General features: G+C 45.5%; 44 protein-coding genes and 1 pseudogene (1 of these 45 running past the window's edge). 21 read left to right on the forward strand and 24 right to left on the reverse strand.

All coding sequences use genetic code 11. The features are described 5' to 3' along the window. Positions 1–234: 234 nt before the first annotated feature. From fre to trxA, 4 genes are all read right to left on the reverse strand, one after another. Positions 235–948, reverse strand: a complete 714-nt coding sequence (fre, locus tag FKQ60_RS09725) for an NAD(P)H-flavin reductase (protein ID WP_154169373.1) — start codon at positions 946–948, stop codon at positions 235–237. Positions 949–1127: 179 nt separating this feature from the next. Further along, the gene (ubiD, locus tag FKQ60_RS09730; protein ID WP_170906398.1) at positions 1128–2981 is read right to left on the reverse strand and encodes a 4-hydroxy-3-polyprenylbenzoate decarboxylase; all 1854 of its coding nucleotides are present in this window, start codon (positions 2979–2981) and stop codon (positions 1128–1130) included. A gap of 181 nt (positions 2982–3162) precedes the next feature. Continuing rightward, positions 3163–4422 (reverse strand): transcription termination factor Rho, encoded by a 1260-nt coding sequence (gene rho, locus FKQ60_RS09735; RefSeq protein ID WP_040905638.1) that lies wholly within the window; start codon positions 4420–4422, stop codon positions 3163–3165. 189 nt (positions 4423–4611) lie between these two features. After that, a complete protein-coding gene (gene trxA, locus FKQ60_RS09740; RefSeq protein WP_004397310.1) occupies positions 4612–4938 on the reverse strand; it encodes a thioredoxin TrxA in 327 nt (108 codons plus the stop codon). 112 nt (positions 4939–5050) lie between these two features. On the opposite strand from trxA, the gene rhlB reads away from it, so the two are divergent. Together rhlB and gppA are read left to right on the forward strand one after the other, a co-directional pair. Continuing rightward, entirely contained in the window at positions 5051–6352 is a 1302-nt protein-coding gene (gene rhlB / locus FKQ60_RS09745) for an ATP-dependent RNA helicase RhlB (protein WP_004397313.1), read from the forward strand. A gap of 7 nt (positions 6353–6359) precedes the next feature. Next, positions 6360–7856 (forward strand): guanosine-5'-triphosphate,3'-diphosphate diphosphatase, encoded by a 1497-nt coding sequence (gene gppA, locus FKQ60_RS09750; protein WP_154169375.1) that lies wholly within the window; start codon positions 6360–6362, stop codon positions 7854–7856. Between the two features lie 53 nt (positions 7857–7909). Here gppA and FKQ60_RS09755 read toward each other — a convergent pair whose 3' ends face one another. Both FKQ60_RS09755 and FKQ60_RS09760 read right to left on the reverse strand, forming a co-directional pair. Then, complete coding sequence (locus FKQ60_RS09755; protein WP_170906399.1) at positions 7910–11344, reverse strand: hybrid sensor histidine kinase/response regulator; 3435 nt, start codon at positions 11342–11344, stop codon at positions 7910–7912. 89 nt (positions 11345–11433) lie between these two features. Continuing rightward, complete coding sequence (locus FKQ60_RS09760; RefSeq protein ID WP_170906400.1) at positions 11434–12624, reverse strand: 3-phenylpropionate MFS transporter; 1191 nt, start codon at positions 12622–12624, stop codon at positions 11434–11436. A gap of 677 nt (positions 12625–13301) precedes the next feature. Here FKQ60_RS09760 and FKQ60_RS09765 point away from each other — a divergent pair. The 13 genes from FKQ60_RS09765 (at position 13302) to FKQ60_RS09825 (ending at position 27832) form a co-directional block, all read left to right on the forward strand. Continuing rightward, positions 13302–15125: a DUF294 nucleotidyltransferase-like domain-containing protein gene (locus tag FKQ60_RS09765; protein WP_170906401.1), complete on the forward strand. Its 1824-nt coding sequence runs from the start codon at positions 13302–13304 to the stop codon at positions 15123–15125. Positions 15126–15130: 5 nt separating this feature from the next. Beyond that, positions 15131–15778 carry a 3'-5' exonuclease gene (locus FKQ60_RS09770; protein WP_158137710.1) on the forward strand — a complete coding sequence of 216 codons (648 nt, stop codon included), beginning with the start codon at positions 15131–15133 and terminating at the stop codon, positions 15776–15778. Positions 15779–15964: 186 nt separating this feature from the next. Next, positions 15965–17911 carry an acetate--CoA ligase gene (gene acs / locus FKQ60_RS09775; RefSeq protein WP_154169381.1) on the forward strand — a complete coding sequence of 649 codons (1947 nt, stop codon included), beginning with the start codon at positions 15965–15967 and terminating at the stop codon, positions 17909–17911. A gap of 321 nt (positions 17912–18232) precedes the next feature. Continuing rightward, positions 18233–18682: a type II 3-dehydroquinate dehydratase gene (gene aroQ / locus FKQ60_RS09780; protein WP_158137709.1), complete on the forward strand. Its 450-nt coding sequence runs from the start codon at positions 18233–18235 to the stop codon at positions 18680–18682. A 62-nt stretch (positions 18683–18744) separates the two neighbouring features. Beyond that, on the forward strand, positions 18745–19200 hold the full coding sequence (gene accB / locus FKQ60_RS09785) for an acetyl-CoA carboxylase biotin carboxyl carrier protein (RefSeq protein ID WP_154169385.1): 456 nt from the start codon (positions 18745–18747) through the stop codon (positions 19198–19200). Between the two features lie 15 nt (positions 19201–19215). Next, positions 19216–20559 carry an acetyl-CoA carboxylase biotin carboxylase subunit gene (gene accC / locus FKQ60_RS09790; RefSeq protein ID WP_040905716.1) on the forward strand — a complete coding sequence of 448 codons (1344 nt, stop codon included), beginning with the start codon at positions 19216–19218 and terminating at the stop codon, positions 20557–20559. Between the two features lie 193 nt (positions 20560–20752). After that, complete coding sequence (gene prmA, locus FKQ60_RS09795) at positions 20753–21640, forward strand: 50S ribosomal protein L11 methyltransferase (RefSeq protein ID WP_004397330.1); 888 nt, start codon at positions 20753–20755, stop codon at positions 21638–21640. A gap of 139 nt (positions 21641–21779) precedes the next feature. Beyond that, on the forward strand, positions 21780–22748 hold the full coding sequence (gene dusB / locus FKQ60_RS09800; protein ID WP_158137708.1) for a tRNA dihydrouridine synthase DusB: 969 nt from the start codon (positions 21780–21782) through the stop codon (positions 22746–22748). A 23-nt stretch (positions 22749–22771) separates the two neighbouring features. Then, positions 22772–23068, forward strand: a complete 297-nt coding sequence (gene fis / locus FKQ60_RS09805; RefSeq protein WP_004397332.1) for a DNA-binding transcriptional regulator Fis — start codon at positions 22772–22774, stop codon at positions 23066–23068. Positions 23069–23248: 180 nt separating this feature from the next. Then, on the forward strand, positions 23249–24220 hold the full coding sequence (locus tag FKQ60_RS09810; RefSeq protein ID WP_161439101.1) for a LysR substrate-binding domain-containing protein: 972 nt from the start codon (positions 23249–23251) through the stop codon (positions 24218–24220). 319 nt (positions 24221–24539) lie between these two features. After that, a complete protein-coding gene (locus FKQ60_RS09815) occupies positions 24540–26576 on the forward strand; it encodes a TonB-dependent siderophore receptor (RefSeq protein ID WP_332402644.1) in 2037 nt (678 codons plus the stop codon). A gap of 177 nt (positions 26577–26753) precedes the next feature. Further along, entirely contained in the window at positions 26754–27056 is a 303-nt protein-coding gene (locus tag FKQ60_RS09820) for a PTS fructose transporter subunit IIB (RefSeq protein WP_158144365.1), read from the forward strand. 95 nt (positions 27057–27151) lie between these two features. After that, positions 27152–27832, forward strand: coding sequence for a PTS sugar transporter subunit IIA (locus FKQ60_RS09825; RefSeq protein WP_170906403.1), 681 nt, complete (start codon positions 27152–27154; stop codon positions 27830–27832). Here the strand turns inward: FKQ60_RS09825 and FKQ60_RS09830 are convergent. Then, the gene (locus FKQ60_RS09830) at positions 27826–28674 is read right to left on the reverse strand and encodes an AraC family transcriptional regulator (protein WP_158137700.1); all 849 of its coding nucleotides are present in this window, start codon (positions 28672–28674) and stop codon (positions 27826–27828) included. The two genes, FKQ60_RS09825 and FKQ60_RS09830, sit on opposite strands and share 7 nt — an antisense overlap. 286 nt (positions 28675–28960) lie before the next feature. On the opposite strand from FKQ60_RS09830, the gene FKQ60_RS09835 reads away from it, so the two are divergent. Both FKQ60_RS09835 and manA read left to right on the forward strand, forming a co-directional pair. Further along, a complete protein-coding gene (locus FKQ60_RS09835; RefSeq protein ID WP_170906404.1) occupies positions 28961–30862 on the forward strand; it encodes a fructose-specific PTS transporter subunit EIIC in 1902 nt (633 codons plus the stop codon). A 250-nt stretch (positions 30863–31112) separates the two neighbouring features. Then, a complete protein-coding gene (gene manA, locus FKQ60_RS09840) occupies positions 31113–32312 on the forward strand; it encodes a mannose-6-phosphate isomerase, class I (RefSeq protein WP_170906405.1) in 1200 nt (399 codons plus the stop codon). A gap of 113 nt (positions 32313–32425) precedes the next feature. On the opposite strand, the gene FKQ60_RS09845 is transcribed toward manA, so the two are convergent. The 5 genes from FKQ60_RS09845 to zntR form a co-directional block, all read right to left on the reverse strand. Further along, the gene (locus tag FKQ60_RS09845) at positions 32426–34561 is read right to left on the reverse strand and encodes a lysine decarboxylase CadA (RefSeq protein ID WP_170906406.1); all 2136 of its coding nucleotides are present in this window, start codon (positions 34559–34561) and stop codon (positions 32426–32428) included. Between the two features lie 118 nt (positions 34562–34679). Next, positions 34680–36020: a cadaverine/lysine antiporter gene (gene cadB, locus FKQ60_RS09850; RefSeq protein ID WP_154169395.1), complete on the reverse strand. Its 1341-nt coding sequence runs from the start codon at positions 36018–36020 to the stop codon at positions 34680–34682. Between the two features lie 535 nt (positions 36021–36555). Continuing rightward, the gene (pdxY, locus tag FKQ60_RS09855) at positions 36556–37431 is read right to left on the reverse strand and encodes a pyridoxal kinase PdxY (protein ID WP_170906485.1); all 876 of its coding nucleotides are present in this window, start codon (positions 37429–37431) and stop codon (positions 36556–36558) included. Between the two features lie 120 nt (positions 37432–37551). Then, positions 37552–39120: a lysine decarboxylation/transport transcriptional activator CadC gene (gene cadC / locus FKQ60_RS09860; RefSeq protein ID WP_158137696.1), complete on the reverse strand. Its 1569-nt coding sequence runs from the start codon at positions 39118–39120 to the stop codon at positions 37552–37554. Between the two features lie 218 nt (positions 39121–39338). Further along, a complete protein-coding gene (zntR, locus tag FKQ60_RS09865) occupies positions 39339–39737 on the reverse strand; it encodes a Zn(2+)-responsive transcriptional regulator (protein WP_004397353.1) in 399 nt (132 codons plus the stop codon). 21 nt (positions 39738–39758) lie between these two features. Between zntR and FKQ60_RS17800 the strand changes: the two are divergent. From FKQ60_RS17800 to purD, 3 genes and pseudogenes are all read left to right on the forward strand, one after another. Continuing rightward, positions 39759–39860, forward strand: a pseudogene (locus FKQ60_RS17800) (phosphoribosylamine--glycine ligase); the annotation flags it as partial. Between the two features lie 148 nt (positions 39861–40008). Continuing rightward, complete coding sequence (gene purH / locus FKQ60_RS09875) at positions 40009–41601, forward strand: bifunctional phosphoribosylaminoimidazolecarboxamide formyltransferase/IMP cyclohydrolase (RefSeq protein ID WP_170906407.1); 1593 nt, start codon at positions 40009–40011, stop codon at positions 41599–41601. A gap of 52 nt (positions 41602–41653) precedes the next feature. Continuing rightward, a complete protein-coding gene (purD, locus tag FKQ60_RS09880) occupies positions 41654–42943 on the forward strand; it encodes a phosphoribosylamine--glycine ligase (RefSeq protein WP_154169402.1) in 1290 nt (429 codons plus the stop codon). A 123-nt stretch (positions 42944–43066) separates the two neighbouring features. Here purD and FKQ60_RS09885 read toward each other — a convergent pair whose 3' ends face one another. Further along, on the reverse strand, positions 43067–43756 hold the full coding sequence (locus FKQ60_RS09885) for a DUF1481 domain-containing protein (protein ID WP_170906408.1): 690 nt from the start codon (positions 43754–43756) through the stop codon (positions 43067–43069). Positions 43757–43796: 40 nt separating this feature from the next. Further along, a complete protein-coding gene (hupA, locus tag FKQ60_RS09890) occupies positions 43797–44069 on the reverse strand; it encodes a nucleoid-associated protein HU-alpha (protein WP_004397369.1) in 273 nt (90 codons plus the stop codon). A gap of 355 nt (positions 44070–44424) precedes the next feature. On the opposite strand from hupA, the gene FKQ60_RS09895 reads away from it, so the two are divergent. Next, a complete protein-coding gene (locus tag FKQ60_RS09895; RefSeq protein WP_004397370.1) occupies positions 44425–45495 on the forward strand; it encodes a hemolysin family protein in 1071 nt (356 codons plus the stop codon). Between the two features lie 44 nt (positions 45496–45539). On the opposite strand, the gene FKQ60_RS09900 is transcribed toward FKQ60_RS09895, so the two are convergent. The 10 genes from FKQ60_RS09900 to FKQ60_RS09945 form a co-directional block, all read right to left on the reverse strand. Next, a complete protein-coding gene (locus FKQ60_RS09900; RefSeq protein ID WP_170906409.1) occupies positions 45540–46784 on the reverse strand; it encodes a mechanosensitive ion channel family protein in 1245 nt (414 codons plus the stop codon). A 91-nt stretch (positions 46785–46875) separates the two neighbouring features. Then, positions 46876–47466, reverse strand: coding sequence for a DUF416 family protein (locus tag FKQ60_RS09905; RefSeq protein WP_170906410.1), 591 nt, complete (start codon positions 47464–47466; stop codon positions 46876–46878). Between the two features lie 231 nt (positions 47467–47697). Continuing rightward, positions 47698–49038 (reverse strand): transglycosylase SLT domain-containing protein, encoded by a 1341-nt coding sequence (locus FKQ60_RS09910; protein ID WP_170906411.1) that lies wholly within the window; start codon positions 49036–49038, stop codon positions 47698–47700. Positions 49039–49117: 79 nt separating this feature from the next. Next, positions 49118–49714 carry an LPP20 family lipoprotein gene (locus FKQ60_RS09915; protein WP_040905654.1) on the reverse strand — a complete coding sequence of 199 codons (597 nt, stop codon included), beginning with the start codon at positions 49712–49714 and terminating at the stop codon, positions 49118–49120. Between the two features lie 35 nt (positions 49715–49749). After that, positions 49750–50745 carry a hypothetical protein gene (locus FKQ60_RS09920; RefSeq protein ID WP_004397375.1) on the reverse strand — a complete coding sequence of 332 codons (996 nt, stop codon included), beginning with the start codon at positions 50743–50745 and terminating at the stop codon, positions 49750–49752. A gap of 21 nt (positions 50746–50766) precedes the next feature. Then, positions 50767–51744 (reverse strand): LPP20 family lipoprotein, encoded by a 978-nt coding sequence (locus FKQ60_RS09925; protein WP_170906412.1) that lies wholly within the window; start codon positions 51742–51744, stop codon positions 50767–50769. Between the two features lie 218 nt (positions 51745–51962). Then, on the reverse strand, positions 51963–53852 hold the full coding sequence (locus FKQ60_RS09930; protein WP_170906413.1) for a methyl-accepting chemotaxis protein: 1890 nt from the start codon (positions 53850–53852) through the stop codon (positions 51963–51965). Between the two features lie 409 nt (positions 53853–54261). After that, positions 54262–55326 carry a ferric ABC transporter ATP-binding protein gene (gene fbpC, locus FKQ60_RS09935; protein WP_170906414.1) on the reverse strand — a complete coding sequence of 355 codons (1065 nt, stop codon included), beginning with the start codon at positions 55324–55326 and terminating at the stop codon, positions 54262–54264. Positions 55327–55338: 12 nt separating this feature from the next. Next, positions 55339–57435, reverse strand: coding sequence for an iron ABC transporter permease (locus tag FKQ60_RS09940; RefSeq protein ID WP_170906415.1), 2097 nt, complete (start codon positions 57433–57435; stop codon positions 55339–55341). 139 nt (positions 57436–57574) lie between these two features. Next, positions 57575–57671 carry the end of an ABC transporter substrate-binding protein gene (locus FKQ60_RS09945; protein ID WP_170906416.1) on the reverse strand. The gene runs 938 nt beyond the window's last position, so 97 of the gene's 1035 nt are visible here — the last part of the coding sequence; the start codon falls outside the window, past its right edge — the gene reads right to left on this strand; the stop codon is at positions 57575–57577.

Here is a 57671-nt window from a genome sequence, read left to right on the forward strand (position 1 = left end):
AATTCTAGCGAGTTAATTTGAAGAGTCAAACACTTTTTCAAATTTTCTTTTTTAGAAGCTTTCCCTCAACCAACACTGCCTGAAGCCTTGTGGCGTCTGCCGTGTCAGTGAGGGCGCATTATAGGGAGTTCGTTTGGCTTGGCAAGTGCTTTTTATCAAAATATCTTTAAAAAACGCACAAGCGACCAATTATTGAACATCACTGTACGCGTTTTAATCAATCGATGTCTTTTCTCATATAAACGCATAAGCATCGGCGAACATCCGCTCGCTGATTGCTTGTTTATGTTGGGTAAATTGATCTCTCGCTGCACCCGCCATATCAAATCGACCGGCTATATAGATATCAAATTCTGCTAATGAGTCAAAATCTGCCATCACCGCTTGTAATACATTGCCAATTTTGCCTGACCATTCTGCCGGTGCTTTTTCAACAACAGGAACAAAGTGAACATGGGCATATTGATCTGTTATCGTTTGTAGCTCTTGCAAAGCATAGAGCTGCGCTTCATCTCTGGCTCCCCAATAAAGATAAATCGGTGTGATATTGCCCAGTGCTAGACAGCGATCTAAAATCGAGCGAACATAACTAAATCCTGTGCCGCCTGCGATCAAGAGTAATGGTCGTTTCGCATCTTCTTGTAACCATGCCTCTCCGTGAGGCGCGTCGATCGTTACTTCGCCTTGCTGTTCAAGTGCTTGTTGCATAACCTGCACCACTTCCTGTGCGTAAGCATTATGTTCGGCCGCGCCAATATGAAGTTCCAGCTCTCCATTATCACGGCATGGACTACTGGCTATTGAGAAAGGCCGCTTATCTTTTTCACCCATTACCACCATAAGGTACTGGCCGGCTTTAAAAGCAACTGGTGTAGTCGGTTGCAGTAAAATCTGATAGGTATGATTGGCCAAAGGCTGAATCAACTTCACTTTACATTGAATGGTCATGACTTCCTCTTCCTTACTTAACCAAAGTAAGTGCTATATGACGTAAAAAGACTGAGCCAGTAACCTTTTACCCCAGCGACCTTTTCTTGGTAGGCATCCTTGCTGAGGTGATGACTGACTTCACCGATAAAAATAATGAATGTTTGATAACCAGACCTGACAAATACGCAGGCGATAGGTTAATCAATCTTTAACAAAGGCCACATTTGATCGACTTTAGCAACTAACTGAGGATCCTTCTTAATCGGAGTCCCCCATTCACGCTCGACTTCTCCAGCAAATTTATTAGTGGCATCGAAACCTAACTGACTGACAAAGGCATTGTGATTCTTATCGCTCACCGTATCACGTGCAGGATCCATACGGGTGGTAATCGCCCAGATAACATCATTCCAATCACGAACATTAACATCATCATCACAAAGTACCACAAATTTAACGTGAGCAAACTGAGATAAAAACTGCCATACCGCTTCAAGTATCCGTTGAGATTGTCCAGCTTGGACTTTTTCCATTGCCACGAGCGCAAATTGATTGTGAGCACTTTCAGGCAAATACAGATCGATCACTTGTGGATACTGTTCTTTAAAAACCGCAATGTCTTGTTCTGTTAACGATGCAAAGGTATTGGATGGATTGGGTTTATCACTGACTGATTCTGCTGGCCATTTACGAGTAGCATCTAAGCCCATTTTAGAACCCAACCCCACCACCGGCGAAGCAAAATCTAGCGAATCGATGGGGGTGTTTTCAATCATCAAACTGTCGCGAACCGGATCCATATGCTCACACATCGCTTGAATGACCGACGACCAATTTCGAGCATCAACGCTTTCATCACAGACAATCACAAACTTCGTATACATAAATTGACGGAGAAACGACCAAACTCCCATCATTACTCGCTTAGCATGACCTGGATATTGTTTTTTAATCGTGACTATCGCCATGCGATACGAGCAACCTTCCGGAGGCAAATAGAAATCAACAATTTCAGGAAACTGTTTTTGTAGTATCGGGACAAACACCTCATTTAATGCAACCCCTAGCACGGCAGGCTCATCAGGTGGGCGCCCGGTGTAAGTACTGTGATAAATCGGTTGTTGGCGCATGGTTACATGAGTAACCGTAAAGACGTGATGACGCTCAACTTCATTGTAATAACCGGTATGGTCACCATAAGGTCCTTCGTCAGCAAACTCATTAGGGTCAATATAACCTTCAAGGACAATTTCAGCACTCGCAGGGACCTCTAAGTCATTACTCACCGATTTAACCACTTCTGTTTTGCTACCACGTAATAAACCAGCAAAAGCATATTCAGATAGCGTATCAGGCACCGGAGTAACCGCACCAAGAATCGTTGCAGGATCAGCGCCAAAAGCGACCGAAATAGGGAAAGGCTCTCCCGGATGTGTTTCCATCCAATCTCGCAGATCGAGTGCACCACCACGATGCGCTAACCAACGCATAATAACTTTATTTTTAGCAATTTTTTGTTGACGGTAAATGCCTAAGTTCTGACGTTTTTTATTGGGGCCACGAGTAATAGTTAACCCCCAAGTTAATAAAGGAGCAACGTCATTAGGCCAACAGCTCATTACCGGAATATTATCTAAATTAACCTGTTCACCCTGCCAGATGATTTGTTGGCATGGTGCTTTTCGTAAACGCTTAACGGGCATATTAAGTACTTGCCGGAAAACGGGCAGCTTATCTAAGGCATCTTTAAAACCACGCGGAGGCTCAGGCTCTTTAAGATAAGCGAGCAATTTACCAACCTCACGCAAATCCTGTACACTTTCTCGGCCCATCCCCATGGCAACACGTTCGGGTGTACCAAATAAATTGGTCAATACTGGCAAGTCATAGCCAATTGGATTTTCAAATAACAGCGCTGGTCCGCCCGCTCGCAGTGTACGGTCACTGATTTCGGTCATTTCATAATGAGGATCAACCGGATGAGCAACGCGTTTTAACTCACCACGCTGTTCAAGATAGTCAATAAAATCACGTAAATCCTTAAAATTCATAAGCTTTCTTGTCGTTGATTACCTTGAACTTAGTATAACAAAAAAGCGCTTTATTTCAGCGCTCTTTCCACCATCTCTTTGTCTATTTAGTTAAAATCAACGTACGAGGTTGGATTTTTCCAAAAAAAAACACCACGCTAATAGTCTAATAGTGTGGTGTTTTAGAGGATTTTACTTCACTTTATTGACGGCGCATCGCATCAAAGAATTCATCGTTGGTTTTGGTCATGGCCAACTTATCAATCAGGAATTCCATCGCATCAGTTTCACCCATTGGATGAACAATCTTACGTAGAATCCACATTTTTTGCAGCTCATCCGTCTTCGTGAGCAACTCTTCGCGGCGCGTACCTGAACGGTTAAAATCTATCGCTGGGAAGACGCGTTTTTCAGCAATTTTACGATTAAGGTGCAGTTCCATGTTACCTGTCCCTTTAAATTCTTCGTAAATCACTTCATCCATTTTTGAGCCTGTATCGACAAGAGCGGTAGCAATAATGGTTAAGCTGCCTCCCTCTTCAACATTACGCGCGGCACCAAAGAAACGTTTAGGACGATGCAAAGCGTTAGCGTCAACACCACCCGTCAGTACTTTACCTGATGAAGGGACAACCGTATTGTAAGCACGAGCTAAACGGGTAATGGAGTCGAGTAAGATAACGACATCTTTTTTATGCTCAACCAAACGCTTGGCTTTTTCGATTACCATATCAGCCACTTGTACGTGACGCGATGCTGGTTCATCAAAGGTAGAAGCAATCACTTCACCTTTAACAAGGCGTTGCATTTCCGTGACTTCTTCTGGGCGTTCATCAATCAGTAATACCATCAAAACACACTCAGGGTGATTGTTAGCAATACTCTGGGCAATATTTTGCAATAACATGGTCTTACCCGCTTTTGGCGGAGCAACAATCAAACCACGCTGTCCTTTACCAATCGGAGCGGCAAGATCAAGAACTCGAGCAGTAATGTCTTCCGTAGAACCATTACCACGTTCCATCACCATGCGTTCATTAGCGTGTAAAGGTGTTAAGTTTTCGAAAAGAATTTTGTTGCGGGCGTTGTCAGGTTTGTCGTGGTTAACCGTGTTCACTTTAAGCAGTGCGAAGTAACGTTCACCTTCTTTGGGTGGACGGATTTTCCCAGCAATCGAGTCACCCGTGCGCAAGTTAAAGCGACGAATTTGGCTCGGTGACACATAGATGTCGTCAGGGCCAGCCAAGTAGGAGCTGTCTGCACTGCGTAAGAAACCAAAACCGTCTTGAAGAATTTCCAAGACCCCGTCGCCAAAAATATCTTCACCGCCTTTTGCATGTGCTTTAAGGATAGCGAAGATGATGTCTTGTTTTCTTAGACGCGCGAGGTTTTCAAGGCCTAGGCTCTCACCAAGTTTCACAAGATCAGACACAGGTCTGCTCTTCAATTCTGTTAGATTCATTGTGGTGGATACTTGTTTAGTCAAAATAGGATCTATTTTCTAGTTAAGATGGATTTGGTCTCAGGATTGACCAAGAAGTGAACACTTGTTTAATTAACGTGCGATAAACTAACACTAAAAATAAGCGTAGTCTAGAAAATGTTTTTTGCAAAAGAAAACCGCACGTGAGGTGCGGTTTTACACTTTGCGCTACAGATTGGCGTCCAAAAACTCTTTCAATTGAGTTTTAGACAACGCGCCAACTTTAGTTGCTGCAACACTACCATCTTTGAATAAAAGAAGGGTAGGAATACCGCGAATACCGAACTTAGGTGGCGTTCCTGCATTGTGGTCGATATTCAATTTACCGATAGTGAGTTTGCCTTGGTACTCTTCAGCGATTTCATCAAGAATCGGGGCGATCATTTTACATGGTCCGCACCATTCTGCCCAAAAATCGACTAGAACCGGGCCTGCAGCTTTGATCACATCGTTCTCAAAACTTTCATCAGAAAGCTGCAAAATTTTATCACTCATCTTCCACTCCAATGTGTTTTTCTGAACTGATTGCATAACAACCAGTAAATTAGATGCTCTATTGGAATGTATTTACTTCCGTATTGCAAGTGTAAGCTGATATTCTATAGTAATGAAAAAGACACACATCACAGAGCAAAAGTTCGCCGACTTCGGTTTACACCCGCAAGTCATTGAAGGATTGGATAAAAAAGGGTTTGAATATTGTACCCCGATCCAAGCCTTGGCGTTGCCGGTCCTGCTCACCGGCCAAGACATTGCAGGCCAGGCCCAAACGGGCACTGGTAAAACCCTTGCGTTTCTTACTGCTACCTTCAATCACTTACTGACGACCCCTGAAGCGGAAGGACGAAAACCTAATCAGCCTCGCGCCATCATCATGGCCCCGACGCGTGAATTAGCGATTCAAATTTATAACGATGCAGAATCATTAATTGCAACTACGGGCATAAAAACTGCGCTAGCGTATGGTGGTGAAAGCTACGATAAGCAACTGGCTAAAATTCAAGAAGGCGTCGATGTATTAATCGGTACCACCGGACGTATCATCGATTTCTATAAACAAAAAGCGTTCAACCTTAACCATATTCAAGCCGTTGTGTTGGACGAAGCCGATCGGATGTTTGATTTAGGCTTTATTAAAGATATCCGTTTCTTATTCCGCCGTATGCCCGAGCCTAAAGAACGTCTCAATATGCTCTTTTCTGCCACGTTGTCTTATCGTGTTCAGGAACTGGCCTTTGAGCACATGCATAATCCAGAGCATGTGGTCGTGGAAGCGACCCAAAAAACCGGCCACCGCATTAAAGAAGAGCTGTTCTACCCTTCAAATGAACATAAAATGGCCCTTTTACAAACCATTATTGAAGAAGAATGGCCAGATAAAGCGATTGTTTTTGCCAATACTAAACATCGCTGTGAACAGGTTTGGGGAAGTTTAGCCGCTGACGGACATCGAGTGGGTCTACTGACAGGTGATGTACCTCAGAAAAAACGTGAACGTATCTTAGAACAATTTACCCAAGGTGAATTGGACATTTTGGTCGCTACCGATGTTGCTGCTCGTGGATTGCATATTCCTTTAGTGACTCATGTTTTTAACTATGATTTACCTGACGATAGCGAAGATTATGTCCACCGTATTGGCCGAACAGGTCGAGCGGGAGAAAGTGGTTCTTCGATCAGTTTTGCCTGTGAAGAGTACGCCGTCAATCTACCTGCGATTGAAGAGTATATTGAGCACTCGATTCCGATGTCGGATTACGATCCAACCGCGCTATTGACCGATTTACCCAAGCCATTAACTCTGCGTTCTTCATCGCAGCAACGTCGGACTAACACCACAGGATCACGTTCAGGTAACCGAAAGCCACAACGTCGTCCACGTGCACCACGACCGAAAAAGGATTCGTAATTTATCTATGAGTCACCACACTTCTTCACCGCTCTATGCGGCTATCGACCTAGGTTCTAACAGCTTTCATATGTTGGTGGTTCGTCACGTCGATGGCAGTGTGCAAACCCTAGCGAAAATTAAACGCAAGGTTCGCTTAGCTGCTGGATTGGATGAACAGAATGCATTAAGTCAAGAAGCGATGCAGCGTGGCTGGGATTGTTTAAGTTTGTTTGCCGAGCGCCTACAAGATATTCCTGCGCCACATATTAAGATTGTCGGTACCGCGACGCTACGCACGGCAATCAATGCTGAGCAATTCTTGCAAAAAGCAAATGCCATTTTAGGTCACCCTATCGAAGTTATTACCGGAGAAGAAGAAGCGGCAACCATTTATAAAGGTGTAGCTCATACCTCTGGAGGTATGGGTCGGCGATTAGTGGTTGATATTGGTGGTGCTAGCACAGAGTTGATTATTGGTGAAGGGTTTGAAGCTAATGCGTTAACCAGCTTAAAAATGGGCTGTGTTACGTGGTTAGAGCGACATTTTAAAGATCGCCAACTCAATACCAGTAACTTTAACAATGCCATTTATGCGGCAAAGCAAATGCTAGACCCCATCTTGGATACTTATCGCCAATTGGGTTGGAATGTCTGCGTCGGAGCCAGTGGTACCGTTCAAGCGCTACAAGAGATCATGTTGGCGCAAGGGATGGATGAGATCATCACCCTCCCGAAACTCAAACGCTTGCAAAAGCAGGCGATGCTAGCGGATCACCTTGAAGAATTGGATATTGAAGGTTTAACTTTAGAACGTGCTTTAGTCTTTCCGAGCGGCTTATCGATCTTAATCGCTATTTTTGAGTCACTCAATATTGAAGCCATGACACTGGCCGGTGGCGCATTACGTGAAGGGTTAGTCTATGAGATGGTCGAGACTCTTCGTCAAGAGGACATCCGCGCTCGCACCATTCAAAGCATCCAAAAACGCTATCAGATTGACCGTCAATACGCTCAACAGGTGGCCACTCTCGCCAGTCGACTGCTTGCCCAGTGTGGCGGAGAGAGCTGGGCTCCTGAACCACAAGCGGAAATGTTATTACGCAGTGCTGCACAATTGCATGAAATTGGTTTAGCGATTGATTTTCGCAAAGGGGGCGAGCACAGCGCGTACTTGCTACAACATCTCGATTTACCCGGTTACACCCGTGCGCAAAAACAATATTTAGCCGAGCTCACCCGTCGTTACCGAGAACAACTGACCTCACTACCCGAGCAACATGCTCTTTCTGGAACCACGGGAAAACGCTTATTACGTTTGTTGCGTTTGGCGGTGCTGCTCAGCCACCGACGTCATCCGGCCTTAGAGCCTGAAGTGCAGCTTGAGGCGCAAGGCGATAATTTAACGTTAACCATCAATCAACAGTGGTTACAAGACAATCCGCTCACTCGTAGTGAATTGGAACTGGAAGCTAACCGTCAAACCGACATTGGTTGGCCATTAACGATCAATAGCGACCAGTAGCGCGAGCGCTCCGTCAACTCATCCTACCCCCGACGACTCAGGGGTAGGATGATTTATCGGCACTGATTCAATAAAGCACGCAATTTCAAAGGTTTGATTGGCTTAGCCATAAAACTAAAACCTCCAGCTTGAATGCCTTCGACAATGTCTGGGTTACGATCAGCACTGATGATCACCCCAAAAAAACAATCGCCTAACCTTAAGCGGCACTGTTGCAAAACTTCTAAGCCGGTTCGGCCATGATCGAGTCGATAGTCGGATAAAATAACATCAGGAACCCATTGCTGTTCTAATGCTTGCAAGCTTGACAACAAATCAACGGCGGTTTTTACCTCACAGCCCCAACGCTCTAATAATTGTCGCATCCCGACTAAAATATCCGGCTCATTATCAACGCATAACACTCGCAGATAGCTCAGATCAGATAACGTTTCCGTCGCTTTCAGCCTAGGCGTTGGTACAGAGATCGCTTGCGAACGAGGTAAAGTAAGCGAAAAAACGCTGCCTTTGCCTGGCCAAGAACGCATGGTAATAGCATGATCTAATGCCTGAGCAATGCCTTTTGATATCGCTAAACCTAAGCCGAGACCTTGATCAGAACGAATCTGCCCACCGCGATTAAACTCTTCAAAAATTTCCTGCTGTTTATCTTCAGCAATCCCAAAACCGTTATCCCATACTTCAATACGCACCATGGTTTGACTGCGACGCACCCCAAGTACGACTCGCCCTTGCGGACTATAGCGAAAAGCATTAGTGAGAAAATTTTGAATGACGCGACGCAGTAACTTCGGATCCGACTGAACATATAACGAAGAAGGCACCATATGAAATTGTACCTGCTGCTGCTTAGCCAACGCACTAAACTCGGCCTGTAAATGAGTTAACATGCTATGGATTGGAAACGTATGCTGATGAATATCTAACTTACCCGACTCTAAACGTGAGATATCCAGTAAATCACCAATTAAATCTTCCGCAGCGCTAAGTGCGCTTTCGATATGATGCGCTAACCGTTGAGACTCTTGCTCTTTAGCCACTTCAGATAAAGACGATGCAAATAAACGAGCCGCATTTAATGGCTGCATTAAATCATGGCTCACCGCGGCTAAGAAACGCGATTTCGATTGTGATTCACGCTCTGCTTTTTGAGTGGCGACAACCAACTGTTGGTTTAGTTTTTCTAACTCTCGCGTCCGCTCAACCACTCGCTCTTCCAAGTGTTCGTTGGCCTCTTTTAAGTTACGTTCAGCATTGCGAAACACCGTGATATCACTAAAGCTCATCACAAACCCACCACCGGGCATCGGATTGCCTTGCACTTCAATCACTCGCCCATCACTGCGCATTCTAGATGAGGTATGCCTTGAACCTTGTTGTAAATACTCGACGCGCTTTCGAACATGATCTTCAGGATCACCCGGCCCACATAATCCCTGTTGAGCATTATGACGAATAATATCGGCAATCGGCCGCCCAACTTGGATTAACCCTGCAGGAAAATGAAACAACTCTAAATAACGTTGGTTCCAAGCCACTAGCCTAAGCTGTTTATCGACTACCGCAATCCCTTGTCCGATATGCTCAATCGCGCCTTGTAGCAAACCCCGACTAAAATCATACAGCTCAGAGGCTTCATCAACGATGGTCGCCACTTCTTCCAACTGCATTTTTCGGCCCTGTAGCGCCGAAGTCAGGACTAACTTAGCCGAAGAAGCACCAAAAACCCCCGCTAGCACACGTTCTGTATGGCGAATCAATCCTGCGGGCGCTTGTTGATTAGGCATTAAACTGACGTTTTGCTGAGCCCAAAACTGAGCAAAAGCACTGCGCACCCGGGAACGTCCGACAAAACGCGCCGCAAGCATTTCTAACTCAGCCACCGTAACCCGACTTTGGTAGAGGCTCATGTTTTCATTTTCAGGCAGTGGCGTGCCAATAAATGAAGCCGCTTGTAAGCGCTCACTTAAGCTTGAGCGAGTCACTAACGATACGACAACATAACACAGCGTATTGAGTGATACGCTGAGTAGCATTCCCCAATCGACGCGACTCATTCCCAGCTCATATAACCATGAGGGCGGAGTGATCAACCATAATAAAACGTTATTTTGCGCATCCCCAGCGAGCATTTGTGTTGCGCTCATGAGAGTGATAAGCCACAAGGTGAACCCAACCGCTAACCCCACATAAACGCCTTTGCGATTGCCATCTCGCCAGTACATTCCGCCAAGCAAAGCTGGGGCAAATTGGGTAATCGCCGAAAAAGAAAGAAAGCCAATCGCAGACAGAGAAGGAATGCTATCGAGGGCAAGATAAAATCCCCACGCGCCCAATAGCAATAATAAAATCAGGGTGCGACGAATAATCACCAATAAACCAGAGAAATGACGGTGGTTACGATGTGTTAAGCGCATGCGGCGTAACAACAGAGGCATAACAAGATCATTCGAAACCATGATCGCCAACGCTATCGTCGATACAATCACCATCCCCGACGCAGCCGAAGTACCGCCTAAAAAAGCCAATAAGGCAATCTGCTCAGCCCCGACGTGCATAGGAATACTCAGCACTAACGTATCGGCAGGAGCATTAGGTAGTAGCGCTTGACCAACCCAAGCTATCGGTAAAACAAATAGCCCCATCAACATTAAATACAGAGGAAAAAGCCAGCGGGCGGTGTGCAAATCTTGCGGTCGCTCATTTTCTACCACCATGGTATGAAATTGGCGTGGTAGGCAGATAATCGCCAGCATGGTTAACAGAGTATGGACCAATAATGTCGGCCAATTGGGGGCTTGATACGTTTGCTCGGCAATCGCCAACACGTCGATGGCGTGATCCGAAAAAATCACATAACCAACAAACAAGCCCACCGCCAAAAAGGCCACCAATTTCACTATCGATTCAAACGCAATGGCCATCATCATGCCACGATGATGCTCGGTATTATCAATATGGCGCGTACCAAACAACATGGTAAATAACGCCAACGCCAAAACCACAAACCAAGAAATATGGTCATCTTGATAGCCAAATTGAGCGTACAAATCCGGAGCAACCACATTCAGTCCCATGATGATGCCACGTAACTGCAAAGCGATATAAGGCAATATTCCGGCAACCGCGATTAAGGTCACCGTGACGGCTAACCCTTGCGACTTGCCGTAACGTGCACCGATAAAATCGGCAATCGAGGTAATGTGCTCACGTTTAGCAATCAAGATCAGCCGTGCTAATACCCGCCAACCAAAAATAAACACCAGCATCGGTGCAAGATAGATAGGTAAAAAAGACCAAGGATTGGCACTGGCTTGACCGACCGTGCCATAAAAGGTCCATGACGTGCAATACACCGCAATCGATAGACTGTAAATCCAAGGCCGCCAGTGCGCTAACCAGCGCGTTTGTCTATCGCCATACCACGCAATCAAAAAGAGTACGCCTAAATACATCAGCGAAACTGGGATTACGATCCATCCATGCATTAGGAATCCTTTTTTCTGCGCCTAAAAAAACCTCTCCTTAAGGAGAGGTTATTTAACAAAGGATTCGCTCACAACTCAATCACTGAGCATCAATTCTGTGCTTCAGGCTCAGCTTTAACCGCTTGTCCATCTTGTAAGGCTGAACTCGGTAACTCAACCTTAATCAATAGTGCTACCCCACCCATTGCTGCCATGACCCAAAACACTCCCGCACCAAAGTGATCGTATCCCCAGCCACTGAGCGTGGTTAGCAACGCAATAACCGCACCAAGAGGAATAGCGTTATACAGCGCTTGTAAAGCCACCATTTTATTTTGAGGCGAATGCTGAATATATTGAATCGCGGCAATATGCGCCATCGCAAACGTGACGCCATGCAGCAGTTGAATCGCGACTAACGCGATGATCGCCGTTGTCGAAGCGGTCAGTCCCCAACGCAACATGCCCCCTAGGGCGGCCACCACGAACAACGCTCGTAGACTCCATCCGGCAAATAAACGCTTACTTAAGGCGAACACCAGAACCTCAGCGACTACCCCCAAGCTCCATAAATAGCCGATGATCGCTTCCGAGTGCCCAGCTTGCTTCCAGTGAATCGCACTAAAACTGTAGTAAGCGGCGTGGCTGCCTTGAATCAAAGCCATCAATAACAAAAACTTAATCACAGGTAATTCACGCAGTAACTGCGTTAATTTAGGGCGCACAGCGTGAGCGTGACTTTCAGTAACAGGCATCACCTGCGGGTTACGCAGACTGAACAGCAAAGTGATTGCCGCACCAAATAAGGCGGTATAGAGAATCATGCTACTGCCGTATAACGCCACCAAATAGCCAACTACTGTCGACCCGGCAATAAAAGCCACCGATCCCCATAAACGAGAACGACCGTAATCAAGTAATTGATGTTTCGCGTAAAAATTAGCCATCGCATCAGAAAGCGGAACAATCGGCCCACAACAGAGGTTAAATAACACCGTTGCCAAGGCCATTAGCCAAAAACTGCCGCCAGTAAAAAAGTGAAACGCGATAAATAATAACGCCGCTAAACTGAGCCAACGTAAAGCAGGTAACAAATGTTCGACTTTATGGATCCGTGGTGTAAACAGTAAATTCGCCACACAACGGGTTGCAAAACCAATCCCGACTAATACGCCAATATCCGTCGCCGACACACCTTGATCGGCAAACCACAATGACCAAAACGGTAAATAAACCCCGTAAGCAAAAAAGAAACCAATAAAGTATTGGGATATCCACCCAAAAGGGGAAGGGTTCAACATAACAGATCCTAAATAATTCATCGCCCAAAGCACAGGGTCCCTGCCAACGCGTCACTCGCCGCTAACCGCACTGAACATCACCCACAGAGAAAGCACATCAGACACCGATAATAACCGGCGATTATGCAATAAGTCCCTAAAACTAAAAAGGGATCTTTCATCGCCTTGTCGATTTCCCTGTTGTTTGACGAACGCTAAGCGGTCAATGATTAGGGTCTGTTTATCTTTCGAGCTGATTTTTGCAGCAGTTTGTGGCTGCTTTATACAAGGCAGAGGCTTTGATATGTAGTTACTCTACCTGAGAAGCCGATAACGCCGTAGAAAGGAGCCACAAACGCTGCCCGAAGGGTTCGGCTAAAAGTGTTTTACTCTTTGTTGGGAGGTGTTTTGCCTAGAATAACTAGGCTACAAACCTCTCGCCGCGATTAAAACACTTTTATCTCGAACAAAATTTAACCACGAAAGATAAACAGACCCTAGAATCTCAGAGGAGAAAAACAGATAACTGTCGATAGTCCATCGATTATCGCCAATTCGATTGCACCAACATTAGACCAAAGTCGTCTGGAGAGCTTAAGAAAAGCAGCCACACTTATCGATAAGTGCGGCGGATTGATTCGCGTCGTAAAGCAGACAGAACAAAGAGCAAGCATCCCACTTATCAAGGTGAGTTAACTATGCCGGACAAATTTAACATGCTCTCGCCTCCCTTTAGCAGCTTAACCGAGGCCCAACAACAGCGATTGCGCGCCGCTTTAGATATTGCTTACTATCGTGAGCACGACGTGTTGATCCAACAGGGACAAGCGTGTCATCAACTGTGGATTCTGATCAAAGGCACGGTAGAAGAGCGCTCAGTGGACGGTAAAACGCTCTATGCTCACTACACTAATGAAGATATGTTTGACGTGCGAGCTCTGTTTGAAACCTCCGCCAAGCATCAATACGTCGCACTAGAAGACACCTTAAGTTATTTGCTACCCAAAAAAGTTTTTCTGGCTCTGTGCCGTGAAAATCGCCAATTTTCGGCGTATTTCGAAACCAACTTGGCCAAGCGTCAAGAGCTGATTGAAGTCGCCCAGCAGCAGAAAAATCTGGCTGAGTTTATTCTGACCAAAATAGAACCTGAGCTCTACCTTGCGCCAACGTTGGTCAAACCCGATCAGACCTTAGCTGAAGTCACTCAAGAGATGAAAAGTCGCCGCGTGGATGCGGCCTTAGTCGAATGGCCTATCGGTGACCGACGCGCAGACTCCTCAGATACTCCCCCCTATGGCATCGTTACCCGCAGTAATCTTTTACATGCAATTATGTTAGAAGGTCATACACAACAGACTGAAGTCGGCGAGATAGCCACCTCTCCCATCCTGCATATCCAACAAGGCGATTTCCTGTTTAACGCAATGATCAGCATGACGAGGCACAAGGTCAAACGCTTGGTGGTCTGTGAAGGACGTAAAGCCGTGGGTATTTTATCGATGGTCCAAATCTTAAGTGCTTTTTCGACCCACTCCCACGTTTTAACGCTCACCATTGCTCGCGCCACGAGCATTGATGAGTTGGCTTTTGCGGCGAACAAGCAGCAGCAACTGGTCGAAAGCCTACTCAACCGAGGAATAAGAACGCGCTTTATCATGGAACTGATCGCGGCAGTTAATGAGCAGATCATCGAAAAAGCCTTCCAACTGATCGTACCCAGTGAAGCGCAACAGCAGTGCTGCTTTGTCGTCTTAGGCTCAGAAGGGCGCGGTGAGCAGATCCTCAAAACCGATCAAGACAATGCATTAATCATCGCCGATGAAGCTCAATGGTCTCACTCTACACCATGGCTAGAAACGCTCACCCACACTTTAGTCCAGCTTGGCTACCCGCTCTGTCCGGGTAAAGTCATGGTCAATAATCCTGACTGGGTACAATCACAAACCGATTGGCAAACGACCATCAGCCATTGGATTCAGACAAGGCGACCCGAGCACATGCTCAACCTCGCTATCTTTGCTGATGCCTACCCAGTAGCAGGAAATAAAGCCTTACTCGCACCAGTAAAACACCATTTACAGACCCGCATCTACGGGCAATATGCGGTGTTGGCTGAGTTTACTCGTCCAGCACTGAATTTTTCGCTACCCCTGACCTTATTTGGCCACCTTAAATCGAGTAAATCCGGCTTGGACATTAAGAAAGGGGGGATTTTTCCTATTGTTCATGGCGTGCGGGCGCTAAGTCTTGAATATCAGATCAGCAGCACGAATACCTTTCAACGCATTGAAGCACTGCAGGCACAACAGGCATTAGAAAAACAGACCGCTGATAACCTAAGAGAAGCGTTAAAGCTGTTTTTAAAATTGCGCCTAGCGCAACAAATCACTAACCAACATCACGCCAATCATATTCAGCTTGGTCAGCTCGATCGCACTGAAAGAGACTTACTGCGTCACAGCCTGCATGTCGTGAAAAAGTTTAAGCAATGGTTGAGTTATCATTACCAAATTAGGGAGTAACGCTAATGAACTGGCTGGCGAGATATTATTGGCACCACAAATTAGCGGGGTCACCTTATCAAGATCTGTTTACCGCGCCCCTCAAAACCGAACTGATCTCTTTAGACTGTGAAACCACCAGCCTTGATCCACAACGTGCCGAGCTAGTCAGTATTGCCGCAACAAAAATCATCGACAATCGAATTCTTACCAGCCAGGCTTTCCATATTCGTCTCGCCGCTCCAACGTCCTTAGATTCGGGTTCGGTGCGCATTCATCAGTTACGTCATCAAGATCTCGCTAATGGTTTGTCGGAGCAGCAAGCCTTACAACAGTTGCTCGCGTTTATCGGTAATCGTCCATTGGTCGGTTATCACATTCGTTATGATAAAACGATTCTTGATATCGCCTGTCGTAAACAACTGGGCTTTCCACTACCTAATCCATTAATCGAAGTCAGCCAGCTTTATCATCAACAGTTGGAAAAACAGTTACCCAATGCCTACTTTGATCTAAGCCTCGCGGCGATTTGCCATCATCTCGACTTGCCAATGCAAGACAAGCACGATGCCTTGCAAGATGCGATTACCGCTGCATTAGTTTTTGTGCGCCTCAGTAAAGGCGGATTACCGAAGCTAAAAAGCCCTTATCAGCACAGCCCAGCTCTTAGCTAATCGAGGCCTCATCCTAAAGTCTAATTGTGTAAATCTTGCTGGTGACTAACAGTTAAAGGCATAAAAAGCTTCCCATTAATGATGTTCAACCAGCCAGTTAAAGCGCTTTGATCAAACGACAGCACGGATCCTCAAGTTGGTCTCAGAGCACAAGGGAATTTACCGCTTACACAAGGAGAGTTAGTCATGAGTGATGCCCATATTTATCCGGTCAAAGAGAGTGTCAAAGCGTGTACCCATGCCGACAACGACACTTATCTCGCTATGTATCAACAATCGGTTACCGATCCGGAAGGATTCTGGCGTGAACATGGCAAAATTGTTGATTGGATAAAACCCTTCAGCGTAGTGAAAAACACCTCGTTTGATACCGGACACGTTGACATTCGTTGGTTTGAAGATGGCACCTTGAATGTCTCGGCAAACTGCCTTGACCGTCATTTAGCAGAGCGTGGCGATCAGGTTGCCATTATTTGGGAAGGCGACGATCCCGCGAATGATACCACCCTGACTTATCGTCAGCTCCATCAACAAGTTTGCCGATTTGCTAACGTATTAAAAGCTCAAGGAGTACGTAAAGGCGATGTGGTGTGTTTATACATGCCCATGGTACCGGAAGCGGCTGTGGCGATGTTAGCCTGTACCCGAATTGGGGCCGTACATACTGTCGTTTTTGGCGGATTTTCGCCGGAAGCCCTCTCTGGACGGATCATCGACTCCGATGCCACCTTAGTGATCACCGCCGACGAAGGCGTGCGAGCTGGCCGCGCTGTCCCCTTGAAGAAAAACGTCGATGAAGCGCTGACTCATCCTGAGATTAAAACCATTAATAAGGTGATTGTTTTCCAACGCACCGGCGGTCAAGTCGACTGGCACGAACATCGAGATGTCTGGTGGCATGAAGCCATGGCTAGCGTCTCTGAACACTGCCCAGCCGAAGAGATGAAAGCCGAAGATCCACTATTTATTCTCTATACGTCAGGCTCGACAGGAAAACCAAAAGGTGTATTGCATACCACTGGTGGCTATTTGGTGTATGCGGCGATGACCTTTAAATACATCTTTGATTATCAGCCCCAAGAAACTTTCTGGTGCACCGCCGATGTGGGTTGGATAACTGGACACACTTATCTCCTCTATGGTCCATTAGCCAATGGTGCCAAAACCCTTTTATTTGAGGGTGTGCCAAATTATCCCGACACTAACCGTATGAGCCAAGTGGTCGATAAACACCAAGTCAATATCCTTTATACTGCACCAACCGCGATTCGGGCTTTGATGGCAAAAGGTGATGAGGCCATTAAAGGGACGCACCGTAGCAGCTTACGCATCATGGGCTCGGTGGGTGAACCGATTAACCCTGAAGCTTGGCAGTGGTATTACAAAACGATTGGTAACGAGCAATCTCCGATTGTCGATACTTGGTGGCAAACGGAAACAGGCGGCATTCTGATCAGTCCTCTACCTGGCGCGACCGCTTTAAAACCGGGTTCAGCTACACGTCCCTTCTTTGGTGTTCAACCCGCATTAGTCGACAATATGGGTAACCTTATCGAGGGCGCAAGTGAAGGTAACTTAGTGATCCTCGATTCATGGCCTGGGCAAATGCGCACCGTCTACGGCGATCATGAACGCTTTGAACAAACCTACTTTTCTACTTTCCAAGGTATGTACTTTACTAGCGATGGCGCACGTCGTGATGAAGATGGCTATTACTGGATAACCGGACGAGTCGATGATGTCTTAAACGTATCTGGCCACCGAATGGGTACCGCAGAGATCGAATCGGCCCTAGTTGCGTTTGATAAAATTGCCGAAGCGGCGATTGTGGGCATCCCACACGATATTAAAGGGCAAGCGATCTACGCTTACATTACCCTTAATCATGGCGTCTACCCTAGCGCTGAGCTACACAAAGAAGTCAAAGATTGGGTGCGTAAAGAGATTGGCCCCATCGCCACCCCAGATGTACTGCATTGGACCGACTCGCTGCCGAAAACTCGCTCAGGTAAAATCATGCGCCGTATTTTACGTAAAATTGCCACTGGAGATACTAGCAACTTAGGCGATACCTCAACGCTTGCCGATCCAAGCGTGGTCGATAAGTTGATTGCTGAACAAGCGCAGTTGTAAAAGAACAATCCGTGAGGTTCTAGGGCTAAGCCCTAGGATCTTAGTTTTATGTTCCTATTACCTACCTTTCCTCGAACCTAGAATCTTAGTTCTAGGGCCTCAAGCTTCCCCCTCTTAAAGCTAGCCTTGACTAACAATAGTCGTTCAAAAAACACCCGCCATAGTCATTAGACCAGTAAATTGCTGCCATTTGCGACGAATTAGCTATAATCGTGGTCAATTTCATAAAAACAGCGAACTTTTGACAAAAAAAGTAGGTCGAAAGTGCCATAATATGAAATTATCAGGTTACATCTCACGATAGAGGACGATAGCTACATAATGACCGCGAAATTACGCATTCTTGTCCTTAATGGTCCAAACTTAAACCTGCTGGGTTTACGTGAACCGGAACATTACGGCGCACAAACACTCAACCAGATCATCGATAAGTTGCGCCAACAAGCGGCACAGGCCGATGTAGCGTTAGATCACCTGCAATCGAACCGTGAGTATGAATTGATTGAAGCGATTCACCAAGCGCACAATAAGGTGGATTTCATCATTATCAATCCAGCCGCTTTTACCCATACCAGTGTGGCACTCCGTGATGCTTTACTGGGTGTCGCTATACCATTTATCGAAGTGCATCTCTCTAACGTGCATGCACGCGAACCGTTTCGTCATCATTCCTATTTGTCTGATAAGGCACAAGGCGTGATCTGTGGTCTAGGTGCACAAGGCTATGAATTTGCTCTGTTGGCAGCGATTCACGCACTGCAAACAAAGTAACGCACAACATTCTACAGTCCTAATAGGGCTGTCTTACTCACAAGATAAAAGAGAAAGAACCAATGGATATTCGCAAAATAAAGAAATTGATTGAATTAGTGGAAGAGTCTGGCATTTCTGAGTTAGAAATCTCTGAAGGCGAAGAGTCGGTACGCATCAGCCGTCATAGCCCAGCTCCAACCACTCAAGTTCATTATGCTGCAGCACCGGCTGCTCCTGTCGCTGCACCCGTAGCGGCTCCCGTTGCAACGGCTGAAGCGGCTCCTGTCGCCAAAGTGCCAACGGGTCATCAAGTATTGTCACCAATGGTTGGTACCTTCTACCGCTCACCAAGCCCAGAGTCAAAAAGCTTTATTGAAGTCGGCCAAAGTGTTTCCGCGGGTGATACCTTGTGTATCGTTGAAGCGATGAAAATGATGAACCAAATCGAAGCAGATAAATCTGGCGTCGTTACCGCAATTCTTGTCGAAGATGGTCAACCCGTTGAATTTGATCAACCTCTTGTCGTCATCGAATAATCGAGGCCAATGGTTATGCTAGATAAATTAGTTATCGCGAACCGAGGCGAAATTGCGCTTCGTATTCTTCGCGCTTGTAAAGAATTAGGGATTAAAACGGTCGCGGTTCACTCCACCGCAGACCGTGACCTAAAACACGTTCTCCTCGCGGATGAAACGGTCTGTATCGGCCCAGCAAAAGGCATCGATAGCTACCTCAATATCCCACGCATTATTTCTGCCGCAGAAGTGACGGGGGCGGTTGCCATTCATCCCGGTTACGGATTTCTGTCTGAAAATGCCGACTTTGCTGAGCAAGTCGAGCGCAGTGGCTTTATCTTTGTCGGCCCAAGAGCAGAAACCATCCGCTTAATGGGTGATAAAGTATCAGCCATTAACGCCATGAAAAAAGCCGGCGTACCTTGCGTACCTGGCTCGGATGGTCCTCTCGATGGTGACGAAGCAAAAAATAAAGCCCACGCGAAACGCATCGGCTATCCCGTGATCATCAAAGCCTCTGGCGGCGGCGGCGGTCGAGGCATGCGCGTGGTACGCTCAGAAGCCGAGTTGATCACCGCGATCAACATGACTCGTGCAGAAGCCAAAGGTGCCTTTAATAATGACATGGTTTATATGGAGAAATTCCTCGAAAACCCACGTCATATTGAGGTTCAAGTACTGGCCGATGGTCAAGGTAATGCGATTCATCTTGGTGAACGCGATTGCTCAATGCAACGTCGTCACCAAAAAGTGGTCGAAGAAGCGCCAGCACCGGGCATCAATGAAGAAGTACGTAAATACATTGGTGAACGCTGTACGCGTGCTTGTATTGAAATTGGCTATCGCGGCGCTGGTACTTTTGAGTTTCTGTATGAAAACGGCGAGTTCTACTTCATTGAAATGAACACCCGAATTCAGGTTGAACATCCCGTAACCGAAATGATCACTGGGGTTGATTTGATCAAAGAGCAATTACGTATTGCCGCTGGCCAACCACTCTCCTTTACGCAAGACGATATTAAGATCCGCGGCCATGCCGTCGAATGTCGTATTAACGCTGAAGATCCGGAGCGATTCTTGCCATCTCCGGGGACGATCACTCGTTTCCATTCTCCAGGTGGCATGGGCGTTCGTTGGGAATCGCACATTTACGCAGGTTATACCGTACCGCCTTACTACGATTCGATGGTCGGCAAACTGATCACCTATGGTGAAAACCGTAATGTCGCGCTAGCCCGCATGCGTAATGCACTCGATGAAATGATTATTGAAGGGATTAAAACCAATATTCCTTTGCAAGAAATCATCATGAATGACGAAAACTTCCAAAATGGTGGCACCAACATCCACTATCTTGAGAAGAAACTCGGTATGAAATAATAGCCTCGCGCCTCAATTGCTATCATGCCCACTTCGGTGGGCATTTTTTTTTGCAGGCTACCACCCTCTTATCTCCCCTCGTAGGATGCTCATCAATCCCGTCCTTTCCGTCGAGATAACTTCAGGTAGGAAGCGAGCCGACAAACCTGCTAAACTCTGCGCCAATAACCGCGAATAAAAGAGAGCCCATGCCATGCCTTGGATTCAAATCAAACTGAATGCTACTAATGAAAATGCTGAAGCGATCAGCGATATGTTAATGGAAGAAACCGGTGCTTTATCGGTGACCTTACTCGATGCAAAAGATACCCCAGTCTTTGAACCGCTACCGGGTGAGACTCGTTTGTGGGGCGATACTGACCTATTAGCCTTGTATGACGCCGAAGTCGATACTCCAAGTATCCTTGCTCAAATCCGTGACAGCCAACTCCTTGCCGACGACTTCTCGTATAAAATCGAGCAAATAGAAGACAAAGATTGGGAGCGGGAATGGATGGATAATTTCCATCCGATGAAGTTTGGTGAACGGTTATGGATCTGCCCAAGCTGGCGCGACATCCCCGATCCTAACGCCGTCAATGTGCTACTTGACCCAGGCTTAGCGTTTGGTACCGGTACACACCCAACAACCGCACTGTGCTTACAATGGCTTGATTCACTCGATCTGAGCGGAAAAACCGTGATCGACTTTGGCTGTGGCTCCGGTATTCTTGCGATTGCTGCGATTAAACTCGGTGCCGCGAAAGTGATCGGTATTGATATCGATCCGCAAGCACTGCAAGCATCCAGAGACAATGCTGAGCGCAATGGCGTCGCCGATAAAATTGAGGTTTACCTACCGCAAAATCAACCAGAGAATTTAGTCGCTGATGTCCTCGTTGCCAATATTTTAGCGGGCCCATTACGTGAGCTTTCTGCGGTAATTAAAAGCTTAATTAAACCAGGTGGTCTGTTGGCAATGTCTGGTGTGCTGAACACACAAGCCGAAGACGTGGCGACCTATTATCGTGATCAATTAGACATAGACCCAATTATTGAGCAAGAAGAGTGGTGTCGGATCACTGGCCGCAAGCAAGATTAATGAAGAGTTTATCAGTTAATTGATTGAAATATGGGCAATTTACAAAAACAATTGCCCAATGCTCAAATATTAGTCTTTTCACACCGTAAAAAAATGCGTAAAATGCGCGCCCTTACTGGTATGAAGCTGTGAAGACGTTTTGAAAATCGGAAATCATCAACTTAACAATAACCTCATCGTGGCTCCGATGGCTGGAGTCACCGATAGGCCGTTTCGTGAGTTGTGTCTCCGTTATGGTGCAGGAATGGCTGTCAGCGAAATGATGTCCTCCAATCCCGCACTATGGAAAACCGATAAATCGAAAAACCGCATGGTGCATCAAGGCGAATCGGGCATTCGCTCAGTACAAATTGCAGGTAGCGATCCACAGCAGATGGCAGAAGCAGCACAGTTCAGTGTTGAAAACGGTGCGCAAATCATCGATATCAATATGGGCTGTCCTGCAAAAAAAGTGAATAAAAAGCTCGCGGGTTCTGCATTACTCCGTTATCCGGATGTGGTTGAACACATTCTTAAAGCGGTCGTCGATGCAGTCAAGGTTCCTGTCACCCTCAAAACCCGAACGGGCTGGGACACAGACAATAAAAACTGTGTTTATATCGCTCAATTAGCCGAAAACTGCGGCATACAGGCGTTTGCGCTTCATGGGCGAACTCGTACTTGTATGTACAAAGGAGAGGCAGAATACGACAGTATTAAAGCCGTTAAACAGGCGATCAGCATTCCTGTCATCGCGAACGGAGACATTGATTCTCCGCAAAAAGCGAAACAGGTGCTGGATTATACCGGTGCTGACGCTTTAATGATTGGTCGACCTGCCCAAGGTCGTCCATGGATTTTTCAGGAAATCCAACACTATTTGGAAAGCGGTACCACCATGCCTGAACTTCCGGCTCAGGAAGTAAAAGACATTTTGCTTGGTCATGTGCACGCTCTCCATCAGTTTTATGGTGAGTATTTAGGTCCTAGAATTGTGCGTAAGCATGTAGGCTGGTACCTAAAAGAACATGAACAAGCCAGTGAGTTTCGCCGTATCTTCAATGCCCTTGAAGCAGCTCCGCTGCAGATAGAAGCACTTGAAGGTTATTTTGATAACGTTGCATCATAATTAAGAGAAGAGCTAGACCGAATATGTTCGAACAAAATCTGACTTCAGAAGCTTTAACCGTAACTACCGTAACTTCACAAGATCAAATCACGCAAAAACCATTGCGCGACTCCGTTAAAGCGTCTCTTAAAAACTACCTTGCCCAGTTAAATGGTCAGGAAGTGACTGAACTCTACGAATTAGTTCTAGCCGAAGTTGAACAGCCACTATTAGACATCATCATGCAATACACTCGCGGTAACCAAACTCGCGCAGCAACCATGATGGGTATCAACCGCGGCACTCTTCGTAAGAAACTGAAAAAATACGGCATGAATTAATTTCAGCATCAGGCTACAAAATTCATCAAGGCTTACCACGGTAAGCCTTTTTTATTGATTCTTCACTTGCTCTGATAAGATAAATATTGTTATAACAATCCCTTATCTATATAACTGAAAAGCATGCCAAGAACTGGCGATGCCCGATGATACAGCCGAGTCAACCTCAGGAGATCACCCATGAAATTACAGCAACTGCGCTACATCCGAGAGATACAGCGCAATGGCTATAATATCTCGTTAACCTCAGAAAAACTGTTTACCTCACAGCCGGGGATCAGTAAACAGGTGGCATTACTTGAGGGGGAGCTCGGCGTACAAATTTTTGAGCGACAAGGTAAGCATCTGTCTGGTGCCACCGAAATTGGTCAACAAATCATTCAAGAAGCGAGCAAAATGCTCGAAATTGAAGAGAAAATCAAAGCCATTTCGGCCAGCGTTACCGCACCCGATCGCGGAAGAATGAACATTCATACCACCAACGCTATCGCGAAATTTTTACTGCCCGAAACCGTGCGCTACTTTATGAATAAATACCCTAAAGTCTCGCTGCACATGGGCACCATCGAACCTGATAGCCGTGGTAATACCCTACCAACAGGCCCGTATGACTTCTCTGTCGTTGCCCAAGAAATTGACGAGCAAGCCGATTTAACCGTGCTACCCGCCTATAAATGGTCACTGAGTTTAATTTTGCCACTCAACCACCCTTTGGCTGACGTCGAAAACATCACTCTTGAGCAACTGGCTCAAGAAAAATTAATCAGCTACGAATTAAAATCAACCGGTCGCATGGCCATCGATGACGCATTTACTCAACGTGGGCTGACTCCGACGTATATCGTTACCGCCATGGATGCCGAAGTGATCAAAGAGTACGTCAGGCTGGGGGTGGGAGTCGGGCTTATCGCCTCTGTTGCTACCCACACGATGAGCGATAGTATTGTCGTTCGCTCTCTCGAAGGCTTAGTACCAGACTGCTATGCTTGGTTGTGCTACAGCAAAAACCTGTTTTTACAGCAATACATGTATGATTTTATTGCTAAATTCGCCCCTCACTTGACTCGAACAATGATCGAGCAAACCGCTCACCTTTCCAAAGCGGAGCTGACCAAATGGTTTGAAGATATGAATCTGATGACCTACCGCTAATGTTTCTCTGAGTCACGCAGCTCGGTGGTGTCGGCGCAAGATGCCACCGGATGTATATATCATTGCCGCTTGATCATCACTCCCTCCTTGTCATTCATACACCGATCGTATTAATTAAGCCTCAAAGATAAATTAATACTTGAAATGTAAATAATAACAATTATTATTCACAACCTTGTTATTAACCCGTTGATCATTACTCTTACACTACGTCGATAACTCATGACGTTAATATTTAGGCGAGTCAATAATCCTCACTCGTCGTCGATGACGTGGGTAAGAGATAAACAACTTTTTAGTCAGTACTTATATGCACCTTATCTCTCATTATCGTCGCCCAAGCTTGCTGTGCCTTGCGATTGTCGCAACCTTCACGCAAGCGGACACTCAACCTGAAACCATAACGATCACCAGTCAAAGTAGTCAACATCCAATCGTATCAACGGCGACGCGTACCGAAACCCCCGCTAAGTTGATACCACAGACCATCAATAGTGTATCTGCCGAGCAACTCACCGCCTTTGCACCAGCCTCGTTAAGTACCGCACTGGTTGGTACTCCTGGTATTGATGCGGTCAACGATACTCGTTTTGATAGCGTAATGATTCGCGGCTTTGGCGCCAGTAACGATTTTTATCTCGATGGTTTTCGTGATGATATGCAATACACCCGAGATTTAGGCAACATTGAAAGTGTGGAAATTCTGAAAGGGCCAGCGGCGGTACTCTATGGTCGAGGCAGTAGTGGCGGTATCATCAATCGGGTCAGTAAAACACCCCACAAAGGCCAAAAGTCCAGTATTCATGCTCGGATCGGTAGCCATGATTATCAACGTTTAGCCGTCGATTTAAACGGTGAGTGGCATGATGATGTACAAGTGCGTTTAAACATGGCGCAAGAGGATAACAACAGCTTTCGTGATGGCGTCAACAGCAAACGCACGCTCTTTGCGCCTTCGTTGGCTTGGACCATTAACGACGATCTTAACTGGTTAATTCAATATGAGCGCAACGCTCATGACCGAACGCCAGATCGCGGCATTCCTAGTGTTAATGGCCGCCCAGCAGAGGTCGCTAACCGTGCCGTATACAGTGATACCTCACGTGACTTTATTAACGACGTTAGTGAAGCGACTCGTTCACGTTTAACCTGGCAGATCAACGATAGTTGGCAACTGCGCCAGCAACTCAGTTACATCAAGCTCGATAGTGAATTTGATAACACCTATGTCGTGCAAGTCAAAGGCGATCAAGTGGTGAGAAACCGCTGGCAACAATTTCTCAAGGCGAACACTTTAACCAACCAACTCGAAATGGAAGGCCAATTTACGACAGGGCCAATCCGTCATCGTCTATTAACAGGTATTGAGCACAGTTGGCAAGAACGCACACCGACACTCTATCGTAATAAGCAATCCATCCCCGCTGGCGATCTCTACCAACCGGATCAATTGCCCACTTACCAAGGAGAGATGGCCTTATCGAGTGATGCTAAGCACAAGGTTCGTACCAGTGGCGTGTATGTGCAAGATCAGCTCAGTATCAACGATTGGCACCTATTAATGGGCCTGCGCTACGATGAGTTTTACGTCAATACACAACGTATTGATACCAACAAACAAGAGACCCAAACCTCTTATACACTCAGCCCTCGCTTAGGTTTGGTGTGGAATCCCGTCACCGATCACGCCCTGTACGTTTCTTACAGTAAAACCTTCTCACCGGTTGGCGGCGGATTGATTGGTATTACTCCGGGTAACCCAGCCAATGAACTCGATCCCGAGAACAGTCGCTTGTATGAAACGGGAGTAAAAAGTGATTGGCTCAATGGCCGAATCGCCACCACGTTATCGGTATATCGTTTAGAAATGTACAATCGGCGCATGAAAGATCCACTCGATCCTGAAGTGACCATCCTCACTGGTTTACAACGCACTGATGGCGTCGAGTTAGACATCAAAGCTTATCTTAACGACCACTGGTCACTGCGCGGCGGGATCGGCTGGCAAGATGCCAAAATCATCAAATCAGAGGCCAATACCCAAGGCAATCGCCCAAGTGCGGTATCCAAACTTAATGGGCAGCTTTTCCTTGCTTACCAACATGGGCAAGGTTGGTTTGGTGAAACCGGCATAACGGCAGTAGGCGATCGTTTTGCCGACACCAATAACACCACCACGTTGCCCGGTTACGCCCGCCTTGACGCGCGCATCGGTTATCAATGGCAAGATTGGAAAACGCAGTTGAGTGTCGAAAACCTATTGGATAAGGACTACTACGTCAGTGCCACCGGAGCCACGCAAATCATGCCCGGCGCACCACGTCAGTTTTACTTAAGTGCTCAATACTCTTTTTAACCATCTGAAATAGCGCACTAACTCTGCCCCTCTTTCCTCGACTGCACGGTTTAGCGTGCAATCGAGGAAACCTGAAAAGTCATTACATCATCATAAAACGGTTATGGATAAAGCTGGGGAAGAGCACTAAAAGTGTTTATGATAAACTCTCCAACCACCACTATTGAGGCAAAGAGAGTGAAGATCATTGCGGTAACGGCGTGCCCGACAGGGATAGCTCACACTTATATGGCGGCTGAAGCACTGCGTAAAGAAGCCACGAAACGTAACATCACCATCAAAATCGAAACCCAAGGCGCAATGGGCATTGAAAATCCGCTCACCCTTCATGACATCATGCATGCCGATCGTCGACTGATCGTCTCTGATATTGAGATCGATGAAAAAGAACGCTTCAAAGGCTGCGAAACCCTGACATTTTCAATTGAAGAAGTGCTGACCAATGTGCAACTTGTTATCGATCGGTGTTTAAAGTCTTAATGATGGTCAGTCGGATTAGTTTTATCCTTGAGGGAAATGGCTTTACAGCTTGGCAGCTCCATCAAATCAAGCAATTAACGAGTTACTTTCGCTCGATGTTTGTTTTATACAATATTACTCGCGATCAACAAGCAACGCTGAGTGATACTCTTCATGTATTAAGTATTGGCAGTTGTCGACATGATGTTTGCCAAATTGCGATTGAAGGGCTAGATGCCGAACTGGCTTGCATGGTGCTCACGGAATATCTACGCCAACATACAACGCTCTTTGCTAGCTCACATACCAAAAACGCATCGGCAGAAGCCATCTTGGCCAACCACTCAACGTTTAGCTTACCCTTTACCATACAATGGCACAGCTTATTAAAGGCTGAATTCGCCAATCAAAAAGACTGCTTACACTATATTGCCCAGCAAGCCAATTCTGCCGATGAGCCAGCGCTAATCCGTCAGCTCCTTGCCAGAGAAGCGATTGCCGCCACAACACTACCTCCGAGTATTGCGCTACCTCATGTTATTAGTGAACACATATCAACACCTTATCTTTGTGTACTCACGTTAGCTCAAGCGATTAATTGGGGGAGCACACAGGCAAAGACCCGATTCATTATTGGTTTAATTTTACCAAAGCGGAATCCCATCAAAAAAGAAGAAATCATGGCCGCCACTCGATTAACACGCTGGCTGATTGAGAGCCACCACCAACAATTGCTTTTTCAGCAACCCAACGAAGTCCATTTAAAAGGTCTTTTGTTACATATCATGGCTCATTGAATACGCGCCCGATATTGAGATGGCGTCATCCCTGTACGCTCTTTAAAGACCCGGAAAAAATAGTTCACATCTTGAAAGCCACACCGAGTGGCCACTTCATGCAGACGAAAATGATATTTTTTAAGCATAAATTTCGCGCGTTCCATGCGTACCCAAGTCAAATAATCAACTAACGTCATATGACCCTGCTGTCGAAAAAGGCGCGATAAATGGTTGGGGGAAATATTAAACCGTTGCGCAATACTATCTCGGGTGATCGTGCGGTGAAAATTCTCCTGGATATAGATGCAGATACCCTGATAAAGATCTTCTCCACGCTTTTTCGGCGCACCTTGTGAAGGCTCAAGAATTCGTAACGTATAGGCAAGCAGAGCACATAACAAATGCTCATCGATCGGCGACTTTTTAGGTTCCCTAGCGATGGCATTTAAGCTTTCTAAAATATTGTCCATCGCATAGCCAGTCCGAGTTTTGATACTGAATTTTTGGACATCGTAAAATCCGCTCTCTCCTTGACGTTTCGCAACAAAACTAAAGCCTAATTGTCGTCGACCAAATAATAGACTTAATACTGAGCACTCTTCTTGCCAATCGGGTTTATTCCAACAGTTGGGCGGAATATAAAGCGCATCCCCTGTAAAAATATCTACAGATTCAATGCCATGCACATCATCTTCGATCAAATTACGATAGCACCCTTTCAGCACGAGCTCTAAGCGAGGGAAATTGACCTGATAGCTAAAAGCAGGCGGCGTGTGATGATCACCAGCAAACCAAATTCTCTGGCCCTGCTCCCTCTCCGCCAAAATGGCTTCAATAATGTGACTGAATACCTGACTCATAGGCTACTCGAATAATGAAACAATAATCCTATTGTTTATTTTATTTAATGCGTTAAATTTCGCAGATACATTAAAAACAAAGAGAGAAACGACATTAAATAACTGTTTTATAAAAAATTAATACCATTAGACAATAAGAATATAACTATCAATAAAAATGGATTTGGATCACAGTTAATCAATGAAGTTACAATAATCCAGTAAATGTATTTTTAGGAGACTATAGCCGATCACTCTCTAGGTGCAAAATGTGACGACTAAAACAACATCTAGGTAAGGGAAAAACATGATCACTGAACTGATTAATCAACAGTTGATTAAGCTCGACCTTTCTGCGACCGATAAAAATGGCGTGCTGGAAGAGCTGGTCGAAATACTGGCGTCACAAGGACGTCTGTCTGATAAACAGCAATTTTTAGCCGATATTCATGCCCGAGAAGCGCTCGGTAATACTGGCTTTGAAGAAGGGGTTGCGATTCCACACGCGAAAAGTGCAGCAGTAATCCACCCAGCACTAGTGATCGGCGTCAGTCGTCAAGGGATCGATTATGGCGCAGAAGATGGCCTGCCCTCACAATTGTTTTTTATGATTGCCTCCCCTGATGGCGGTGACAATCACCATATTGAGGTGCTCGCTGAACTGTCCTCAAAACTGATTGAAGAAGGGTTTATTGAACGCTTTCTCGATGCAAAAACCGAGCAACAAGCTCTTGAACTGCTACTCGCCAAATCTCAACCTACCACCAGCATAACCGCCAATAAAGGCTTTCTGATTGGCGTCACTGGCTGCCCGGCTGGCGTTGCTCATACCTATTTGGCGGCCGAAGCGTTAGAAAAAGGCGCAGCCGAATTAGGCTATACGATTAAAGTTGAAACCAACGGCTCGATAGGGGTTAAAAATAGCCCATCGGCGGAGGAAATCGCTCGCGCGGAGGCGATCATTGTCGCTTGCGATAAGCAGGTCGATCTTTTGCGTTTTGCTGGTAAAAAACTGATTGAAACCGGTGTAAAAGAGCCGATTCGTAATAGCAAAGCCTTGATTGAGCGAGCCTTAGAAGCCCCTCATTATCAAGCGGATACTCGTGGTCATCATTCTCAAGATAATAAGAGTAAAGCATCGCAGGCACGCTCCGACCTGTATCGTTATTTAATGAATGGGGTATCACACATGATCCCCTTTGTCGTCACGGGCGGTCTACTGATCGCATTATCGTTAGCGATTGGTGGCCAACCCACCGAAGCGGGCATGGCGATTCCTGCCGATAGCATGTGGAATAAGGTGCTGGATGTCGGCGTTGTCGCCTTCACCTTAATGATCCCTATTTTAGCAGGTTATATCGCCTATGCGATTGCCGATCGCCCAGCGTTAACGCCCGGTTTAATTGGTGGTTGGATCGCCAATAATGGTTCTTTTTATGGCGCAGAAGCGGGCACTGGCTTTATCGGAGCGATCATTGCGGGCTTATTGGTCGGTTACTTTGTGAAATGGCTCACCAGCATTCACTACCATAAGTTTATTCAACCTTTAGTACCCATCATGATCGCCCCCATCGTCGGCTCCCTATTCATTTCCGGCTTATTTATCTTTATTATTGGCGCTCCTATTGCCAGTTTGATGGACAGCTTAACGGCGCTTTTAACCTCCATGAGTACAGGTAACGTCGTATTATTGGGTATTGTTCTTGGCGGCATGGCAGGTTTTGATATGGGTGGGCCTTTTAATAAAGTGGCTTTCCTCTTCTCCGTGGGAATGATCGCCAGTGGTCAAACGCAATTTATGGGCGCAATGGCTTGTGCGATTCCGGTTGCACCACTGGGTATGGGTCTGGCAACCGTATTAGGACGTAAATTGAATCTGTTTGAAGCGTCTGAAATTGAAGCCGGAAAAGCGGCGGGCGCAATGGGGTTGGTCGGCATCTCTGAAGGGGCAATTCCTTTTGCCGCGCAAGATCCGATGTCGGTGATCCCAGCTAACGTGATCGGCTCGATGGTTGCCGCGGTGATGGCCTTTTCTTTTGGCATCACCAATAGCGTTGCACATGGAGGCCCCGTTGTTGCGCTACTTGGCGCGATGAATAAGCCCCTACTAGCCATTATTTGTATGTTAGCTGGTACACTGGTCACCGCGATTGTCTGCCTTAGCCTGAAAAAAATGCGTCACTCGCAACGCTTAGCGGCCGCGGTTTAGCTTTTTAAAACTGATTCTCACGATGGTTAGGCCTCATTACTGGCATCAATCATCCACTGAATCGAGCAATAACAAAGAATCTCGGCGAGTGAAACCGTTGAACGCTCCACCAGCATAACCAGTAATCAATGATAGAATGTGGTTAAGTTTTCTTAACCACATTCATCACATTTAAACCACCAGCAAAAGCAACACCATCCGTTGTACTTCTGTTTCATCCCAGGAGTTTTTTTTCATAGGATTCAAACCAATGAGTGATATCGAAACTAAGCCTTTCTTTTTAATGAGTAATACCATTCAGCATTATGCTTGGGGTAGTATTGATTCATTCTCCCAGCTTTTTGAGATAGCGAACCCTCAGCAACAACCCCAAGCCGAATTATGGATGGGGGCGCATCCTAACGGTTGCTCACGGGTAGAATACCAAGGTCAACCGACACTCCTCAGTGAATTGATTGCTAGCGATCCCGTGTCTTTTTTGTCCGCTCATACCGCACAAACCTTTGGCGAACTTCCCTATCTTTTTAAAATACTCGCCGCAGAGCAAGCGCTCTCAATTCAAGTTCACCCGAGTAAATCAGAAGCCGAGCAAGGCTTTGCCAAAGAAAATGCGGCGCAAATACCGCTCACCGCTGCTCACCGTAATTACAAAGATCCCAATCATAAACCTGAATTGGTGTACGCACTGACCGATTATCAAGCGATGAACGGCTTTCGGCCGATAAACGAGATTGTTGAACACTTTCAACGGTTAGCGATTGAGCCTTTACAGCCTTTGCTTGAACACCTAGAACAACATCAAACGGAAGCCGGACTGGAAAGGTTTTTTACCGAGCTGTTATCATTCTCAGGTTCGGAAAAACAAGTGGCCATCGAACAACTCATCGCTTATGCACAGACACATCATGAACATGCTCTTTGCCAACTGATTATCCGGCTGTCAGAAACCTATCCGCATGACATTGGTTTATTTGCCCCACTGATACTCAATGTTCTGACCTTAAAGCCTGGGCAAGCGATGTATCTTGATGCTCGAACCCCTCATGCGTACCTGAAAGGCACCGGATTAGAAATTATGGCCAATTCGGATAATGTATTACGGGCTGGATTAACCCCTAAACATATCGATATTACAGAGTTGGCGAAATGCACACAATTTGCCGAAAAACCGGCCTCAACGTTACTTTTCACCCCTCAAGTCACGGATGACGTTTTACTCTTTGCGGTGCCCGTCGCCGATTTTAAATTTGCCATTTACCCGCAGCCGAACCAGTGCTTAGTCAACGTCTCTAGTGCAGAAATTCTGCTCGCGATTGATCATGACGCCACCTTAACCGCCGCTGATGGACAAAGTATTACCATCCATAAAGGGCAATCGGTGTTTATCCCTGCTTATACCGAGCACTACCAGTTAAGTTCTTTAGGCCGAGTGGCTAAGGCGTATAATTAAAGCAAAAAAATAACCAAGAGCCTGAAAAGACTCTTGGTTATATAAAAGGCTCTTGCTTAATGGCTAGTGACCGCATTCACCGTCAATAACCACCAAGGCATAAAACTAGCTCACTATACCTTTAATACTTTCACCGTATAAGAACCATCTTTTTGACGATACAGACCATGAATATCGGTATCAAACCCAGGATAATGGGCACCAATTTCACAGAGCATTTCCAAAAACTCTAAGACTGGACGTGAATGCTCTGTCACCATCTCACCGGGCAGTACCAAAGGCACACCAGGGGGGTAAGGCAGAATCATATTGGCACTGACCCGACCAACCATCTCATTAAGCAAAATCTCTTCGGTTTGGCCACGCAACTCTTGTTGCCATGCCGCGTGTGGGGTCAATTTCATTTCTGGTAAAACATCAAACGCCTTGTACATCAATTCTGGTAACGAATATTTGTTGATTAAGTGATGAATACCCTGAGCCAATTCTTGTATACGCATACCTTCATAAAAACTTGGCGATTCTTTATACAATGCCGGTAAAATCGAGCGGATGGTTAAATTCAAATCATAACCACGTTTAAACTCGGTTAACGCACGTAACAGTTGCATCGCCTTGGATTTATCAATACCAATAGAAAACAAGAATAACAGGTTGTACGGACCCGTTTTCTCAACCACGATACCGCGTTCATCAAGAAACTTAGCCACTAAAGAGGCAGGAATTCCTGAGGCTTCAAGCTCACCTTGTTGATTCATTCCCGGTGTTAACAACGTAATTTTAATGGGGTCAAGGTACATGTGATTATCATCAATACCTTTAAAACCATGCCAGTTGTCATTTGGGTCTAGCTTCCAACATTCTGTCGTATCAATATTCTCTGGCTGCCATACATCGAAGAACCAACTGTCACTTTCACCTTTTAAGCGTTTGATCTCTTTACGGAAACGTACGGCACGATCGATAGAATCTTGCATCAACTTACGCCCCGTGTTGCCGCGCATCATCGCCGCCGCCGTTTCGGTTGACGCCACAATCCCGTATTGAGGCGAAGTCGAGGTATGCATCATGAAGGCTTCGTTAAACGACTCTTTATCAAACTCACCTTTGATATGAATCATCGAAGCTTGCGAGAATGCGGCCAGCAGCTTATGGGTTGATTGCGTTTCATAGAACACTTTACCCGGCATCGCCTGCCCACTCATGCCACACTTGCCGTCATAAACGGAGTTAAAGTTAGTGTAAGGTACCCAAGCACTGTCGAAGTGGATGTGTTTACACTCTAACGACTCTTTGATGAATTGCGTGTTATAGAGCAAGCCATCATAAGTGGAGTTGGTGATAACAGCATAACTTGGTGCGCTTGCACCCGGAGTCTTCGCCACTTTTTCTGCAATCACTTCGCGGCTAAATTCGCGTTGTGGAATGCCGCCTAAAATACCGTAAGCATTACGCGTCGGACGGAAATAAATCGGCGTGACATCGGTCATCATCATCAAATGAGTCAGGGATTTATGGCAGTTACGATCGACCAACACGGTACTTCCTGCAGGTGCAGAATACATACCCACGATTTTGTTGGATGTCGATGTTCCATTCGTCACTATGTACGAACTATCCGCATTAAAGGTACGAGCGATATACTCTTCGGCTTCTTTGTGTGGGCCAGAGTGATCTAATAGCGAGCCGAGTTCAGGCATCGAAATGGAGACATCTGCCTTAAAGGTATTCGGGCCATAAAAGTCGTAGAAAATACTTCCTGCAGGGCTTTTTTGAAACGCCGTACCGCCCATATGCCCCGGAGTACAGAAGGTATATTTTCCTTCTTCGACATATTTAAACAGCGCTTTGGTGAACGGAGGCATAATCGCGTCTTTGTATTCTTGCGTCGCCTGATTAATTTTGATCGCGATATCATCAGCCATGCCTAATGCGTACTCAAAAAAGCTGACATTCAAACGCAAATCCGTCAGTGAAATATCCAAGGTGGATTGTTCGTTAGCAAAAGCGTGCACAGGCAGCTTTTCATTGACGTCGCTGATCCGCTCACAAAGCTCTAGAGAGTATTTATCCCAGTCAAATAGCACCCCACAAATTCGAGGATTCATCTCAATCAATTTGATCAAATCTTTGTCATCAACCGGATAAACCACGTCATAACCAGCTTTTTCTAAAGCCGCATGCAGCTGACGAACTGGCTCTTCTTTAAAGAACACACCCATGTGGTTCAAAATAGCAAAAATATTCATTTGGACATCTCCAAGACGAAGAAAGGCGCTCCCTATCCATTGCGATAGTGAGGAGAAGAAGCACCAAGGGGTAAATGAACGCTAGCTGTGGATGTTAACCATGCCCTAGCGTGAGAAATTAAGCCGCTGACACGGGCTGATCGTTTTTATGTAATTCCATGTACTGAGCCAGCCCTGCTTTTTTGCTGTAGAACATCAAAATCACTAATGACATGATGAAGGTGGCAGTTAACGTTGTTCCTTCAGCTCCCGCTAACGCCACCATACAAAATGCGCTAGCCACACCAGAGAACAACATCACAAACCCATTGCGAGTGGTCATACCTTCAAAACGAATCAAGTTAATACTGGAATAGAAATACGGCAGCATGGTGAGTAACACCGCATCAGTGGTCAGTTGACTAAAGATATCGGCGGCGTGCGCCGTTTGAGAACTAAAGACCATCAAGATACTCATCAATGCTGTCATTTTGATTGATGCGAGAATTAAGCCTTTCTTGGGTACACCATTGTTATCCGTATCACCGTAAATTTTCGGGAAGTTGCCATCACTTGCGGCGCGTTTTCCCGCTTCGCCAACCAACATCATCCAAGAACCTAATGACGTAAAACAAGCTAATGCCGTGAATGCTGAAACAAATGGAGCAGACCAACTGCCAAAGAGTGCTGTGGTGGCAAGCGCAAAGGGAGCACCGGATGCAGCCACTTCTGCCGCGGGGAACATACCACTGATCATTTGGGTAGAGAGGATATAAATAACCCCAGCTAACGCGGTGCCCAGCATAGTCGCTAATGGCACGGTGCGTTTAGGATTATGGACCATACCCGATGACACCGCGGCCGATTCAACACCAACAAAAGACCACAAACAAATCAGCACCGCGCTAATGATCGCATGGTTATCACTGCCAGCAGAGACGTTCCAGTTCTGTTGATAAATTGCCATATCAAAGTGAGTCCAGCCCAGTAACGCCGTTCCTAATACAGGTACTAGAATTAATGCCAAGCCAAAAGTACATAAGCGACTAACCCAGCTACCTCCTAATAAATTAACTAAGGTAAATAACCATACCGCAGCAATGGTCGCCAGTCCGGCTGGCACAGGGTTGTTCAAAATGGGGAAGAAAACAGAAAGGTAAGACACCCCAGTGATAGCAATCGCTAAGTTACCAATCCAGTTTGCATGGTAATAAAGCACCCCGGCTTGAAAACCAAACACTGGTGAGACTTCACCTGCATAGGCAATCGGGCCACCTTGTTGTGGGTTTTTGGTCGCTAAGCGAGCAAATACAAAAGCCAAACTCAGCGCGCCGATAATACAGATAATCCAACTAAATAGAGAAATAGAACCAACCGTTGCTAGGCTTGAGGGTAACAAGGCAATGCCACTGCCCATCATGTTCCCCGCCACTACCCCGGTACAGGCGATGACGCCAATTTTTTTGGTATTCGATGACATAACGTCTCCCGATATTTTCTACGAGCCACAGGCTCAAACCATAATGAGCAAGATGCGTGGTTGGCGAATAGGCCACTGCGACGCCTTACTGAATTTGGCTGCAGCTTACGCCGAAAAGTCGTAGAAAAAATAAGGATATCGTTATCAATAAAATAATGACTGAATCCGTATATCTTTAGATAAAGACAAGAAAAATAAAAATAAACCTCTATATTTTTCATATAGATAAATACAATAAAAACCAAACCTCACAAAAGGTAAAAAGATAAAGATCATAATAAAGGTATCGCGAGACTGAGATAAGTTGACGTTATCAATCGATTGATAGGGTAGAGACAAAAATAATGCTCATCAGGAAAAAGCCAAGCAGCGTTTTCTGATGAGCATTATTGAGAAAAGAAGGGTTAGAGATAAGATCAAACAACGTAGTAGAGATAGAACAGCCAACGCCATCCCTAGGGTCTGTTTATCTTTCGAGCTGATTTTTGCAGCAGTTTGTGGCTTCTTTATACAAGGCAGAGGCTTTGATATGTAGTTACTCTACCTGAGAAGCCGATAATGGCCTCGCCGTAAAATCAACTGCCGAAAGATCGGCAAATGCCTCTTGGGCTGGAATAATTTGCAATTCCCACTCCTCACGATGCGCGGTTTCTTTTAAAACGCGATAAACCGCGTGGTTACACAGCTCAAATGATTTTACAGGATCATGGTTATTCAGATAATGGCCGGTAAACAGCGAGGTGATTAAATCACCCACGCCAACGGGTTGACGGGCAAAGTCCAGTAACGGCCGAGTAACAATGAACAATCCATCCGCACAGCCCATTAACATCGTAAATTCATCTTCTGACGCACTATGTAGATGTTTGACTAAGACAATTTTCGGGCCCATGGTCAAGGCGCGTTGACACGCCTTGATCGCCGACGACAAATCGGTAATTTCGAGCCCAGTAAAATGGGTTAACTCAAACTGGTTAGGTACAATAATATCCGCTTGTTTCATGATCCGCTCACAGAGCGCTTCCGTTACCTCAGGACTGACCACACAGCCCTTCATCGGATCACCCATGACGGGATCGCAGATATACAAAGCGTTAGGATTCGCCGCCTTCACGCGCTCAACGGTCTCTAAAATTTCATCAGCCTGCGTGCCGCTTCCCATATAACCAGAAATGATCGCTTTCACGTCGCGGGTCACATCAATACTGATTAATCCATTAATCAGCTCCGTGATGCAGCCCAATGGCATCACCTGGCCTGTCCAGCCCTGCGCGTATTGGGTGTGGTTGGAAAATTGAACCGTATGAATCGGCCAGACGATATGCCCTAAGCGTTGCAAAGGAAACACCGCCGAACTGTTACCGGCGCAGCCATAGACCACATGAGATTGGATAGAAAGAATACCTTGCATCATCGCCTCAAAAAGAGCATATCGCTCCTAATATAAATACATCAATATCACAATATACGTACTGACAACAGTGGCGATAAAGTCATTATTCATTGTGTTACTTAAATCTATGCCTTGTGTTTATAGCACCGTCGTCACCGAAGGATGCACCGCACGATAAAGCGCATAATCTATCGATTTAAGGTTGCTATAAAAAGCTAAATTTTCACATAACAGGTACGTTTCGAGCGAAATATCCATATAAAACGCCTCACTGTAAGCTTCACTGGCACGCTCGGTATCGCCTTGTAATTCAGCAAGCTTACCCAATAACACATTACCAAACACCGATTCACGAACACTGAGCGCTTGTTGCAAATACGCATCGGCCCGCAGTGGATTGTCGCGGATAATTTCATGCAATGCTAAAGCTTCAAAAATACGTGGTTGCGACAAAGGGTGGCCCTGATCGACAGCAAGTAGTAACTGTTGGGTTAATTGATTAGCACGGTCAACACTCAGTGATTGTCTAGGGTCGAGAGCCGTTTGTACGTAATAGGCAACCAATAATTCCGCTTGTAAATAGTGATTGATTGGCTCCATTTGCAACGCCTCTTCCAGTAGTCGGATCCCCTCTTTAAAAGACGAAGGTTGAGAAACGTTCAAATAATGATGTGCACGAACGAGCTTCAGTAATGCTTGCTGGTTCTCAGGCATCGCCGCCATCAATAACGATGCTTTATTCTCTGCATCGGGTACGGCCAAAGCCTGCATTAATTCCGATGAGGCTTTCTCAATCACCTGCCTGATTTGCGGTAAGACCAATGGATATTGACGACTAAAAAGCGTAGTCCCTGAAGCATTATTTCGATACTCCACATCCAGATAAGTATGCCCCGCCTGATCCTGAATCTTCACCGTGACGGTCTTACCCGGTAAAACGCCCGCCACAAAACGAGCCTTACTCAGTCGCACTCGATAATGACTCACCTGGGCGATATCAGCCGCGAGTTTTTGGACTAAACCATCCGATAACTCGATATGGTCTTGATCCTGAATCAACGTCTCTTGGAAAGTAAACTCAATTAAGTGAGTATCCATTGCTTGAGTGATGTTGGTTTCGGATTGGTAGTAGGTAAATACCCCAAAAGCGATAATTAAGGCGCTGATCCAAAGTACATCAAAAGCTATTGATTTCCAGCGACGAATCTCAATCTTATCTCGCCGAGTGGCGGGCTTGCGGCTGTTTAATGCTCGAGTTAACGGCCCTGCTGGAAAGATCATATCCGTAGACCCAATATCCAACTCTTGATGCTGATGCGGTTCGACATCACGCTCTGAGTCATCATCCACAAGGGTATGATTGTCGTCAACGCTCGGCTCTGGGGCGATTTCAGTGACGCTGGCAACCAGTTTATAACCACGTTTGGGAACCGTGATCAAATAGTGAATACTTTCTTCTCGACCATCACGTAATAGTTTTCTTAACTCAAAAATAGATTGCGTGACCACCTGATCAGTGACAATCGCACCGCCCCAGACATGCTCTATTAACTGCTCACGACAAAAGACTTCCCCTGGATTTTTTGCAAGAAAATACAGAAGGTTAATTAATCTTGGCTCGACCGAAACTTCCCTATCTTGGCGATACAATTTATTTTCATCAACGTTTAATCTCCAATCGTTGATTTGAAAATGCATTCCAACCATGTGTGTACCATGAAGTATCAGTATCCCCTTTCAACTTGACGTTGCTGTGGCGTTGGCTACGCTCACTCACTTGCCGCTGACCTGCTACATTCAGTCATTGGGGGATAGGCAATGATTAAGTGACATTTATGTCATTTAATCAAGAAGGGCGGGATTATATAAAGATTTAGATCAACCGACTAATTATCCGACAAACTAAAAATGCAAACTAAGGTTGGTTATTCCAACGCCGCTAAAATGGAACAGTGACTGGCATCATCATCGGTGTCACCACAGCAGGCATCATTGATCTTTTTTAATGCGATGCGAATACGCGTTAACTCAGCAATTTTCTCATCAATTAACGTCAGTTTCGCGCTGGTGATCGATTTCACTTCAGCGCAGCTGTGTTCGGTCGCTTCAAGCTTAATTTCCAGTAATTCTTTAATTTCGTCCAAACTCAAGCCCAGTGCTTTGGCTTTTAAAATAAAGCTCACTTGGCGCTGATTAGCCTCACTGTACAAGCGATAACCCGATTCGCTACGCCCCGCAGGCTTGATTAAACCGTTTTTCTCATAAAAACGTAGGGTATCGCTCGATACGCCACAACGCTTAGCTAACTCGCCGATCTGAAACATTGATTTTCCTCCGTAAAGCCAATGGATTTTTTACTTGAAAAAATGACTTTTAACGATTATTTTCCTCATGCCAAACGATTGCGCAAGACCTTTAACCAGAATTTGGCTAGAATATGCGCCATCTTCACACAAGAACAACGCTCATCATCGGCGCATGACATTACCATGCTTGGGATGAGAAGGCGCTTTGTGGTAAAACATTTTGATTATACCCAAGTTATCCGTGATTGCTTGGGCAAATACACTCCATCAATGAAAGGAAAGTGGAAGCATGAACAACGCTCGCCCTATTCGCCGCGCTCTGATCAGCGTCTCTGATAAAACGGGTATTCTTGAATTCGCTCAAGCACTTGCAGAACGTGACGTAGAACTTCTCTCAACGGGCGGCACCGCTCGCCTTTTAGCCGAGCATGGCCTCACTGTGACAGAAGTGTCTGATTATACTGGCTTTCCAGAAATGATGGATGGACGCGTAAAAACGTTACACCCGAAAGTGCATGGCGGAATCTTAGGCCGTCGTGGTCAAGATGACGCCATCATGGCAGAACATGGCATTCAACCAATCGATATGGTGGTGGTAAACCTGTATCCCTTTGCTGATACCGTTGCGAAAGCCGGTTGCACATTAGCCGATGCGGTTGAGAACATCGACATTGGCGGGCCAACCATGGTGCGTTCTGCGGCGAAAAACCATCAAGACGTAACGATCGTGGTCAATGCCCACGACTACTCACGTGTGATTGCAGAAATGGATGCTAACGACAACGCTCTAACTCTAGATACCCGTTTCGATCTCGCCATTGCTGCTTTTGAACACACCGCCGCTTACGATGGCATGATCGCCAACTACTTCGGCACGCGGGTTCCCTCTTATGGCGACAATCAAGAAGGGGATGAGGACTCCAAGTTCCCAAGAACTTTTAATGCGCAGTTCATCAAAAAACAAGACATGCGCTACGGCGAAAACAGCCATCAAGCGGCAGCGTTTTATGTAGAAGCTCACCCACAAGAAGCCTCAGTCGCGACCGCGCGTCAAATTCAAGGTAAAGCATTGTCGTACAACAATATTGCCGATACCGACGCTGCGCTTGAATGTGTGAAAGAGTTCGCTGAACCCGCGTGTGTGATTGTCAAACACGCGAATCCATGCGGCGTCGCCTTAGGTAGCGATATTCTTCAAGCCTACCAGCGCGCTTATCAAACCGATCCAACCTCAGCCTTTGGTGGCATTATTGCTTTTAACCGCGAGCTCGATGCGGACACAGCAACGGCAATTATTGAACGCCAATTTGTCGAAGTGATCATCGCTCCAAGCGTTTCTGAGCAAGCGGCTGAGATTATCGCGGCGAAAAAGAATGTTCGCTTACTGGCGTGCGGTGAATGGTCGAGTAAAACGACTGATTTCGATCTCAAACGAGTTAACGGTGGCTTGTTGGTACAAGATCGCGACCAAGGTATGGTTACTGTTGATGATCTTAATGTTGTTACCACTCGTCAACCGACGGAAGAAGAGCTTAAAGATGCACTGTTCTGTTGGAAAGTCGCGAAATACGTTAAATCGAACGCGATTGTTTACGCCAAAGGAGATATGACCATCGGTGTCGGCGCAGGACAAATGAGCCGGGTGTATTCGGCTAAAATCGCCGGTATTAAAGCCGCTGACGAAGGTTTGCAAGTCGAAGGCTGCGTAATGGCTTCTGATGCTTTCTTCCCTTTCCGTGACGGAATCGATGCAGCAGCCCAAGCGGGAATCAAGTGTGTCATTCAACCCGGTGGTTCCATGCGCGATGATGAAGTGATTGCTGCCGCCAATGAACACGGAATGGCAATGATCTTTACCGGAATGCGTCATTTCCGTCATTGATTTAGGTTCTAGGCTCTAGGTCCTAGAGCCTTTAAAATTTAAGGAAGTCATTATGCAAGTTCTCGTTATTGGTTCTGGTGGCCGTGAGCACGCTCTGGGTTGGAAAGTCGCACAGAATCCTCAAGTTGAAACCGTCTTTGTCGCTCCGGGTAATGCGGGGACCGCGCTTGAACCTAAGCTAGAAAACGTCAATATTGCCGTAGAAGATATTGCCGGTTTAGTCGCCTTTGCTCAGCAAAAAAACATTGCCCTCACCATTGTTGGCCCTGAAATCCCTCTCGTGCTTGGCGTGGTTGATGCATTCCGTGACGCGGGACTAGCGATTTTCGGCCCCACTCAAGCGGCGGCGCAATTAGAAGGTTCAAAAGCCTTTACCAAAGATTTTCTCGCTCGCCATAATATTCCGACCGCCGCTTACGCTAACTTTACCGAGATTGAGCCAGCGCTGGCTTATGTACGTGAACAAGGCGCACCGATCGTCGTCAAAGCCGATGGTCTGGCGGCGGGTAAAGGGGTCATTGTTGCGATGACGCTGCAAGAAGCTGAAGACGCCATTCAAGATATGTTGGCGGATAATAGCTTTGGTGAGGCGGGCAGCCGCGTCGTCATTGAAGAGTTTCTCGATGGCGAAGAAGCCAGTTTTATCGTCATGGTCGATGGTAAAAATGTACTGCCGATGGCCACCAGCCAAGATCATAAACGCGTTGGTGATGCTGATACTGGCCCAAATACTGGCGGAATGGGCGCTTACTCTCCTGCCCCGGTCGTCACTCAAGACGTACACGATCGTGTGATGCGTGAAGTGATTTACCCCACTGTGCGCGGCATGGCAGCGGAAGGTAACCCTTACACAGGTTTTCTCTACGCGGGATTGATGATTGATGCTCAAGGCACACCGAAAGTGATTGAATACAATTGCCGCTTTGGTGATCCTGAAACCCAACCGATTATGATGCGACTGCAATCAGATTTGGTTGAGCTGTGCTTAGCGGCGCTGGATGGCAGACTTGATCAAGTAGAATCGAAATGGGATCCACGTGCATCGATTGGCATTGTGCTTGCCGCCGGTGGTTACCCAGCCGATTATCGTAAAGGAGACGTAATTTCTGGTTTGCCGACGCAAGAAGTCGCTGGAGAGAAAGTCTTCCACGCTGGTACCAGTGATCAATCAGGTGCTGTGGTGACCAACGGGGGACGAGTATTATGCGCCACGGCATTAGGAGAAAGCGTCTCCCAAGCTCAGCAGCGCGCTTATCAGCTCGCTCAGCAAATAGAGTGGCAAGGCATGTTCTATCGTCATGATATTGGCTACCGAGCGATTGCTCGTGAGCAAGCAAAGTAGGCGTTACTACTCTCACTGATGACTCGGTCATCACCAAAAAAGCCGCATAAGCGGCTTTTTTGATTTTCTCGCGGCTATCTCAATCGAGCATCTCTTCTACCGCTTGTCTGGTTATCGAGCAATTTAATCGGCATCAATCAGTGCTGGTTGAATCATGCAACCTCTGTCAGGCTCTGCCACTGATAACACGCTGTCGACTTGCAACTGAGCACTGCTTACTCGACCCAACAAGGCAACATAATGCGGAGTTTTCAAACGTTCCATCACATGCTCTGGCGTTGTCAACGGCCAAAGCACTTGCGAAAAACGACGTCCGGTACAGCTGGTTAAGCTTTGTCCGTCCCACACGCCTTGATATAAAGACCATCCTTGACGCGCTTGCTGCTTGCTCATTTCAACCAGTTGCTGCGCTTGCTGCAAATACTCACTACGCTGCTCTAAGTTTAGCGGCAGCACTTTACCATCGACACGAAATTGCTGATAAACCGCTTCGCCTTGTTGGTTAAAACGCACATGTACGCGGTAAGGAACCAATTGCGCGCCTCTTAGCTGCATGCCTTCGCGCACCACCTCACGCACAGAACCCGATTCCCAGCGATAATTGGTTTGATACCAGCCATAGTCACCCATCAATACCTGATCGGCTCCATGAGCCGGACGGTTTTGATATTCGGTATACCAATAGAAATGCGTCGCATCGCCCATCGTTTGACCACCAACATAGTCATTACGTTGATCAAGATTGGCATGAGGAACCGAAGAAGCACAGCCGATAAGAAGCAGGGTAAGAAGAAGAGAGAGGAATTTTTTCATGATAGAGACGCCGAGATAGAATATCTCGGCGTAGTATAAATTACTTCAATGAATCTTTCAGTGCTTTCCCGGCAACAAATGCTGGAACATTAGCGGCTGAAATTTGGATCTCTTCACCAGTTTTTGGATTACGGCCAGTACGCGCCGCACGGTGATTAACTTTAAATGTACCAAAACCAATTAGTTGAACTTGGTCGCCCTCTTTAAGTGCACCTTCAACTGCACCAAGAGTCGCTTCAAGAGCAGCTTTAGCCTGTACTTTAGAAAGATCTGCTTTCTCTGCAATAAAGTCGATTAATTGGGTCTTGTTCATTAGGTTTCCCTTCTTATAGGTTATCAAATCGAACCCACTCTAAAACATAAATGCCCTATCTGGCAAAGGTTTGTCGTATCCGTTGTGCTTCTCTGACGTACTTTTAACCATAATATGAGTATTCACTCACAATTTACTGTATTTTCAAGCCTCGCCTGACCTTGTTTTAACCCACCAGCGCCTTTATTTATAGACAAAGACGATCAAACTCTCTACTGATTGGATACCCATAACTTGAAATAGTCAGCCAGTAGCAATGAACGAGAATCTTGACCTTGAAGTGAATAAGTATAGCGATATAGAGTAGCTATACTGTGTCAATAATCCGGAAAATGAACCTATTATTAAGGCTGTTATGCTGCTATTAAGCTTATACGTGACTATCGCGATTGGCGTTTCTTTTATTTGCTCCGTATTAGAGGCTGTACTGCTCAGTATCACTCCAAGCTACCTAGCTCAATTACGACAGCAAGATCACCCAAGTGCTGAAAAACTCTCGCTGATAAAAGCAGATATTGATCGCCCGTTAGCCTCAATCCTCACTTTAAATACCATCGCCCACACCGTCGGTGCAGCAAGTGCTGGTGCTCAGGCAAGCCTTGTTTTTGGTAACCAGTGGCTGGGATTATTTTCGGCATTGCTAACCTTAGCTATCTTAGTCTTATCTGAGATTATCCCCAAAACCTTGGGTGCCACCTATTGGCGTCAATTAGCGCCTATCTCTGCCAATGTATTGCATTGGATGATTTGGGCTTTAAGCCCCTTCATTTGGTTTTCACAACAGATCACGAAACGTTTAGCCCCTCAGCAACCATCGATAAAATTGCGTGATGAACTCTCCGCGATGGCATTAATGGCTAATGAAAGTGGCGAGTTAGCCGAAGGAGAGTCGAAAATACTCAACAATCTGCTCTCCATTAGCGATGTTCCCGTCACTCAAGTCATGACACCGCGAACGGTACTTTTCAGAGTCAGTGCCGATATGAGCATTGATGAGTTTTTGCATGAACACAGTGACACGCCATTTTCACGACCACTGATTTATAGCGGAGAGACGGATAATGTGATTGGTTTTGTACATAGGCTAGAGCTATTCAAATGGCAACAAAACCATCAAGGCGCTCAGAAGCTCGGTAATGTGATGCGCCCGTTGCATGTTGTGCTTAACACACAAACCTTACCGAAAGCATTTGATCAGATGATGAAAAAACGTCAGCAGCTCGCGTTAGTCGTCGATGAATATGGCAGCGTGCAAGGCTTGCTAACCCTAGAAGATGTGTTTGAACACCTTGTTGGTGAAGAGATCTTGGACGAAGCAGACAAAGTCACCGACATGCAGCAACTAGCCACTGAACGCTGGGAGCAATGGAAAGAGGCACATGGCGTCATTGAAAGCCGAGATGAGGATGAGTCAGATCGTCGATAATGTCTCATCCTCTGACGGCTAAGCTCGATGATGTGATCTTGGCCTTAGGGTGCTTTTTGCCATTGGCGGAAATCGTTGCCCGTCGGAGCTTGGGATACGCGCAGACCAAATTCGGGTAAGACCGCATAAAGGTGATCAAAAATATCCGACTGAATGCGCTCATACTCAACCCAAACGGTCGTGGCAGTGAAACAGTACAGCTCTAAGGCGATGCCTTCATGGGTCGGTGCAAGCTGACGGACCATCAAGGTCATATGCTGATGAATCTCTGGATGAGCCCGTAAGTAACGCTCTAAGTAAGCGCGAAAACTGCCTAAGTTCGTTAATCTTCGGCCATTAATAGGGCTACTTTCATCAACGTGATGCTCACGATTATAAACGGTAATTTCTTGTACTTTTTGCTTAATATACGGTTCTAATAACTGGGCATGAGTTAAGCGCTCAATAGCCTGTTCCGTTAAAAACTGAACACTCGTCGCATCCACTAAAACACTGCGCTTAATGCGTCGACCACCAGCCTCACGCATCCCCTTCCAGTTCTTAAAAGAGTCGGAGATCAACGCATAAGTTGGAATAGTGGTGATGGTACGATCCCAGTTTTGCACTTTGACCGTGGTTAAGCTGATGTCAATCACATCGCCATCTGCGCCATATTTAGGCATCTCTAACCAATCACCGACACTGAGCATTTTATTGGCTGATAACTGCACCCCCGCCACTAAGCCCAAGATCGGATCTTTAAACACCAACATGATCACCGCGGTCATGGCACCGACACCACTGAGAAGCAGTACCGGCGACTTACCGATTAATATCGAAGTGACTAATAACGTGGCAATAATAAATAAAATGATTTTGAGGCTTTGGTTTAACCCTCGTAATGGCATCGTGCGGCCAACGGCGGTTCTCGATAGCAAGATTTCCAACACATTAAGCAACGAGTAAAAGGCTAACAGCCCATATACCACCACCCATAACGCCACCAAGGTCAGTATCACCTCACGCAAAGCGCTGTCTTGTGATAACCACAGTTGGGTTTGCACACCGATGACCGCACCTTGGATCAACAAAGCAATGCGACTGAATAAATTGCCAGCAAACAACACATGTCGCCAAGAGGCTTGAGAGTCATCGGCATGTTGTTTTAACCATCTCACCACCCCCCGATGAAGGAATACATGAATCGCAACAGCAATCAGTACAATCAATCCCAAAGCCTCAGCAATAGGGATAATTTTTGATAACTCAATATCATACTGACTCAGCCATTGAGCCATTGATTCCAGCATGGGACACTCCTTAAAATTGAGGTTGGATGATGAATATCGCTCGCAATACTCAAACGACGTAGCGCCGTAAATAAACAGAGTATCGGGGTAACTAGCCTAACGTTAAACCAATATTGCTCATACAGTCATCACGCAGTTCATGGCGCAGGTCTTTAATTAACTCAATATCTCGCTCGGTAACTTCACGCAAGGGTCTAAAAATCGCCCATTGCACATCCCATTCGGCGCATACCGCTTCATTGCTCTTTTGGTTGTCATTGGTGATCTCTTCACCGGTTTGCGCTTCTTCTAACTGAGCCACCGTACGCACCGATATTTGACTGACTTTTTGCATCGATTCATAGAGATCATCTCGATCAAGCAAACCATGCAATAACGTCGCTAGCGCTTCACAAGCGTCAATCGCCGGATAGACTAAATACAGCTCAAACGCTTCCGTCGTTGGGATCAATTCTTCGAGCTTCTCTAGCTGACGATCAAAGTCAATCTTGGCATTTTTAACGGTCATTAATTCCCAAACGCTATCCAAAATATCACGATAACGACGTGCATCAGCAAATTCTGTTTGCTGACAAAATAGAGCGTAATTAGGATACATGCGCTCACAAAGGCAAGCCATAAAGGTAATCTGTTGCCAAGGTTCAAACTTCTCAAGACGAAGCTGCAAAGGGTTCTGTAACATAGTCACTCTAATGATGGAGGAAAAAAGACCTTGAAAGTGTACTGGATAACGAGAGGGGAAAGCAACAAAGCGGCGAGGATGGTAGAAAAAACCGAGAGCCGGAATACAGAGAAGCCCAGGCTTATTACCTCTATATTCCAAAGTACAAATCTACACAAACAAACTCTAAAGCTTTTGAAAATCTGCCTACCTCATCGGTTCCAAACGCAATCCGCAGGGGGATAATAAATATTAAATTGGCTGATAGAGCGCTATTCTTGATGAAACTTTCTGTAAATAATGCTTAGTCTCATCATAAGGCAATTGATTGATTAACCGTTGATATACCTGTTCAGGTGTCAACCGATTGATAATCAAGGCTGCTTGACGAATATTAGTTGAACGCTCAGGGTTAAAGGTACGGGCCACATTACCAGCACCAGTATTATAGGCGGCAATCATACAATATAAACGACTTTGCTCGTCGGTGATGTCTTTTAAATAACGGCTATTCAATATATTCAAATAAGCTGTTCCTGTTTCAACATTAATATCAGGATGATATAAATCAGCTTCTGTCATCGGAGCATCGATATTACGCAGCAACCGATTTACATCATGCCCTGCCGTGCTGGGGACGATTTGCATTAAACCGAATGCAGGTATATGAGATTTAGCTTGAGGGCGAAACGCAGATTCACTATGCATGATAGCCATCACTAAAGCTGGATCTAACGACCACTTATCACTCTCTTTGATTGCCAACGGTTGATAGATTTTTGCCCTAGTTTCTAAGCTATTATTCGGTAAATTCACTTTATAACTAATGATTTTTTTCGATGCTTCTTGAGCCGTTATACTCTTATCCGTTACCTGAACTGTGGAATGATTAGTAAGCTGTTGACGATGAGCTTGATATTGCTGGCTAATAGTCGCGATTCGAGCTTTCGCTTCATCAAGTAACGCCATTTTTTTTCGATAGGCGCGCTGGTAAATAAAATCATCACCCACCCCGATATTAGCATCAATAAGTCTATCGGCTTGAATATCATATTCATTCATTTGCGAGTACGTTTGCTCAATGACAAATTGCTTCTCTTTTTGCTCTTGGGTCACGGAATAGTCAAGCTTTTCGGTAGAGACTTCCGCTTGAGTCAAATCTAAAGTTTCACCATCGGAAAGTTGTGCTTGCGCTTCGATAAGCTTACTGATCTGAGCTTTATCCATCGAAGGGTCAACTAATACCGATACTACTGCGGTATTATTTTCATAATCGACCACCCTTTTGACCGCGTTGCTCTCACTGTAAGTCACCTCGGTGTACGAATCGGAGAGTTCCGCGCTTCCCCAACGATCAATCAAGGCCAGACGCTGTTGATCAAGTTGAGTGATATACGCGTCTCGCCACGTTTCATACTCATCTAGCCGTGCATCAACATACCGCTCAAATTCTTGATATTGCCTCTGTTTACTCTGTTTTACCTGCTCGGTTGCTTGGGTGAGTTCAGCAAACGCCGCCTCTGAATTGGCCACACTAACTGAAGATAACGTACTCAATAACAATACCAAGAGGGGCTTTTTTGTGCCTTTCATCGTTTATTCCTGATAAAAAAGGCAGGGGTAAACACCCTGCCTGATAAAACCATCATTAACTCGTTCAATCCAAATTAAATCATAACGCTTTCAATGAATTGAGTGCTTCCGTTAAATCCTGAGCCGCTTTTTCACTATTAAACTGAGCCCATAACTTTGACTCTTTACTCGCTTCATTTACCACTTGGTTGACGTTTTCTTGATAGGCTTCTTTATCCATACCTACCAATACATAAAGACCGCCAGCAGGGCTTACTTGGCTCACAATCAGCTTACTATTTGATAAGCTGCGTGTGACTACGTTTTTTGTGACGTTCTCAAACGTTTCTACCACATTTTCTAGCTGACCATCATTACTTGTTTCAACAGAACGTTGTACAGCTTGTTTAAACATATTGTTGACATCCGTTTGAAACTGAGAGGCTAGCTGAACTCGTGCTTCATTAATTGCTACATTACGCATCACACCCATACCTGCAGCGCTTTTCTTCGCATACCCTGTGGCACCTGCTGCCAGATCTTTTGGCATTACATCACAGATCCACGCTGGCGCTTCAACCGCTGGTGAATCTGGAAATGTGCATTGAGCAAACTGCTGAGCTTGTTCAACGGTTTGAGTACTGCTACACGCTGCCACAGATAGCGCAAGCACACTCATTACTATTGTTTTTTTCATCATTCATTCCATATTATTGAACAGTCAAAACACGATTATAAGTTCTTAAATTTGCACTCAAGATCTAACCAGCTCTTACAAGGGTCAAGTACAACCTGAGCTTGATCTCCTTTGCGGATCTTCAGCGCAGTCTCCTCATCAATCGTCACCCATGAGAACTTAGCCTTAATACCATGCTCTGGGTTATTGACAATGGTTCCCTTACCGACACCAAAAGTTTCTAGCTCGCCATCTTCACTTTTCATAATTTTAGAGAAGGCAATTTCATCTTTCGGCTGGATATTTTTATCTGACCCAACGCCAATCTTAACCATGCTACCACTTTCACATTGGCGTAATTCTAACACCGAAGTCCTAGCCGCGAGTAATGACTTCAATTCTGCACTGTGTTCTACCGCTTCAGCCGCCGCCTTACTCGCTAAGCCTTGATAAGCTGCATCATTGATTGGGCAGCTTGAATTACGCGTCTCGGTAGAAGCATACTCATCGCCTTTAATGTCAATACGTTTCACTAAAGCCATGTCAGGAAGTGAAACGACTTTGACAATACCAGCAACTTCCATTTTGTAACTGCATTTTGCTGGCACATGCACGGTTTCGCCTTTTTTATTTTTATAGCTACGCGCTTCACTAAAAGACTTCGAAAAATCCAGATTCGTTACTTCAGTCAACACGGCATAATCGGCAATCGGTACACCTTTGGTGTTATAGCGACCACTTTGCTCTGCCAGCTTAATTTCACCTTTTAGTTTATTCGCCAATTTACGGTCAACCAGCTCGGTGCCAGTTTCAACGATTTGGCTTTCCAGAGAATTACGAATCACCGATTGCACACGATCTTGCGCCACATCTTTAAAGTTGACATCCACCGGTAACACAATCGCTTTAACATCTTGGCTGGATTTAGCGGGAACCTCTGACTCCAAAAGAGGGACAGACGTATCTGGTGTACAAATAGGTACAGGCCCCATCGAAATACAGCCAGAAAGTAAAGCAGACACACCTAGCGCCACTGCAGTTTGTTTAAACATTAGATAACTCCATCGTTTTTTTTATTTGAATCCCAGTGAAGACCATAAACCTTGTTGTTCAATCAACTCCATCAAATGACGCTGAGCAGCCTCTTGTGAAAGAGCATAATTGGATAAGGAATTGCCACTAGAGATAATTTCATTACTGGCGAGAATAGTTCCGTCCTTCGCTTGGAGTGTAAGCGATGTGAACAGAGTAGAAATGTAAGCATCCCCCACCCGACTTTGCCGAAGCTCTGAGGTCAAGATAAGCGAATGAGTCCGCTGTGTAGACTGGTTAAAACTGGTTTTTAAACGTTGAGTGGAAAGTTTATCAGCTAATAACTCGGCACTTTTGTTATTATTTGCAGCAGCAATCATTTGAATCAGGATGGATGACTGCGCCTGAGCGACTTGCTTCTCTAATTGCTCAATCTGTGGTGCCGCTGGTGCTGATGCGCCAAGCGAGCGAAGCATTGCTTGGCGTACTGCAACATGATTTATCTCACTTAATAAATGACGACTTTCTAACCACCAAGGAAGCACATCTTGATGTACACGTTTACTGATCTGCGCGTTTGCTTGGCGATCACTGTGTTGAATATCGGCTTGCAACTGAGCGATCACGGTTGCTCGGCTCACTTGAGCTTGCACGTAATACGCAATATCGTTTTTTTCTACTCTCGGATATTCAATCCCCGTTAATGTCACCGTTGCCGTTTTACTATTGACCTTATTATCCACTAGAGAACTACTGGAGGTATTGGCATTTTGACTTTGAAAAATATCACGAGAAGAGAAAGAAGAATCGATCTGAGTCCATAACTGAGCATTGATCTGACTCAGGGCCATTTGTTTCGCTTGCTCTAAACTACGCCCTTGCCCAACAGTAATCAGATAAACGGGGTGATTAATTTGCGGCTGTTGATACCAATCTGGAGGGATAGTTACAGTAGATTGACAAGCCGATAACACCCATAAACACCAAGAGAAAAACAGCACTTTCTTGACAATAATCATAAGAAAAATTAGCTAAAACCTGACACAAAAGAATAATTGGCAAATATAACTGCAATTTATAGCATGTGAATCAACTTTGCGGAAAAGATCACACTTTTATGATGGCGATCATATATTTGAAATATTGATTAACACTTTTTAACCAAAATTCTTATAAAAAACACCCAACTCAATAAAAATGAGTTGGGTGTCAAATTAAAACTGCAAGCGATAATTGATTACAACCTAAAGCGGTTAATCTCGCTTTGTAGTTCTTTAGATAACTTCGATAGCAGCGACGCTTGATGCGATGCTTCTTTTGCTTCATTGGCGAGACCATCAGAGACATCACGAATAGCTTGTGTATTACGGGTAATTTCTTCCGTAACAGAGGCTTGTTCTTCTGCCGCGGTGGCTATCTGGGTCGCCATATCGCTGATCGTTCCGACAGAAGCGCTGATTTGCGCCAAACTTTGCGCAGCAACATTGGCATCTTCGACACTACTTTCCGATAGCTTACTACTGTCATTCATGATGCCCACCGCTTGGGCTGTCGTTTTCTGTAACGTCTCAATGGTTTTCTGGATTTCTTGGGTTGAGTCATGAGTTCTTTGGCTCAGTACTCGAACTTCATCTGCTACCACTGCAAAGCCACGACCTTGCTCACCCGCCCTTGCCGCTTCAATTGCCGCATTCAGTGCCAACAAGTTGGTTTGCTCAGCAATACCTTGAATCGCCGACAATATGGCATTGATGTTTTGCGCATGTTGATTGAGGTTTTCAATGACACCTTTCGCTACCAAGACTTCTTTAGAAAGATTGCCAATCGACGCTTGCGTATGCTCAACTTGCTCTGCGCCATGCTGAGATATTTTCACTGTATCCAATGCGGTAGCCGCAGTATTATCCGCATTACTGGCGATTTCTTGAGTGGCTGCCGCCATTTCATTAATCGCTGTCGCAACCATGTTAATCTCGTCTTGTTGCACAGTGATCCGTAAGCTTCGCTCATGAGCTTGTTCTGCCGTACTCTCCGCTTGTAAATTTAAGCCACGCGATACCTCTTGTAATCGGGTGATCATGCTATGCATGTTATTAACAAATTTATTAAAGTTATTGGCTAATGCACCGACTTCATCCTGATAACGAGGCTCAATACGCTGAGTTAAATCCGCATCCCCTCCAGCGATTTCGGCCAAAGCACTCGATACGCGGTTAAGATCTCGAAACAGGAAACCGACTAACCATGCAACAAGGACGGCCACCAAACCGGTAATAATAACGGCCGTGATGATCAATTGACGCATTAAGCTACTCATCGTGGCCAGTTCAACGGACTTATCAAGTTCAATGCCCAATAACCACTCGGTACCCGGTACTTTCGAAAAAAAGAAGAACTTATCAACGCCGCCGACTTTCACTTCTTGAACCTGATTATCCTTAATCGATTGGTTAATCACAGCCATGGTTAAATTAGAGCTGTAAGTGTTGAGCGGTTTTAAAATCAAATCGGCATTGCGGTGAGCAATAATATTGCCTGTATTACCATTAACCAATAACGCCGACGATTTTTCCCCAGCGTCAATGGCAATCACATCTTTCACCAATTGATCGATCAATACATCGGCACCAATTACCCCAAATAGGCGTCCATGACGAGAAATAGGTTCAGCAATTGTCACCATTAATTGACGAGTGATCGCATCAGCATAAACGTTAGTCAGTATTTGTCGATTCTGCGCTTTTGCATCGCGATACCAGCCGCGAGTACGCGGGTCATAACTGGTATCAGAGGCACCACGTTCAGGAATAGAGCGATGCATACTGCCTTGCTCAGTACCAAAATACAGCAAATCAAATCCGCCCGCTTGTTGGCCTTGCTGTAAAAAAGGTAAAAAATTCTCCTGTCCTGTATGCGGAATCACCGAGGTGACAATACTGCCACGAATGGTTAACCACTGGTTAATTGCGCTGGTAGCGGATTTGGCGATGCCATGAACTCTAGCCTGTAAACTATAGTTGGTTTCATTTTTTAATTGGTTGACAGATAGCGTCGTCAGCACCAGCGCCATAAAGGCGACCGCGAAAACGCTGGTGCCAATCAGTTTACTTTTTAACGACAGACTCACAATTCACCTCCTTGGTGAACAAACGACTTTCGAATTTTAGACAGAACAACGATGACGGTATTTATGTGGTTCTTATAAACGTAGGCTATTTTTAAAACCACCGGAGCTTTTTGTCTCTTTTAATTTAAAAATTTAGCCTAATTCTCAAATTGGTTTTCTGTTTGCAGTCTGATATTCAAGAAAATTGGCAGCAAGTGAATGGACATACTCAAACAACTTGGAGTTGCAGGTAGGCGGCAAGTGAGTGAATCCCCATGAGCATAGGCAAGCTCTATGATTGGGGTGAACGAACGTAGCCAACACAGCTACAGCTTCAAATAGGAAGAGTATAGAAGTGTTTATTTTGGGTAACATAGAGATAGTATTTGCTAAAAAAGGGCAATCAGATGATTACCCTTTTTCTTACGGATTAGCTGATTGAAGACGACTTAGGAAGTAAAAAAAGTCCACTGGCATTAATGCTGAGATAAGCATGATGAATCAACTGCTCGTTAAACTGCGCAGAGTTTAATTGCAACAGTAACTCCTCTCCATGCCAGTTAACCGTCACTTCATACATCGACCCCATATAAACCACTTTTTTCACATCGCATAACTGGCTAATTTCGCCGTGGTCTTGCAATAAAATCGCTTCTGGACGCACCCCAATTTGATATTCACCGGGCTCTTTATTAGCCGTCACCACTTTGTCTGCTGTGATGGCATAACCATGAATCGAGATGTTTTCACCATCAAAGTGCCCTTGGAAGATATTCGCCTCGCCCATGAAGTTTGCCATGAACATTGAGGTCGGTGCTTTATATAGCTCTTGAGGCGCTCCAATTTGCATAATATCACCGTCTTTCATAACGATAACCGTATCTGAAACCGCAAATGCCTCAGCTTGGTCATGGGTTACATACAATGAGGTAATATCAAAACGTTGCTGCAGTTCACGAATGGTTTCACGCATGCTACGACGCAAGTTAGCATCTAAATTACTCAATGGTTCATCAAACAATAACACTTTAGGCTTTAACACTAACGCACGCGCCAAAGCCACTCGCTGTTGTTGCCCTCCTGATATTTGGTCAACATAACGATCGCCCATCGCTTCTAAGCCAACAATTTTTAACGCCTCTTCAACGCGTTGACGAATCTCACTACTCGGCAACTTAAGCATTTTTAAGCCATAAGCGACATTGTCATATAAGGACATATGAGGAAACAGTGCGTAAGACTGAAATACCATACAAATATCACGTTGTTGAATCGAACGCTCAGTAACGTCCTCTCCATCGATAAAAATTTGCCCAGAAGTCGGCTTTTCTAAACCGGCCACGAGTCGCAAAACCGTCGTTTTACCACACCCGGAAGGACCCAATAAGGTGACAAGGGTGCCTTTTTTAATCGCCAGATCGAGATTACCAATGACCGTATTATCGCCAAAGCGTTTGCAGACATTTTTGAGTACAACAAAATTTTCTTTTTCCATGGTCACTCTCCACTAGGATTCTTGGTTATTCGAGCGTGAGCGAGCGACACGCGCCTCACCAACCCAAAAGTCAAACAGTAAGATAATTGCCAACATCACAACGATCAGAACAGAGCCATACGCAATCGCTATCCCATATTCACCATCTTCGACACGGTTTAAAATATACGATGTCGCGACCCGAGTTTCTGGTGTCACCAAAAAGATAATCGCGCTCACCGTGGTCATTGCACGGACAAAGCTATACACCAATGTCGATAAAATCGCGGGCCTTAATAGCGGTAAAATAATATATCGAATAGTCTGCCAAGAACTCGCACGTAAACTTAACGAGGCCTCATCTAACGATTTATCGAGCTGTCCTAAACCGGCAATACCTGAACGAATGCCCACAGGCACATTGCGCATTACCATAGATATAACAACTATCGCTGCCGTACCGGTTAAATAGATGGGAGCATTATTGAACGCCAAGATATAAGAAACACCAGCGACCGTTCCCGGAACAGCAAAACAGAGCATGGTGGAAAATTCGATCACTTTCTTACCATAAAACTGCTGACGAACCACAACATAAGCAATCAATAAACCAAATAAGGCGGTCATCGGTGCCGCAATACTCGCGTAGATCATCGTGGTGATTAAAGAGGGCCACGCACCATCCGACATGCCATTACCGAATAAATTAATATAATTATTAAGAGTCAATGTGTAATCGACGCCCCAATTAACGGTAAAGCTGCCAAAGAAAATGCTGCCATACAGTAAAATATTAAAGAACATCCATCCATACAACACTACCGTGACAAACCATTTCAATGAGGTAGGGATCGCCTGCACATCACCACGATAAGACTTACCCGAAATCGTCACGTATGAACGCTGACCAATCCATAAATACTGAATAACAAAAATACCCAAAGAAAAAACTAAAAGTATCGAACCGAGTGTACTTGCTGAAGCGTAATCAAGCTGGGCACCAACAATATAGAAATAGATTTGGGTCGCGAGGACATCAAAACTTCCCCCTAGCACTAACGGGTTACTAAAGTCAGCCAACGATTGCACAAAAATAATCAGAAATGAGTTTGCCAAAGCCGGTTTTAGTAATGGCAAAATGACTTGAAAAAACGTTTGATAGCGGTTGGCACGCAAACTATAGGAGGCTTCCTCTAAAGAAGGATGAAGTGACTTCATCGCGCCATCGAGAATCATAAACGACATGGGAGCAAAAGCCAGAACTTGAGCTAACCATATTCCCGAAAAGCCATATAGCCAGTTGGTTTGCTGTAATCCAAACCAATCCACCATCCATTCCGTCACGTAGCCGGAGCGACCTAACATTAATGTTACTCCTAAGCCAACAATAAAAGGTGGGGTCACAATCGGTAAGATAGAAAAAATACGGGCAATGAATGCAGAGCGTTTAGCTATACGTGTCGTGTAAATAGCAAACAACAAACCAAAAAAGGTAGCGCCGACGCCAACGGCAATCCCAAGTAAAATTGAGTTACGAATAATATTTAAAATATGAGATTGCGAAAGAATATCCCAAAACTGCCAAGCCACCCATTGTCCACTGCTGTTTTGAAACATAGGAATAAAAATCGCTATGCTTGGGAAAATAATAAAAGCCGCGATCAACAGAATAATGGTAATTAATGCGCTGATCACAAAATAATCGCCGCCTAAATATTCTAATCGAGCAAAAGCTAACGTCATCACAGCAATAAATACGATAAAAAGTGGTATCGTGGCATAACCTAATCCTTGATAAGTTAACCAAGAAGAAAGCAAGATAACCCCCATACTGGCTAAACTGTAGCCAATATCGATATAGTGACGAATAATTTGACTACGCTTAGGTACTCCCCACCTCCTAACCAATAGCCCAAGCGGTAAAGCAAACCATAACCAAGCGATGCTTGGTTGACTCCATCCCATCGCTTCGTAAAACTCATCAGAGGTTGAATCAAACAAACCATAATCAAGGGCAAAAGAAGGGAGCAATATAAATGCCGCGATGGCTAAACCGATCCAATAAAAAACAGGATCAGTGTTATGAGTAGCACCCGTATTTTGCTTCATGGACGTAATATTCTCAGTCATAACTCTACTCCGAGAAAAAAGATGATCGACCACCTAGTATTTAGGCAGCACAACATTAACCGGCACCGGATGACGGTAAAATAAATCGATTGATGGAATTAGGCAGCTCGGATTTAATCACCGAGCTGCGAGGGGGAGATTAATTGCCCATTTTGACATCACTGACCCATTTCGTGATCAGTCGCTTACGCTCATCTGCCGAACCATAGGTTTCCATATCATAGTCAATTAAGGTC

It is taken from the genome of Vibrio sp. A11 (genome assembly GCF_013048705.1).
GTDB classification, from domain to species: Bacteria; Pseudomonadota; Gammaproteobacteria; order Enterobacterales; family Vibrionaceae; genus Vibrio; species Vibrio metschnikovii.

What these genes read in the sequence shown, in the direction of transcription:
- fre (WP_154169373.1), bottom strand. Translation starts at nt 948, where the DNA reads ATGACCATTCAATGTAAAGTGAAGTTGATTCAGCCTTTGGCCAATCAT.
- ubiD (WP_170906398.1), bottom strand. Translation starts at nt 2,981, where the DNA reads ATGAATTTTAAGGATTTACGTGATTTTATTGACTATCTTGAACAGCGT.
- rho (WP_040905638.1), bottom strand. Translation starts at nt 4,422, where the DNA reads ATGAATCTAACAGAATTGAAGAGCAGACCTGTGTCTGATCTTGTGAAA.
- trxA (WP_004397310.1), bottom strand. Translation starts at nt 4,938, where the DNA reads ATGAGTGATAAAATTTTGCAGCTTTCTGATGAAAGTTTTGAGAACGAT.
- rhlB (WP_004397313.1), top strand. Translation starts at nt 5,051, where the DNA reads ATGAAAAAGACACACATCACAGAGCAAAAGTTCGCCGACTTCGGTTTA.
- gppA (WP_154169375.1), top strand. Translation starts at nt 6,360, where the DNA reads ATGAGTCACCACACTTCTTCACCGCTCTATGCGGCTATCGACCTAGGT.
- FKQ60_RS09755 (WP_170906399.1), bottom strand. Translation starts at nt 11,344, where the DNA reads ATGCATGGATGGATCGTAATCCCAGTTTCGCTGATGTATTTAGGCGTA.
- FKQ60_RS09760 (WP_170906400.1), bottom strand. Translation starts at nt 12,624, where the DNA reads ATGTTGAACCCTTCCCCTTTTGGGTGGATATCCCAATACTTTATTGGT.
- FKQ60_RS09765 (WP_170906401.1), top strand. Translation starts at nt 13,302, where the DNA reads ATGCCGGACAAATTTAACATGCTCTCGCCTCCCTTTAGCAGCTTAACC.
- FKQ60_RS09770 (WP_158137710.1), top strand. Translation starts at nt 15,131, where the DNA reads ATGAACTGGCTGGCGAGATATTATTGGCACCACAAATTAGCGGGGTCA.
- acs (WP_154169381.1), top strand. Translation starts at nt 15,965, where the DNA reads ATGAGTGATGCCCATATTTATCCGGTCAAAGAGAGTGTCAAAGCGTGT.
- aroQ (WP_158137709.1), top strand. Translation starts at nt 18,233, where the DNA reads ATGACCGCGAAATTACGCATTCTTGTCCTTAATGGTCCAAACTTAAAC.
- accB (WP_154169385.1), top strand. Translation starts at nt 18,745, where the DNA reads ATGGATATTCGCAAAATAAAGAAATTGATTGAATTAGTGGAAGAGTCT.
- accC (WP_040905716.1), top strand. Translation starts at nt 19,216, where the DNA reads ATGCTAGATAAATTAGTTATCGCGAACCGAGGCGAAATTGCGCTTCGT.
- prmA (WP_004397330.1), top strand. Translation starts at nt 20,753, where the DNA reads ATGCCTTGGATTCAAATCAAACTGAATGCTACTAATGAAAATGCTGAA.
- fis (WP_004397332.1), top strand. Translation starts at nt 22,772, where the DNA reads ATGTTCGAACAAAATCTGACTTCAGAAGCTTTAACCGTAACTACCGTA.
- FKQ60_RS09810 (WP_161439101.1), top strand. Translation starts at nt 23,249, where the DNA reads ATGAAATTACAGCAACTGCGCTACATCCGAGAGATACAGCGCAATGGC.
- FKQ60_RS09825 (WP_170906403.1), top strand. Translation starts at nt 27,152, where the DNA reads ATGTTTGTTTTATACAATATTACTCGCGATCAACAAGCAACGCTGAGT.
- FKQ60_RS09830 (WP_158137700.1), bottom strand. Translation starts at nt 28,674, where the DNA reads ATGAGTCAGGTATTCAGTCACATTATTGAAGCCATTTTGGCGGAGAGG.
- FKQ60_RS09835 (WP_170906404.1), top strand. Translation starts at nt 28,961, where the DNA reads ATGATCACTGAACTGATTAATCAACAGTTGATTAAGCTCGACCTTTCT.
- manA (WP_170906405.1), top strand. Translation starts at nt 31,113, where the DNA reads ATGAGTGATATCGAAACTAAGCCTTTCTTTTTAATGAGTAATACCATT.
- FKQ60_RS09845 (WP_170906406.1), bottom strand. Translation starts at nt 34,561, where the DNA reads ATGAATATTTTTGCTATTTTGAACCACATGGGTGTGTTCTTTAAAGAA.
- cadB (WP_154169395.1), bottom strand. Translation starts at nt 36,020, where the DNA reads ATGTCATCGAATACCAAAAAAATTGGCGTCATCGCCTGTACCGGGGTA.
- pdxY (WP_170906485.1), bottom strand. Translation starts at nt 37,431, where the DNA reads ATGCAAGGTATTCTTTCTATCCAATCTCATGTGGTCTATGGCTGCGCC.
- cadC (WP_158137696.1), bottom strand. Translation starts at nt 39,120, where the DNA reads ATGGTTGGAATGCATTTTCAAATCAACGATTGGAGATTAAACGTTGAT.
- zntR (WP_004397353.1), bottom strand. Translation starts at nt 39,737, where the DNA reads ATGTTTCAGATCGGCGAGTTAGCTAAGCGTTGTGGCGTATCGAGCGAT.
- purH (WP_170906407.1), top strand. Translation starts at nt 40,009, where the DNA reads ATGAACAACGCTCGCCCTATTCGCCGCGCTCTGATCAGCGTCTCTGAT.
- purD (WP_154169402.1), top strand. Translation starts at nt 41,654, where the DNA reads ATGCAAGTTCTCGTTATTGGTTCTGGTGGCCGTGAGCACGCTCTGGGT.
- FKQ60_RS09885 (WP_170906408.1), bottom strand. Translation starts at nt 43,756, where the DNA reads ATGAAAAAATTCCTCTCTCTTCTTCTTACCCTGCTTCTTATCGGCTGT.
- hupA (WP_004397369.1), bottom strand. Translation starts at nt 44,069, where the DNA reads ATGAACAAGACCCAATTAATCGACTTTATTGCAGAGAAAGCAGATCTT.
- FKQ60_RS09895 (WP_004397370.1), top strand. Translation starts at nt 44,425, where the DNA reads ATGCTGCTATTAAGCTTATACGTGACTATCGCGATTGGCGTTTCTTTT.
- FKQ60_RS09900 (WP_170906409.1), bottom strand. Translation starts at nt 46,784, where the DNA reads ATGCTGGAATCAATGGCTCAATGGCTGAGTCAGTATGATATTGAGTTA.
- FKQ60_RS09905 (WP_170906410.1), bottom strand. Translation starts at nt 47,466, where the DNA reads ATGTTACAGAACCCTTTGCAGCTTCGTCTTGAGAAGTTTGAACCTTGG.
- FKQ60_RS09910 (WP_170906411.1), bottom strand. Translation starts at nt 49,038, where the DNA reads ATGAAAGGCACAAAAAAGCCCCTCTTGGTATTGTTATTGAGTACGTTA.
- FKQ60_RS09915 (WP_040905654.1), bottom strand. Translation starts at nt 49,714, where the DNA reads ATGAAAAAAACAATAGTAATGAGTGTGCTTGCGCTATCTGTGGCAGCG.
- FKQ60_RS09920 (WP_004397375.1), bottom strand. Translation starts at nt 50,745, where the DNA reads ATGTTTAAACAAACTGCAGTGGCGCTAGGTGTGTCTGCTTTACTTTCT.
- FKQ60_RS09925 (WP_170906412.1), bottom strand. Translation starts at nt 51,744, where the DNA reads ATGATTATTGTCAAGAAAGTGCTGTTTTTCTCTTGGTGTTTATGGGTG.
- fbpC (WP_170906414.1), bottom strand. Translation starts at nt 55,326, where the DNA reads ATGGAAAAAGAAAATTTTGTTGTACTCAAAAATGTCTGCAAACGCTTT.
- FKQ60_RS09940 (WP_170906415.1), bottom strand. Translation starts at nt 57,435, where the DNA reads ATGACTGAGAATATTACGTCCATGAAGCAAAATACGGGTGCTACTCAT.